We start from the raw sequence: 57671 nt of genomic DNA on the forward strand, positions 1-57671 counted from the left end.
GGTTCTGGTAGGTGGCATCGACGATACCGAACAGCGTGACCGACGACTGGGCGGAGGCCGCGCCAGCAGCGGCCATCACAGCCAGTGCAATCAGGGACTTTTTCATGCAAGTTTCTCCAAGGTTAAACATAGGGCTCCGGTTACGCATGGGTTCTTCGAATGCAGGCACGCTCGCGTCCCCACCGGATCCCCGGGCCAACCTCCTTTTGGGAAGTTGTTGCTATTCCACCAGAGCGTCTTTTCCTACGCAAAGCATTTAGCCCGGACGGCCTCCTTTCGTTGCAGTCGGACAACAAGGGGCAAAGGCCGAGTGGGGGCATGCAACGGCCTATTCTTTACATTTCGCCATCCAAAACCGGCCCGTCGCGCGTGCGACAGCGACCTGCCCTCAGCAGGCTGGTCCCATCGGGGACTAAACTGCCCCAATGGACCGCATCCTCGGCGCCTTCGACCAGGCGTTGCGCACCCTCTTTGCCACGCCGCGCGGCACCCGCGCGTGCCCCGTCGTGCCCGCGGAAGCCACGCACCTGGGCGAGCAGGAGCGCAGGCACGCCGCCGCCCTGATGCGCGTGAACCACGTCGGCGAGGTCTGCGCGCAGGCCCTCTACACCGCCCAGGCCATGTCCACCAGCAACGAGGCGCTGCGGGCGCAGCTGGAAAAGGCCTCGCGCGAGGAGACCGACCACCTGGCGTGGACGCAGGCGCGGCTGGACGAACTCGGGGCCCGGCCCTCCCTGCTCAATCCGTTCTGGTACGCCGGCGCCTTCGGCATCGGCCTGGTGGCGGGACGGCTGGGGGACCGCGTGAGCCTGGGCTTCATCGTGGAAACCGAACGCCAGGTGGAGGCGCACCTGCAGGGGCACCTCGAACGCCTGCCGGCGGCCGATCACGCATCGCGCGCCATCGTCGCCCAGATGAAGGACGACGAGGCCACGCACGCGCTGCAGGCGCAGAACGCGGGGGCGGCCGAACTGCCGGCGCCGGTGAAGATGGCGATGCGCGCGGCGGCCAAGGTGATGACCACCACGGCGCACTACATCTGAGATCTGAGGCTAGGCGGCCGGCGCTTCTTCCTCCACCAGCTCGAAGCTGGTGGTCATTTCGGCGGTCTTCGCCAGCATCGCGCTGGCGGAGCAGTACTTCTCGTGGCTCATCGCGATCGCCCGCTCCACCGCCGGCGCGGGCAGCTTGCGCCCGCGGACAGTGAAGTGCATGTGGATCTTCGTGAACACCTTGGGATCGGTCGTCGCCCGCTCCGCGCTGAGCTTCACGGAGCAGCCCTGCACGTCGTGCCGGCCGCGCTTGAGGATCAGGACCACGTCATAGGCCGTGCACCCGCCGGTGCCGGCCAGCACGGTTTCCATCGGCCGCGGCGCGAGGTTGCGGCCGCCGTTCTCGGGCCGCGCCTCGTCGGGCGCGCCGTCCATCACGAGCACATGGCCGCTGCCGGTTTCCGCGAGGAAACCCATCCCCGAGCGGGCGCCGCTGGCGCCCGTCCACGTCACTGTGCATTCCATCGACTGGTCCCCTGGTGGGCGCCTTTCGCGCCACGGATTGCGCCATTGAGGCATCGCCGCAACGAGCCTTGTGCATTGCAGCAAATTGCGGGCTATACTGGTTTCACAGCATAGCGATTCCGCTAGGCCCCGCCCGCGAAGCAGCTGGTTTCCCCACTGCCCCGCCGGCCTCGACGCTTGTCTCCTCCACCTCTCCTTTGGTGGATTTAGCCTCCGGGTCGCAAGGTCCGGGGCTTTTTTCTTGTCAGGGGCCGGTCCGGGGCGCCTCTTATGATTCCCGCGCCATGAAAAAACACCTGCAGCCGGAGGATTACCTCAAGAAGATCCTCACGGCGCGCGTCTACGACGTCGCCGTCGAATCGCCGCTGGAGCCCGCGCGCGCTGAGCCGCAGGCTGCACAACAAGGTGCTCCTCAAGCGCGAAGACCAGCAGCCGGTCTTCAGCTTCAAGCTGCGCGGCGCCTACAACAAGATGGCGCACCTGGCCCCCGAGCAACTCGAACGCGGAGTGATCTGCGCCTCCGCCGGCAACCACGCGCAGGGCGTGGCGCTGGCCGCGCACAAGATGGGCGCGCGGGCCGTGGTCGTCATGCCGGTGACCACGCCGCAGGTGAAGGTGGATGCGGTCAAGGCGCTGGGTGGCGAGGTCGTGCTGCACGGCGACAGCTACTCCGATGCCTACGAGCACTCGATCCAGCTGTGCGAGCGGGAGCAGCTCACCTTCGTGCACCCCTTCGACGACCCCGACGTGATCGCCGGCCAGGGCACCATCGCCATGGAGATCCTGCGCCAGCACCAGGGGCCGCTGGACGCGGTGTTCGTCGCCATCGGCGGCGGCGGCCTGATCGCCGGGGTGGCCAGCTACATCAAGTGCGTGCGCCCCGAAGTGAAGGTGATCGGCGTGCAGATGAGCGATTCGGACGCGATGGCGCGCTCGGTCGCGGCGAAGAAGCGGGTCACGCTGGGCGACGTGGGCCTGTTCTCCGACGGCACGGCGGTCAAGCTGGTGGGCGAGGAGACCTTCCGCCTGGCGCGCGAGCTGGTCGACGAATTCATGCTGGTGGACACCGACGCGGTGTGCGCGGCGATCAAGGACGTCTTCGTCGACACCCGCAGCATCGTCGAGCCGGCAGGCGCGCTGGCGGTGGCCGCGATCAAGCAGTACGTGGCGCAGCACAAGCGCCGCGGCGAGACCTACGCGGCGATCCTCTGCGGCGCCAACATGAACTTCGACCGCCTGCGCTTCGTCGCGGAGCGCGCCGAGGTCGGCGAGGAGCGCGAGGCGCTGTTCGCCGTGACGATTCCGGAGGAGCGCGGCAGCTTCCGCCGCTTCTGCGAGCTCATCGGCACCCTTCCGGGCGGCGCCCGCAACGTGACGGAGTTCAACTACCGCATCGGCGACGCGGAGCAGGCCCACGTGTTCGTCGGCCTCACCACCCACGGCAAGGGCGAGTCGACCAGGATAGCGGCGAACTTCAGCCGCCACGGCTTCGACGCGCTGGACCTCACGCACGACGAACTGGCCAAGGAACACATCCGGCACATGGTGGGCGGGCCTTCGCCGCTGGCGCAGGACGAGCGCCTGCTGCGCTTCGTGTTCCCGGAGCGGCCGGGCGCGCTGATGAAGTTCCTGTCGCACATGCGCCCCAGCTGGAACATCTCCCTGTTCCATTACCGCAACCAGGGCGCGGACTATGGCCGCATCCTGGTGGGCCTGCAGGTGCCGCGCAGCGACGACAAGGCCTTCCAGTCCTTCCTCGACACCCTGGGCTATCCCTCTTTCGAGGAGACCGCCAATCCGGTCTACCAGCTGTTCCTGCGCAGCCGGCCCCACGGCAAGCCCACGGCTGGGTAGCATCCGGGGTGCCTGCCATTCGTGACACCCTGAATATCTTCGCGCGCCAGTTCTCGCTGGCGCTGCACCACTCCACCCGCGTCCGCCTGGGAGGCCCGCTGGCGCCCCCGGAGGACGCCGACCCCGATGCGCTGCGCGCGAGCGACGCGCACCTGCCCGGAACGGGCTGGATCGTCGGCGTCGCCGCCTGCCTGCTGTTCGCGCTGGTCGGACTGCTGCTGCGCGCCAGCCCCTGGGGCGCCGCAGCCGCCGCCGTCGTGAGCACCATCCTCACCGTGGTGCTCACCGGCGCGCGCCACGAGAGCGCCGCCTTCCGGGCCGCCGAGCGCCTGGGCAGCGGCCAGGGCTTCGGCGTGCTGGCCGTGCTGCTGCTGCTGGCGGGGAAGATCGTGCTGCTGGCGGCGATCGCTTCCGTTTCGGAGGCGGGGGTGCTGGCCGCGCTGTTCGCGGCCCACGTCACTTCCCGGTTCGCACCGGTGGTGGCCACCCGCTGGCTCGGGGACCGGCATGACGTGCGCGCCCTGCGCATCGGCGCGCTCTGGTGCGTCGTGCCGCTGCTGCTGATGTTCCCCGCGAGCGGCTGGGCCTTCCCGCTGCTGGCCGTCCTGCTGGCGGCGAGCATCTCCTATGGCGTGCTGTGGCTGTGGGAACGGCGCTTCGGTCCGGGCGCGCAGGAGGACGCGGGCGCCCTGCAGCAGGTGTGGGAACTGGCCTTCTACCTGGGTGCGGCGATCGGCGCCTGAGCCCCGAGGGGCGAGCGCACCGGCGGCAGTTCCAGGATGACCTGCGTCGGCCCGCTGGCCAGCACCGCCTGGCGGCCGCGCACCGACTGCAGCACCACGCCCTCCTCGATGGTGGAGCCCACGCGGTAAGGCCGGGCCGGCTTGCCGTCCACCGAGATCACCGCGGCCCCCGCGCCGGAACGCCGCCGCCGCGGCCACGCCCAAGAGCTGGAAGCGGGAGGCGAGCGCCACCGCCGGCGCCGGCGCCGCCATGGCGCCCGCGACGGGCGAGTTGCCCAGCAGGCGTGCGAGCGCCTCCGGATCCACCGCGGCCAGCTGCCGTGACGGGGACAAGGGCACGCTGGGCGAACGCTCGCTGCCGGCGAGCCGCAGTCCCCAGAAGACCGCGCTGCCCGCCGCCAGCCCCCACAGCGCGAAGGTGGCGGCGCGGACGATCCAGGGGTCGGGGCTCGCGCTCAACATGCGCGGATTATCATTGAACCGATGTTGTCCACCCCCGCCTCCCGACTGCGTGCGCGTTTGCGCGTGCAGGCCGCCCACGCCGGCTTCACCCTGATCGAGCTGATGGTGGTGCTGGTCATCATCGGCGTGCTCGCCGCGCTGATCGTGCCCAACGTGCTGGACCGCGCCGACGACGCGCGCCACCGCGGCCAAGACCGACGTGAACAACCTGATGCAGGCGCTGAAGCTCTACAAGCTGGACAACCAGCGCTATCCCACCGGCGAGCAGGGCCTGCCGGCGCTGGTGGCGCGGCCGACGACGGGGCCGGTTCCGCCGAACTGGAAGCCCTACCTGGAGAAGCTGCCCAACGACCCCTGGGGCCGGCCCTACCAGTACCTCAACCCCGGCGTGAAGGGCGAGATCGACGTGATGTCCTTCGGCGCCGACGGGCAGGCCGGCGGCGAGGGCAAGAATGCCGACGTCGGCTCCTGGCAATAGGGCCGCGCGCGAGGTCCTGCTGCGCCGGCTGGCGGCCGGCTTCACGCTGCTCGAACTGCTGGTGGTGGTGGCGATCATCGCCGTCGCCTCCGCGGGCGTCTCCTTCGCCCTGCGCGACGCCGCCGGCCTGCCGCTCGAACGCGACGCCCAGCGCCTGGCCGCCCTGCTCGAATCGGCCCGTGCCCGCTCGCGCATGAGCGGACAGGCCGTGCGCTGGGTGGCGACCCCCGGGGCTTCCGCTTCGAGGGACTGCCGCGCGACGCGCTGCCGCAGAACTGGCTGGCCGAGGACACGCGGGTGCAGGGACGCGGCGTCCTCGTGCTCGGCCCGGACCCCGTCATCGGGCGGCAGGAAGTGGTGCTCACCAGCGCGGCGCACCCCGAACGCAGCATCCGCATCGCCACCGACGGCGTGCGCCCCTTCACCGCCGGCACGCCGCCATGAAGCGCGCGCGCGGCTTCACGCTGATCGAGGTGCTGGTGTCGCTGGGCATCGTGGCGATCGCGCTGGTCGCCGGCCTGCAGGCGAGCGCCGCGCTCACCAGCAACGCGCAGCGCCAGAGCGACATGGTGCTGGCGCAGCTGTGCGCGGAAAACGAGCTGGTCCGGCTGAAGCTCGCCAGGCAGCTGCCGGCGGTGGGCGACAGCGAGGAAGCGTGCGAGCAGGCCGGCCAGGCCTTCGTCGTGCGGGTGAAGGTCTCGCCCACGCCGAACCCGAGCTTCCGCCGCGTCGACGCGCACGTGCTGGCCAACGCCACGCCGCTGCTGCGCATTTCCACCGTCATGGGGCGCTTCTGATGCGGCACGCACGCGGCTTCACGCTGGTCGAACTGCTGGTGGCGCTGTTCGCGCTGGCACTGCTGGCGTCTCTCAGCTGGCAGGGCCTGGACGGCATGATCCGCGCGCGCCAGCAGACCGAGGCGCGCACGGACGAAGTGCTGGCGTTGCAGACCGGCCTGGCGCAATGGGCCGCCGACCTCGATGCGGTGACGCCTTTCCCGCCCACCGCGGCGATCGAATGGAATGGCCGCGTGCTGCGCCTCACGCGCCGCAGCAGCCTGTCGCCCGCCGAAGGCGTGCGCGTCGTCGGCTGGACGCGGCGCGAGGGCCGCTGGCTGCGCTGGGAGTCGGTCCCGCTGTTCACCCGCGGGGATCTCGACGCGGCCTGGCTGGAGGCCGACCTGTGGTCGCAGAAACCCAGCGACGCCATGCGGCGGCAGGAAGTGCTGATCGGGCCGCTGGAGGACTGGCAGATCTTCTTCTTCCGCGAGAACGCCTGGACCCATCCGCTCTCCACCGCGGCGGGCAGCGGCGCCGGCGCGCCGCAGGCCGCGGCGGCGCGCGGCGGCAGCGCCCTGCCCGACGGCGTGCGCCTGGTGCTGCAGCTTCCGGGCGGGCGGGCGATCTCCGGCCGGCTGCAGCGCGACTGGATGCGGCCGACGCTGACGCCATGAAGAAGCACGCCCAACGCGGTGCCGCCCTGCTCGCGGCCATGCTGACGGTGGCGCTGGTGGCCACCTTCGCCGCCGCCGCTCTCTGGCAGCAGTGGCGCACGGTGGAGGTCGAGGCGGCCGAGCGTTCGCGCATGCAGTCCGCCTGGATCCTCAATGGCGCGCTCGACTGGGCGCGCCTGATCCTGCGCGAGGACTTCAACGCCGACCGCACCGACCACCTGGCCGAACCCTGGGCCGTGCCGCTGCAGGAGGCGCGCCTGTCCACCTTCCTGGCCGCCGACCCGGGCAACAACATGGACCTGGGCGATGCGCAGGACGTGTTCCTCTCCGGCGAGATCGGCGACCTGCAGGCGCGGCTGAACCTGGGCGCGCTGGTGCAGGCCGGCTCGCTGCAGCCCAAGCTCCTCGAGTCCTTCGAGCGCCTGTTCGACGTGCTCGGGCTGCCGCAGGCGCAGCTCGCGCAGCTGGCGGAGAACCTGCGCTTCGGCTCCGACATCAGCATCGACAACCGCAACGCCGCCCGCGCGCCGCTCGTGCCGCAGCGCGTCGAACAGCTGGCCTGGCTGGGAGTGGCGCCGGAAACCGTGGCGGCGCTCGAGCCTTACGTGACGGTGCTGCCCTCCGCTTCGACCAAGGTGAACCTCAACACCGCGTCGGCTGAAGTGTTGTACGCCACGGGCAGGAACATGAGCCTGGCCGACGCCAAGCGGCTGGTGGCCGAGAGGGAAAGGCAGCACTTCCGCAACGTGTCCGATGCCAACAAGCTGGTGCCAGGCGCGACCTTCGACCTCACCACGACCTCGGTCGACACGCAGTACTTCGAAGTGCGCGGCCGGCTGCGCATCGACAAGGTGGTCATCGAGGAGCGTTCGATCCTGCAGCGCACCGGTCCGACCGTGCGCACCTTGCAGCGCGAACGCGGAGCTTCCGAGGGTTTCGCGCAGGCGGGGGTGCGCCGCTGAAGCGGGACCGCCCCCTACAATGCCCCGCACTCCATGAGCTCCCTCCTCGTTTCGCTGCCCCTCGAGCCGGCCACCAACGCGACCGAGTGGGCCTACGCGCTGACGGCCGGCGGCAGCACTCTGGCGGACCACGGCAAGGCGCGCGCCGCCCTGCTGCCCGCACCGCGCGGCACCGGCGCCGAAGTGGTCGCCGTGGTGCCGGTGCAGGCGCTGTCCTGGCACCGCGTCGACCTGCCGCGCGGCGTCGCCCCAGGCACGCCGCGCCTGCGCGCCGCGCTGGAGGGGCTGCTGGAAGAACAGCTGCTGGACGACACCGAGGCCGTGCACCTCGCGCTGCAACCCGGCGCCCGCGCGGGCGAGCCGGCCTGGGTGGCGATCTGCGACCGCGCCTGGCTGCGCAACGCGCTGCAGCTGCTCGATGCCGCCGGCCGCCCGGTCAGCCGCATCGTTCCCGAGTTCGCGCCGGAAGGGCCGCTGTCGCTGGTGGCCACCGGCGACGAGGAGCAGCCGCAGGTGGTCGCCAGCAGCTCCGAGGGCGTGCTGACGCTGCCCCTGACCGCCGCCACCCTGCCGCTGCTGCCCGCCCTGCCGGCCGACGCAGCGCGCTTCGCCGAGCCGGCCGTCGCCGCCATCGCCGAACAGCTGCTGCCGCAGCCCTGGACGCTGCAGCAGGCGCCGCAGCGCTGGGTGCAGTCCGCCGGCAGCCGCTGGGACCTGGCGCAGTTCGACTTCGCCAGTTCGACGCGGGCCCGGGCCCTGAAGAAGCTCGCCACCGGCTGGAGCGAGCTGCTGCGCGCCCCCGCATGGCGGCCGGCGCGCTGGGCCGCCGTGGCGCTGCTGGTGCTGAACGTGCTGGGACTCAACGCCTGGGCCTGGAAGGAGCGCGCCAGCCTGGACGGCAAGCGCGAGGCCGTGCGCGCGACCTTGCGCGAGACCTTCCCGCAGGTGAAGGTGATCGTCGATGCGCCGGTGCAGATGGAACGCGAGGTCGCGGCCCTGCGCCAGCAGACCGGCATGGCCTCGGCGCGCGACATCGATGCGCTGCTGGGGGCGCTCGCGTCCGCGCTGCCGGCCTCGCGCACGCCCAACACGATCGAATACGGCGGCGGCCAGCTGCGCGCCACCGGTATCGTGCTGACGCCGGAAGAATTCCGCGGCGTGGCCTCGCACCTGAAGGCGCTGGGCTACGCCGCCGCCAGCGAAGGCGGGGTGCTGGTGCTGAACGCGGAGGACGTGCGGTGAACGCGCAGCAGCTGCGCCAGCGCTGGGCCGGCTTCGCGCCGCGCGAACGCGCACTGATCCTCGCCGCGGCGGCCCTGGTGGCGATCGCCCTGGCGTGGTGGATCGCCCTCGCCCCGGCCCTCGCCACCCTGCGCAACGCCGACGCGCAGCACCGCGCGCTGGACGCGCAGCTGCTGCACATGAAGCGGCTGCAGGCGCAGGCCCGGGCGATGCAGTCGCAGCCGCGCCAGAACGGCGACGAGGCCCTGCGCCAGCTGGAGGGGGCGATCCGCCAGCAGCTCGGAGTGAGCGCGCGCTACAACATCGCCGGCGAGCGCGTCACGGTCACGCTCACCAACACGCCCGCCCCGGCCCTGGCCCAATGGCTCACGCAGGTCCGCACCAACGCGCGGGCCATCCCGGGCGAGGCCAGGCTGGCGCGCAATCCGGCCGGCGGCTGGGACGGCAGCCTGGTGCTGACGCTGCCCGCCCGCTGACGCCCCGTGGCGCGAACACGACGAGCCCGCGCGCGGCACCCTGGTCCTGGGCCGTGGCCGGCGGCGTGCTGGGCGTCCTGTGCGCGCTGGTCCTGTTCGCCCCCGCCCGCTGGCTGGCGGCAGCGGTGGAGCGCGCCACCGGCGCCCAGGTGCTGCTGCTCGATACGCGCGGCACCGTCTGGGACGGCTCGGCGCAGCTGGTGCTGACCGGGGGTTCCGGCAGCACCGATGCCGCGGCCCTGCCCGGGCGGGTGTCCTGGGAGCTGCATGCGCTGTGGGACGGCGCGGCCGCCCGCGTGCGCACCGAATGCTGCACGCCGCAGCCACTGGACCTGCGCGCCCGCTGGCGCCCGGGCGGCATGCGGCTTCAGGTCGGGGACGCCGTTTCGCAGTGGCCGGCGCGCGTGGTGGCGGGCCTGGGCACCCCTGGAACACATTGCAACTGGATGGTGAAGTAAGGCTCACCACGCAGGGGCTTTCAGTAGAATGGGTCGAAGGTCGTCCGGTGGTTGCCGGGCGGGCCGAGTTGGTGGCGCTGCGCGTCGCGTCGCGCCTTTCTACGCTGAGGCCCATGGGCAGCTACCGCATTACCCTGGAAGGCGGCTCGCAGGCCACGCTGCGGCTGGAAACCCTGGAAGGCAGCCTGCAGCTGTCGGGGACCGGGCAGTGGGTCGGGCGCCGCCTGCGCTTCCGCGGCGAAGCCAGTGCCGTCCCCGGGCGGGAGGCCGCGCTCGCGAACCTCCTGAACATCATCGGGCGCCGCACCGGCGAGCGCTCGCTCATCTCGATAGGCTAGCGCCGCATGAACCAACGTTTCGCCGCCGCCTCACTGGCCCTGGCCCTGCTGCTGGGGACCGCCATGGGCGTGCACGCGCAGCGCGCCAGCGAGCCGATCACGCTCAACTTCGTCAACGCCGAGATCGAGGCGGTGGCGCGCACCATGGCCGCGATCACCGGCCGCAACATCGTGGTCGACCCGCGGGTGAAGGGCACCATGACGCTGTCGACGGAGCGGCCGGTGCCGCCGGCCGCCGCCTTCAACCAGTTCGTGGCCACGCTGCGCCTGTCCGGCTACACCGTCGTCGAATCCGGCGGGCTGCTCAAGGTGGTGCCGGAAGCCGAGGCCAAGCTGCAGGGCGGCTCCGTCTCGGTGGGCGGCACCGCCACCGGCAGCCAGATCGTCACACAGATCTTCCGCCTGAACTTCGAGAACGCGTCCAACCTGGTCCCGATCCTGCGTCCGCTGATCAGCCCCAACAACACGATCAACGTGAACCCCGGCAACAACTCGCTGGTGATCACGGACTATGCGGACAACCTGCAGCGCATCGGCCGCATCATCGCGGCGCTGGACGTGTCCAGCGCCACCGACGTGGAGGTCATCAACCTGCGGCACGCCCTCGCGGTGGACCTCGCGCCCATCGTGCAGCGGCTGGTCGACTCGTCCGGCGGCCCCGGGGGGCGGCGGCCGGGCAGGGACAGACCGACACCTCCTTCCGCACCGCGGTGATCGCCGAGCCGCGCAGCAACTCGCTGATCGTGCGCGCGGGCAATCCCGCGCGGCTGAACCTGGTGCGCTCGATCGTCGCGAGCCTCGACGTCGCCGGCACCGGCGCCGCCGCCGGCAACATCCACGTCGTCTACCTGCGCAACGCGGAAGCCACCAAGCTCGCCACGGTGCTGCGCGCGGCCCTGGCCAGCATCGCCGGGCCCGGCACCACGGGTGCCGCGGGCGCGGCCGGGGGCCGGCGGCGGCGTGCTGCTTGCGCAGCCTTCGCCGCTGACCGCCAGCGGCCTGAGCAGCCCGGGCGCCGGCACCGGCACCAGCGCGTCCAACGCGCCGATCACCCCTTCCGCCCAGCCTTCCACCGGCGGCCAGATCCAGGCCGACCCGGCGACGAACTCGCTGATCATCACGGCACCCGAACCGCAGTACCGGCAGCTGCGCGCCGTGATCGACCAGCTCGATGGCCGCCGCGCGCAGGTGCTGGTGGAAAGCCTGATCGTGGAGGTGAACGCCGACAAGGCGGCCGAGTTCGGCATCCAGTGGCAGAACATCCTGGGCACCAGCAACAGCAGCGTCATCGGCTTCCTGGGCACCAACTTCCGCGGCAGCGGCACCGGCGGCGCCAACATCATCGACCTGGCCATCGGCGCGGCCACCGGCGAGGTGCGTCCTGCGCCCGGCGTCAACATCGCCGCGGCGCGCAACATCAACGGCACCTTCGTGCTGGGCCTGCTGGCCCGCTTCCTGGAGGCGAACACCGACGCCAACGTGCTGTCCACGCCGAACCTGCTGACGCTGGACAACGAGGAGGCCAAGATCGTCATCGGCCAGAACGTGCCCTTCGTCACCGGCCAGTTCACCAACACGGGCACCAGCAACAGCTCGGTGAACCCCTTCCAGACCATCGAGCGGCGCGACGTGGGCCTGACGCTGCGCGTGAAGCCGCAGATCAACGAGAACGGCACGGTGCGCCTGACGATCTACCAGGAGGCCTCGAGCGTGCAGCCCGGCACCGAGCGGGACACCAACGGCCCCACCACCAACAAGCGCACCATCGAGTCCAACGTGCTGGTGGACGACGGCTCGGTGGTGGTCCTGGGCGGCCTGCTGGAAGACCGCTACGGCGGCAACCAGGAAAAGATCCCCGGCGTCGGCGACGTCCCGGTGCTGGGCAACCTGTTCAAGAGCGAGGCGCGCCGCCGCACCAAGAGCAACCTGATGGTCTTCCTGCGGCCGGTGGTGATCCGCGACACCAGCGCGAGCGACGCGGTGTCGATCGACCGCTACGACCTGATGCGCACCAAGCAGCAGAACACGCAGCCGGCCAACAGCGTGATCGTGCCGGTCAACCAGGCGCCGATCATGCCGGAGATCACGACCGTGCCGCCGCCGCTGGACACCTGGAAGCCGCTGTCCCCGCCGCCGGCCACCACCGCGCCCAGCGTGCGCTGAAGGACGATGCGCTACCCGCTGCCCTACGGCTTCGCGCGCAGCCAGCAGCTCCTGCTGGAAGACGACGGCGGGCAGCTGGTGCTGTGGCACGCGGGCACGCCGGCGCCGGCCTGGAGCGAGGTGCTGCGCAAGTACCCGGTGCGCAAGCTGCAGCAGCTGGACGCCGGCGCGCTGGCCCAGCGCATCTCGGCCGCCTATGCCCAAGGCGAATCGAGCGCCGCCACCGTGGTCAGCGAAGTGCAGAACGACGCCGACCTCACGCGCATGATGCAGGAGCTGCCGGCGGTGGAAGACCTGCTGGAGGCGAGCGACGACGCGCCCATCATCCGCATGCTCAACGCGCTGCTGACGCAGGCGGCACGCGACGGCGCCAGCGACATCCACATCGAGCCCTACGAGCGCCATTCGAGCGTGCGCTTCCGCGTGGACGGCGCGCTGCGCGAGGTGGTGCAGCCCAATCGCGCCCTGCACGCGGCCCTGATCTCGCGCCTGAAGATCATGGCGGAACTGGACATCGCGGAGAAGCGGCTGCCGCAGGACGGCCGCATCTCGCTGCGCATCGGCACGCGCGCCGTGGACGTGCGCGTGTCCACCATCCCCAGCGCGCACGGCGAACGCGCGGTGCTGCGGCTGCTGGACAAGAGCGAGAGCCGCATCAGCCTGGAGTCGGTCGGCATGACCGGCGGCACGCTGGACCGCTTCCTCGAACTGATCGGCCAGCCGCACGGGATCATCCTGGTGACCGGCCCGACCGGCTCCGGCAAGACCACCACGCTGTATGCGGCGCTGAGCCGGCTGGACGCCAGCACCAGCAACATCATGACGGTGGAGGACCCGATCGAGTACGAGCTGCCCGGCATCGGGCAGACGCAGGTCAACCCCAAGATCGACCTCGACTTCGCCAAGGCGCTGCGCGCGATCCTGCGGCAGGACCCGGACGTGATCATGATCGGCGAGATCCGCGACTACGAAACGGCGCAGATCGCGATCCAGGCCTCGCTGACCGGCCACCTGGTGCTGGCCACGCTGCACACCAACGATGCCGCCAGCGCGGTGAACCGGCTGATCGACATGGGCGTGGAGCCCTTCCTCCTGAGTTCATCGCTGCTCGGCGTGCTGGCGCAGCGCCTGGTGCGCAAGCTGTGCGAGTACTGCAAGGTGGAAGGGGAAGGCGTGGCGCGCGGCTGCGCGCATTGCAGCTACACGGGCTACCAGGGGCGCACCGGCATCTTCGAGCTGATGGTCGCCAACGACGCGATCCGCGCCCTGATCCACAACCGGGCGGCGGAAGCCGGCGTCCGCGAGGCGGCGCTGTCGTCCGGCATGCGCCTGATGCGCGACGACGGCGAGCGGCTGGTGCGCGAAGGCATCACCTCGCGCGAGGAAGTGCTGCGCGTCACGCGCGACTGACGCCGCCGGTGCCGTCCCGCCGCGCCTTCCTCGTTGCAGCGCTCGCGCTCTTGGCCGCGGCCGGCTGCTCGCGCAAGCAGAAGATGCAGCCGCTGCCCGCAGGCAGCACCGTGCTGGCCCTCGGCGACTCGCTGACCTTCGGCACCGGCGCCAGCGCGGAGACGAGTTATCCGGTCGTGCTGGCTCGCCGGACCGGGTGGGACGTGGTGAATGCGGGCGTCCCGGGCGACACCGCCGGCGGCGCGCTGGGGCGGCTGCCGGCCTTGCTGCAGCAGCACCAGCCGCGGCTGGTGATCGTGAGCATCGGCGGCAACGACTTCCTGCGCCGTGTCGCGCCGGCCGAAACGCGGGCCAACATTCGCGGCATCTGCGAGCAGGCCGCGACCGGTGGTGCTCAGGTGCTGCTGGTGGCGATTCCGGAAGTGAGTGCCTTCGCCGCGGCGGCGCGTTCCCTCGCTGACCACGCGCTCTACCGCGAGCTGGCCACCGAGATGAAGATCGCCCTGCACGAGCGCGGCTGGTCGGATGTCCTGAACGATCCGGCGCTGCGCTCGGACCCGATCCACGCCAACGCGCGTGGCTACGAAGCCTTCGCCGCGGGTCTTGCGGCCCGGGCGCGCGAACTGGGGCTGATGGCAGCGCGCTAGTACGCGCGTTCCGGCGGATTGCCCGGGCCGGGTTCCTTGATCGGATACTGCGGCCCGCGTTCCTTCTCGATCGGCGGGGCCTGGCGGTCGTCCTGCTGCGGGCGGGGCTGCGGTTGCGGCTGCTGCTGCTGCTGCGCCTGCAGGCGGTAGCTGGCGGTGGGCTTGCCGCTCAGCGGCTTGAACCTGGCCTTGAACATCACCATGGCGATCTCCCTTCCTCAGTCCGGCGTCTGCACGAAGTCCGTATGGCCGCCCACGCCGTCCCGCTTCTCGTTCTCTTCGGACACGGTGCGCTGGTTGGGCACCAGCTCCTGCTGATCGTCGTCGGCCCGCGGCTTGGGCTGCGGGATGGTGCCGCGCTCCGGTTGCGGATGCGCCAGCCCGTGGTCGATGGGGTGCGGTCTTCTGGCATGGGAGGCCTCCTGTGTCCATGCCATGGTGCCGCCACGGCCGCTTGCGGCCGCTAGGCGCGGGGCGCTCCGGGGCCTAGTCCCGGCCCGCGCTCTGCTGTCAGCCCCTGACTACAGCTGGCTCAGCAGCCAAGCTGCTCGGCCAGGTCCAAGAGGTCGCGGCTGTGCAGTTCGTTCGCAGCCTGCGGGCTCACGTCCTTGACCTTGCCCGCGCCGAACTCCAGCGGCCGCTCGACGTAGGCGGTGCGCAGTCCGCAGGCGCGCGCGCCTTCCAGGTCGTCGTGGTGCGCGGCGACCAGCATCACGCGCTGCGGCGGCAGGTCGAACACGCGGGCGACGCCCCGGTAGGTGGCGGGATCGGGCTTGTACGCGCGGAACACTTCCGCCGAGAGCACGCAGTCCCAGGGCAGGCCGGCACGCTTGGCCATGCGCGTGAGCAGCCCCAGGTTGCCGTTGGACAGCGTGCACACGATGTACTTGCGCTTCAGGCGCTGCAGCCCGGCGACGGCGTCGGGCCAGGGATCGAGGCGATGCCACGCGCGATTGAGGTGGCTTCGCGCCGCTTCGTCGAGGTGCGCGAGGCCGAACTGCGGCAGGATCTCATCGAGGATCCTGCGGTGCAGGTCGTCGATCAAGGTCCAACCGAGCTCGCCGGACATCACCCGCGCCATCGCCGGCCGGTAGCCGGCGCGCCACGCGAGCGCGAAGGCATCGCCATCCACCTGCGGATGCAGCGCGGACATCTCGCGCACGATGCTGCCGTGCCAGTCGACGACGGTGCCGAAGATGTCGAAGGCGAGGACCTCGACTTCGTCGGCGTGTCCCCAGCGGAGGTGCAAGGGAGTTCAGCCCGCGGTCAGGTCCTTGACGGCGGCGGTCGGCGCATTGGCCTTCACGGACGCGATGCCGTTTTCCATCGCCGCGGCAGAAGAGTACATCTCGCTGCGCCCCACGGCCTGGCCGTTGCCGGCGACCAGCGTGAAGTACGCCGAATCGTCCTTGGCCGTCTTGCGCTGGTAGCGGGCGTCGTCCCCGGCGTTCTGCTTCACCGACGCGATCCCGTCGAGAGCGCTCTGCTTCGTCTTGTACAGCTCGCTCGACAGGATGACCTGGTTGTTGCCGGCCTTCAGGTTGAACCGGAACTGGGAGCCCGCTGCCGCATTGAGTTCGAAGTAGCCTGCCACGGTCGTTCTCCAAAGTGGAGAGGGCAGTTTGGCACGGTTGCGACAGGACGTACAGGGGCGCCGCCGGGGACTCAGTCCTTCTTCAGGCACTCGCTCATGAACTTCTTGCGCTCGTCCCCCTTCTTGTCACCGGCGTCCTTGTTGCAGGTGGCCATCTTGCTTTGCTGCTTGGTTTCGGCAGCGTGGACCGCGCCCACCGAGAGGCCGAGGGCGAGGATGGCGAGGGAAAGAAGCTGTTTCATGCAGGCTCCGTCCGAGGTTGTGCGCCATTTCAGCACGGCCGTGGGCGCGGGACAAGCTTGGCCCGGCCGGAAATGAAAACGCCCCGAGCGAGTCGGGGCGTTCAGGGTCTGGTGGCCTGGGGCGGAATCGAACCACCGACACGCGGATTTTCAATCCGCTGCTCTACCAACTGAGCTACCGGGCCGTGAGCCGGAAATTATATCAGAGGGGGACGCACCGCCCGCGGGGAGCGCCCCCACCCCAGCCCTCCCCCGCAGGGGGAGGGAGGAAGACACGTCAAGCGGCGGAGGAGCTGTTGCGCTTGCCGCGCGAGAGGTCCACGCCCAGTTGCTTGAGCTTGCGGTACAGGTGCGTGCGCTCCAGGCCGGTCTTCTCCGCCACGCGCGTCATCGAGCCGCCTTCCTTGGCCAGGTGGAACTCGAAGTAGCACTTCTCGAATTCGTCGCGCGCGTCGCGCAGCGGCTTGTCCAGTTCGAACAGCTGGCGCGCCTGCGGGCCCATCTCCACCGCCGCCGGAATGGTCTGGCCGCCGGTCATGGCGGCTTCGACCGTGAGCTCCTGCACCTGCATAGGCATCACGCCCGCCATGCCGGGCTTGCGCATCGGCACCACGGCGGCCGTCGTGCCGCCGCCGCCATTGCGCGCGAGGCCAGCTTCCACCGCCTTGAGCAGCTTCTGCATCGTGATCGGCTTCTCCAGGAAGGAGTGCGCGCCGATCTTCGTGGCTTCCACCGCCGTCTCGATGGTGGCGTGCCCGGACATCATGATGACGGGCATGCTCAGGAGACCGGTCGTGGACCACTCCTTGAGCAGCGTCACGCCGTCGGTGTCGGGCATCCAGATATCGAGCAGCACCAGGTCGGGCCGCATGCGCTGGCGGGCCGCCCGGGCCTGCGCCGCGTTTTCAGCAAGTTCGACGGTGTGACCTTCGTCGTTGAGGATTTCGGAGAGGAGGTCCCGGATACCGAGCTCGTCGTCCACCACCAGTATGTTTGCCATCACCCTCTCTGCATTGGACCGTCACAGGCGTGAAGGCCGCGTTGTTAACCCGCAACTCCAAATGATAACGACACTTGGGCCCCCTGGACGACTCCTTCGACGGCCCTATTTTTCAGATCGATGCGGGCGCCATGCTCATCCGCGATTTTTTCACGACGGCCAGCCCGAGACCCGTGCCCTTGGACTTGGTCGTCACGTAGGGCTCGAAGGCGCGCTTCAGGATGTGCTCCGGGAAGCCGCTGCCGTTGTCCTGCACCAGCAGGCGCACGCGGCGCGAGGTTTCGCTCCATTGCGTGCGGACCACCACGTCCGGGTTCGGCCGGCCCTCGGTGGCATCCTGCGCGTTTTGCAGCAGGTTGTGTATGACCTGCCGCAACTGCTGCGGATCGCCCAGAATCCGGGGGCAGGCCGGGTCCAGCACCACCCGCACCGGCACCTGCGCCGGGCCGCGCGCGTCCTCGCCTTCCCGCGCGTACAGGTGCAGCACGTCGTTCACCAGGGCGTTGAGGTCCACCGGCTTGAGTTCCGCCGCCGGCAGCCGGGCGTAGTCGCGGAACTCGTTGACCAGCCGCTTCATGGAATCGACCTGGTCGACGATGGTGTGGACCGACTTGACCAGCATCGCCCGCTCGGGCTCGGCCAGCTTGCCGCTCAACTTCATCTCCAGCCGCTCCGCCGACAGCTGGATCGGCGTCAGCGGGTTCTTGATCTCGTGCGCCAGGCGCCGGGCCACCTCGCCCCAGGCCTGCGCCCGCTGCGCCGAGACGATCTCGGAGATGTCGTCCAGCACCAGCAGGTTCGCGTCGCCCGGCATGGCGGCGCCGCGCGCCACCAGCGTCACCACGTTGGCCTGGGTGTCGCCGCCGCGGGCGGTGTTCAGCTCGAAGGGCTGCTGCCAGTGGTCGACGATCTGGGTTTCGGTCAGGAACTCCTCGAAGCGCTGCTGAACCGCCGCCCCGAAGGCCTCCAGGCCCGGGACCTTGGACAGCGGCCGGTCCTGGTAGTCCTCCAGCGGATAGCGCAGGATGCGCGAAGCCCCGGGGTTGGACGTGATGATCCGGCCTTCCCGATCGAGCACGATCACGCCCGCGGTCAGGTTGTCCAGGATGGTCTGCAGGTTGGCCCGGGCCGCGCTCACCTGGTCCATGCTGCGTTCGACGGCGAAGCGCGCATCCGCCAGCTGCTGCGTCATCTGCGCGAAGGAACGCGTGAGGCCGCCGAGTTCGTCCTTGCCCTGCAGGGCCGGCTTGGGCGAGAGGTCGCCGGCGGCCACCTCGCTCACGCCGGCGGCCAGCAGCAGCAGCGGCCGCGCGAGCTGGTTGCCCAGGATGATGGCCAGCAGCACCGCGCCGAAGACGGCGAGGAACAGGCTCAAGGTCAGCGTGCCGATGTACATGCGGCGCAGCCCCTCCCGGCCCAGCGCGCGCTCCTGGTACTCGCGGTTGGCCTCCTGCACCGCGATCGCATTGGCCACCAGCGCGGGTGGAATGGTGATGGTGGCCTGCAGGAAGCGCGACTCGGCCAGCAAGCCCAGGCTGGGCTGCGGCACCGGCACGATCGCCTTGATCCTGGCGCTGTTGGTGGCCGCGACGTTCGGGTCGTCCAGTCCCTCCACGATGGTGAAGGCGCGCTGCGTGCGCACCGCCCGCAGCTGCTGCGGCGTGGGCCGTTCGGGGTGGATCTGGAAGCGCGACTGCCCCGTGCTGGCGATCATCTGGCCGCTGGTGCTCCAGAGCACCACGTCGGTGGCGCCCAGCTGCTCGCGGGTGCGCTCCAGCGCCAGGCCGGCCGAGGTGTCCGAGGTTTCCGAGAGCTGGTTGGCGGCGCTGCGGGTCTTGGCCGCCAGGTCGCTCGCCAGGGCATCGAGCGTGGCGCGCCCGAGGTTCAGGCCCGCGTCCAGCGCGCCTTCCACCTTGACGTCGAACCAGCTCTCGATGGAGCGCGAGACGAACTGGTAGGACACCACGTAGATCAGCACGCCGGGCACCAGGCCCACGAAGGCGAAGATCGCCGCCAGCTTGACCAGCAGGCGGCTGCCGAACTTGCCGCGCCGCAGCCGCGAGGCCAGGCGCACAAACACCCACAGGATCACCGCCAGCAGCACGCCGGCGATCACCATGTTCAGCGCGAACAGCCGGCCGTAGTTGCGCTCGTAGAAGTCGCGGTTGTTGGTGGCCTGCGTGAGCAGGAACAGCAGCACGATGGCGATGCCGATGGCCACCGTCACGCCCACGGCGATCGCCCAGCGCCAGGCGCGCGAGCTTTCGAGCAGCTTGCGCGGCGGGCCTTCGGGCGGTCGGGGCAGGTTCACCGTGGGTTGTCGAAGACGAGGCGCTGGGTGCGCACGGCCAGGATGATCCACTCCGCCTGGCCGACGGCGCCGATCTGGAAAGGCCGCGGCAGCTGCGACATGTCGAGACGGAAGCGGAAGTCTATGTTGTGCGGAGCTTCGGGGTCCACCTCCCCGGGTCCGCGATCCGCCAGCGGGACACGCGCTGGATCGCCGCCACCGCTTCCTCGCGGGTGTCGAAGGTCTGGCCCAGCACCATGCCGGAGTGGCCGATCGGCGTGGCGGAGACCTGCAGCCGCCAGCGCCGGGTGAGCGGCTGGTAGGCCAGGCGCATGTGGCGGGTGACGAAGGCGACGCGCTTGTCGTACCAGTACCAGCGGTCCCGGTAGATCGAGGCCTCGGCCAGGAAGTACATCGGGATGCCCTTGGCCAGGGCGTCCTCCACCACCTGCGGCAGCTCGAAACGGACCGCGGCGCTCAGGAGCACGCCCTCCTCGGTCCGCTCGACCTGGAGCTGCGTCACTTCCGCGGCGTTCACCTGCGCCCAGGCCGCGGACCAGCCCGGCAACAGCAGCAGCAATCCGAGGACCCAGGACCAGGCGAGCCGCTCAATCCGGGCGGGCTGGTGCATCCAGTGCACTCTTTTGCAGCACCGCATAGAAAAAGCCGTCATGGTCACTCGGTCGATTGTCCGGGAGGGGCCCCTGCTGAGCCCGGTTGCAGGGCAATAAATGGCCGGGGCCGGGCCGCAAAACGGCCTCGCTGTTGTGCGCAAGAAACGCCTCGATCTGGCCCTCGCCCTCCGCCCGGAACACCGAGCAGGTGCAGTACACGAGGCGGCCGCCCTCTTTCAGCAGGGGCCAGAGCGCAGTGAGCAACCGCTTTTGCTGCTCCGCCAGCTGCGCGATGTCCCCTGGCCGGCGCAGCCAGCGCACGTCCGGATGGCGGCGGACGATGCCCGAGGCGGTGCAGGGCGCATCCAGCAGGATCGCGTCGAAGGGCTGGCCGTCCCACCAGCCGCCGGGCTCGCCCGCATCGGCGGCGCGCACCTGCGCGTGCAGGCCCAGGCGCTGCAGGTTCTGGTGGATGCGCTCGCAGCGCACGGGGTCCACGTCCAGCGCCAGCACCTGGGCGTGCGGCAGCAGCTCGCACACCTGCGCCGTCTTGCCCCCGGGCGCGGCGCAGGCGTCGAGGATGCGCGCGTCGGCCGGCAGCCCGGGCACCAGAAGTTCGGCGGCCAGCTGGGCGCCCGCGTCCTGCACCGACCACAGGCCTTCGGCGAAGCCCGGGATGCCGTCGACCGGGTGCGGCCGGTCCAGCACCAGCCCGTGCCGCCCGACCGGCTCGCTGGCGATGTGCCCCGCCGCCAGCAGGTCGCGCAGGGGCTCGCGCGAGATGCGGTGCGTGTTCACCCGCAGCGTCATCGGAGCGGGACTGTTGTTCGCCTCCAGGATCTCCTGCCAGGCCTGCGGGTGGTCGTGCTGGAGCCGGGCGATCCACCAGCGCGGATGGTTCCAGCGCGCCACCGGGTCCTCGCTGGTCAGCTCCACCAGCGCATCGCGTTCGCGCAGGAAGCGGCGCAGGCAGGCGTTGATGAAGCCCTGCTGGTTGCGCGTCTCGGGCGAGCGCTTGGCCGCTTCCACGGCCTGGTCCACCAGCGTGAACGGCGGATAGGGCGCGCCCTCTTCCCGCCAGGCCAGCGCCAGCGCCGTGCACAGCAAGGCATCGGCGGCCGGCGGCGGCGCGCGCTGGGCCAGCAGCCGGCGCAGGGCTTCGGCGCGCCCGAGGTTGCGCAGCACGTGGAAGGACAGGGCCTGCACTCCCGGCCGCAGGTCCGGGAACACGCGGGCGATCGCCGGCGTCGCGGATTCCCCGCGGCGGATCGCCGCCAAAACGGAAGCGGCAGCCTGAAGCTGCCGCCAGAGCGCGGGGGCCGGACCTGTCATCCGGTCATTGTGTCACCCGCGCCGCGCTCAGCCCAGCGAGTCGGCCCAGATGTTCTGCGCCCAGTTCCAGGCGTAGATGCCCTCGGTCTGGTTGGGCGCCGCGCTCAGGCCACCCGAGCCCGCGACGGTCTTGAAGGTCTTCTCGCCCGCCACGTACTCGTGCACGCTGGCCACGTGGATCACGTTCGTGTTGTCCACGTAGCTGTAGCAGGTGTTGGTGAGCATCGGGTTCGGGTTCACCGGCCAGCCCGCCAGGCGCGCGACGATCGCCGCGGCGGCCACCTTGGCGTGGCTGTTGGCCATGTGGCCGCTCTTGGGCATGGCCGGGGCGATCTGGATCGAGTCGCCCAGCACGTGCACGTCCTTCGCCACGCTCGACTCGAAGGTCTGGTAGTCCACGCCGCACCAGCGGTTGCTGGCGAGGTTGGCCAGGCCGGCCTGCTGCGCGATCACGCCGGCGCGCATCGGCGGCAGCACGTTCAGCACGTTCGCCTTCACGTCGTCCTGCACCTCGAACTTGATCAGGCCGTTGCGCGGGTCGACCGCCGTCACCTTGTGCTGCGCGCGGAACTCCACGATGCCGCGGTACTGCTCCGCCCACACCTTCTTGAACAGCGCACCCTTGGAGGTGACGTCCGGGTTCGCATCCAGCACCAGCACCTTGCTGCGCGGCTTGGCGTTCTTGAAGTACCAGGCGACCTGGCAGGCGCGCTCGTAGGGACCGGGTGGGCAGCGGTAAGGTTGCTCGGGCACCGTGATGGCATAGACGCCGCCGTCCGGCATCGCCTCGAGCTGGCGGCGCAGCGCCACCGTCTCGGGCCCGGCCTTCCACGCCTGCAGCACGAGCCCGGCGTCGTTGGCCGCGCGCAGGCCTTCGATGGCGTCGAACTGCAGGTCCACGCCCGGCGAAACCACCAGCTTGTCGTAGGCGATCGTGCCGCCGCCGGCCAGCGTGACCGTCTTGCGCTGCGTGTCCACCGACTGGGCGAAGCCCTTGACGACGCGCACGCCGTGGCTGCGCGCGAGCGCCGTGTAGGGCGTGGTGATCTCGGCCAGCTGGCGGCTGCCGCCGATCACCAGGTTGGACATCGGGCAGGACACGAAGGCGTCGTTCGGCTCAATCAGCACGACGTCGATCTTGTGCTCGGACAGCAGGCGCACGTACTTGGCGGCGGTGGCGCCGCCGTAGCCGCCGCCGATCACGACCACCTGCGCCTTCGAGGGCAGGCTGGTGGTGGCGCAGGCGCCCAGGCCGAGCAGGCCCAGGGCCGCGGAGGTCTGGAGGAAGGAGCGTCTTTGCATCGTGGTCGTCCTCACTTCTTCTGCGCGGCGAAATAGCTGGCGATCTGCTGCAGCTGCGGTTCGCTGAAGCCCTTGGTGATCTGGTGCATCACGGTCGCGGGCCGGCTGCCGTCGCGGAAGGACTTCAGCTGCAACAGCATGTACTCGCGCGGCATGCCTGCCAGCGCCGGGACGGCCGACCCGGTGGTCGTGCGGCCGTCGGTGCCGTGGCAGTTGGCGCAGGTCGCCGCCAGGCTCTTGACGTAGAGCGCATCGGGCGACTGGCCGTGCGCGGCGGACGCCGCGGCCACGCCGGCGCACAGCAGGATCGTTCGCATTCCCATGGAGCCTCCTCTTCGAATGGCGCGACTATACGAAGCCGGCGGCGCGCCGGCAAAGAACTTCGCGCGATGAGGTTATGGCCGCGCGCGCAGTCCGCGTGCGGGGTGAAACCGAACAGCCAGGCCAGCAACAAGGCGGGGAACTGCGCGATGGCCTCGTTGTAGCGCACCACCGCCTGGTTGAAGTGCTCGGTGGCGGCCTGCGCCATGCGCACCAGTTGCTGGCGTTCGCCGCTGAAGTTCTCGGGCAGGCGCGGGCCGGCGAGGTCGTGCGCGTCGTCGCGCTCGGCACGGTCCCACGCCATGCTCAGGACTTCCTGCGCGGCGCCGAGCGCGGCGATGCGCTCGGGATCCAGCGGCCTGGCCTTGGCGGAGGCCAGCGTGGCGGCAAGCTGCGCGGCGGCGCCCTGCAGCCCGCCCCAGAAGGCGCTGCCGCCGAAGAACTGCGACTGCGGCTGGTCCTCTTCCGGCGGCACGCACTCGTGCACCAGCTGCACCTGCCGGGTCAGTTCCGCCTCCAGCGCCGCGAACGCCGCGTTCGCGTCGGAGCGCAGGCGCACCAGCCGGTTGTACGCGCCGACGCCCCAGAACACGGCGAGCGCGGCGATCACCCAGGGAAGGAAGGAAGACGTCTGCATGGCTCCCGCCAACAACAAAAAAGCGCCACCGCCCAGCCGGGCAGTGGCGCTCGCAGTCTAGAGGAAACCGGCCTTATTCGGCGGCGGCGGTGCCCTCGTTCGTCTCCGAACCGGCGCCTTCCGTCACGGCCGCCAGTTCGGCCGCTTCGGTTTCGGCGATGGCGCGGCGCTCGGCCTCGTCCATCTGGTCCTTGGCCTTGCGCGCCACGTGGTACGCCATGCCGGTGCCCGCGGGGATCAGGCGGCCGACGATCACGTTTTCCTTCAGGCCGCGCAGCTCGTCGCGCTTGCCCATGATCGCCGCCTCGGTCAGCACCCGCGTCGTTTCCTGGAAGGAAGCGGCGGAGATGAACGAGTCGGTCGACAGCGAGGCCTTGGTGATGCCGAGCAGCAGGTTGCTGTAGGTCGCGGGGATCTTGCTCTCGCCGCGCAGGCGGTCGTTGGTGTCCAGGATCTCCGAACGCTCGACCTGTTCGCCGGCGATGTAGTCGGACTCGCCGACGTTCTCGACGACCACGCGACGCAGCATCTGGCGAACGATCACCTCGATGTGCTTGTCGTTGATCTTCACGCCCTGGAGGCGGTAGACGTCCTGCACTTCATCGACGATGTAGCGCGCCAGTTCTTCCATGCCCAGCAGGCGCAGGATGTCCTGCGGATCGGCCGGGCCGTCGACCACGGATTCGCCCTTGTTGACCACCTGGCCTTCGTGCACCAGGATGTTCTTTTCCTTGGGCACGAGTTCCTCGTGCACGCCGCCTTCCGGATCGGTGATCTGCAGGCGGATCTTGCCCTTGGTCTCCTTGCCGAACGACACCGTGCCGGTCATCTCGGCCAGCACGCCCTTGTCCTTGGGCGAACGGGCTTCGAACAGCTCCGCCACGCGCGGCAGGCCGCCCGTGATGTCGCGCGTCTTCTGCCCTTCGACCGGGATGCGGGCCAGCACCTCGCCGGGGCCCACGTCCTGGCCGTCGCGCACCTGGACCAGCGAGCCGACCTGGAAGGCGATCGTCACCGAGTGATCGGTGCCGGGGATCTTCACTTCGTTGCCGGACGGGTCGACCAGCTTCACCTGCGGGCGCACCACCTTGGCGGAGCCGCGGCGCTTCGGGTCGATCACCACCAGCGTCGACAGGCCCGTGACCTCGTCGACCTGCTTGGCGACCGTGAGGCCCTCTTCCACGTTCTCGAACTTCACCTTGCCGGCGAATTCCGTGATGATGGGTCGGGTCAGCGGGTCCCAGTTGGCCAGGATGGTGCCGGCCTTGACGCCCTGGTCGGCCTTGACCGCCAGGATCGCGCCGTACGGCACCTTGTGGCGCTCGCGCTCGCGGCCGTGTTCGTCGTGGATGACGATCTCGCCGGAACGCGAGATGACGACCAGCTCGCCCTTGCTGTTGGTCACGTAGCGCATCGTGGTGTTGAAGCCCACGGAACCCGCGGACTTCGCTTCCACGCTGGAAGCCACGGCGGCGCGCGAGGCGGCACCACCGATGTGGAAGGTCCGCATCGTCAGCTGCGTGCCGGGTTCGCCGATCGACTGCGCGGCGATCACGCCGACCGCTTCGCCGACGTTCACCATGCCGCCGCGGCCGAGGTCACGGCCGTAGCAGCGGGCGCACAGGCCGAAGCGCGTGGCGCAGTTCAGCGCCGTGCGCACCTTCACCTCGTCGACGCCTGCGGCCTCGAGTTCGTCGATGCCGTCCTCGTCCAGCATCACGCCGGCCTGGACGATCACCGCGCGCGATTCGGGGTGCACCACGTCTTCGGAAGCGACGCGGCCCAGGATGCGGTCGCGCAGCGATTCGATCACCTCGCCGCCTTCGACGATGGCACGCATCAGCGCGCCTTCGGAAGTGCCGCAATCGTCCTCGGTCACCACCAGGTCCTGCGTCACGTCCACCAGGCGGCGGGTGAGGTAGCCGGAGTTCGCGGTCTTCAGCGCCGTGTCCGCGAGGCCCTTGCGGGCGCCGTGGGTGGAGATGAAGTACTGCAGCACGTTCAGGCCTTCGCGGAAGTTGGCCGTGATGGGCGTCTCGATGATCGAGCCGTCCGGCTTGGCCATCAGGCCCCGCATGCCCGCCAGCTGGCGGATCTGCGCGGCGGAACCGCGGGCGCCCGAGTCGGCCATCATGTAGATGGAGTTGAAGGACTCCTGCTCCACTTCCTTGCCGTGGCGGTCGATCACCTTTTCCTTGGCGAGCTGGGCCATCATGACCTTGGACACTTCGTCGCCGGCCTTGCCCCAGATGTCCACCACCTTGTTGTAGCGCTCGCCGGCGGTGACGAGACCCGAGACGTACTGCTGCTCGATCTCCTTCACTTCCTTCTCGGACCGCTCGATGATCGCCTTCTTCTCCGGCGGCACCAGCATGTCGTCCACCGCGATGGAGATGCCGGCCTTGGTGGCCAGGCGGAAGCCGTTCTGCAGCAGCTTGTCGGCGAACACCACGGTTTCCTTCAGGCCGCACTTGCGGAAGGAGATGTTGATCAGCTTGCTGATCTCCTTCTTCTTCAGCGCCTTGTTCAGAACGCTGAAGGGCAGGCCCTTGGGCAGGATCTCGGACAGCAGCGCGCGGCCGGCCGTCGTGTCGTGCAGGCGCACGGACGGGACGAACTCGCCCGTGTCCTTGTCGCGGTTCCACTCGACCAGGCGCACCGCGATCTTGGCGGTCAGTTCGACCACGCCGAGCTCCAGCGCGCGCAGCACTTCCGCGACGTCGGCGAAGACCATGCCTTCGCCCTTGCCGTTGGTGCGCTCACGCGTCGTGTAGTACAGACCCAGCACCACGTCCTGCGAAGGAACGATGGAGGGCTCGCCGTTGGCCGGGAACAGCACGTTGTTGGAGGCCAGCATCAGCGTGCGGGCTTCCATCTGCGCTTCCACCGACAGCGGCACGTGGACGGCCATCTGGTCGCCGTCGAAGTCGGCGTTGAACGCCGCGCAGACGAGCGGGTGCAGCTGGATCGCCTTGCCTTCGATCAGGATCGGCTCGAAGGCCTGGATGCCCAGGCGGTGCAGCGTCGGAGCGCGGTTCAGCAGGACCGGGTGCTCCTTGATGACCTCTTCCAGGATGTCCCAAACCACCGGCGTGCCGGCTTCGACTTCCTTCTTCGCCGCCTTGATGGTGGTGGCGATGCCCATGGCTTCCAGGCGCGAGAAGATGAAGGGCTTGAACAGCTCCAGCGCCATCAGCTTCGGCAGGCCGCACTGGTGCAGCTTGAGCGTCGGGCCCACGGTGATGACCGAACGGCCCGAGTAGTCGACGCGCTTGCCCAGCAGGTTCTGGCGGAAGCGGCCGCTCTTGCCCTTGATCATGTCGGCCAGAGACTTCAGGGCACGCTTGTTGGCGCCGGTCATGGCCTTGCCACGGCGGCCGTTGTCCAGCAGCGAGTCCACCGCTTCCTGCAGCATGCGCTTCTCGTTGCGCGCGATGATTTCCGGCGCCTTCAGCTCCAGCAGGCGCTTGAGGCGCGAGTTGCGGTTGATGACGCGGCGGTACAGGTCGTTCAGGTCGGAGGTCGCGAAGCGGCCGCCGTCCAGCGGCACCAGCGGACGCAGGTCCGGCGGCAGCACGGGCAGCACGTCCATCACCATCCAGTTCGGCTTCATGCCGGACTTCTTGAAGGCCTCGAGGACCTTCAGGCGCTTGGCGTTCTTCTTGACCTTGACTTCGGAGCCGGTCAGGTCGCCGCGCAGCTTCTCGATCTCGATGTCGAGGTCGATGCCTTCCAGCAGGTCCTTGATGCCCTCGGCGCCCATCTTGGCGACGAACTCGTCACCGTATTCCTTGCGCTTGGCGTCGTAGTCGTCCTCGGACATGATGCCGAACTTCTTCAGCGGGGTCATGCCGGGGTCGGTGATGACGTAGGCCTCGAAGTACAGCACGCGCTCGATGTCGCGCAACGTCATGTCCAGCACCAGGCCGAGGCGCGAAGGCAGCGACTTCAGGAACCAGATGTGCGCGCAGGGCGGCCAGGTCGATGTGGCCCATGCGCTCGCGGCGCACCTTGGTCTGGGTCACTTCCACGCCGCACTTCTCGCAGATCACGCCGCGGTGCTTCAGGCGCTTGTACTTGCCGCACAGGCACTCGTAGTCCTTGATCGGGCCGAAGATCTTGGCGCAGAACAGGCCATCCCGCTCCGGCTTGAAGGTGCGGTAGTTGATGGTCTCCGGCTTCTTGACTTCACCGAAGGACCAGGAACGGATCTTCTCGGGCGAGGCGATGCCGATGCGGATGGCATCGAAATGCTCGTCCGGCGTGAACTGCTTGAACAGGTCGAGTAGAGATTTCATGTAACTCTGTCCTTCCTTTTACGAACGCTCGAGCTCGATGTCGATGCCGAGCGATCGGATTTCCTTGACCAGCACGTTGAACGACTCCGGCATGCCGGCATCGATCGCGTGTTCGCCCTTGACGATGGACTCGTACACCTTGGTGCGGCCCTGCACGTCGTCGGACTTCACGGTCAGCATTTCCTGCAGCGTGTAGGAAGCGCCGTAGGCTTCCAGCGCCCACACTTCCATCTCGCCGAAACGCTGGCCGCCGAACTGCGCCTTGCCGCCCAGGGGCTGCTGCGTGACCAGCGAGTACGGGCCGGTCGAGCGGGCGTGCATCTTGTCGTCCACCAGGTGGTGCAGCTTGAGCACGTGCATGTAGCCGACGGTCACCGGGCGCTCGAACTGGTCGCCCGTGCGGCCGTCGTACAGGAAGGCCTGCGTGCGCGTGGCGGTGAGGCCCTTGCGCGTGGCCACTTCCTCGGGGAAGGCGACCTGCAGCATGCCGCGGATCTCTTCCTCGGACGCGCCGTCGAACACCGGGGTGGCGAAGGGCACGCCCTTGGCCAGCTGGCCGGCCATCTCGATGACTTCGTCATCCGACAGGTCGTTCAGCGCTTCCTTCTTGCCCGAGCGGTTGTAGATCTGCTCCATGAACTGGCGCACTTCGGTCGCGCGCGCCTGCTGCTGCAGCATGTCGCCGATGCGGTGGCCGATGCCCTTGGCGGCCCAGCCCAGGTGCACTTCCAGCACCTGGCCCACGTTCATGCGCGAAGGCACGCCCAGCGGGTTGAGCACGATGTCGCACGGCGTGCCGTCGGCCATGTAGGGCATGTCCTCGACCGGGACGATCTTGGATACGACACCCTTGTTGCCGTGGCGGCCGGCCATCTTGTCGCCGGGCTGCAGGCGGCGCTTGACGGCCAGGTAGACCTTGACCATCTTCAGCACGCCCGCCGGCAGCTCGTCGCCCTGGGTGAGCTTCTTGCGCTTCTCTTCGAACGCGAGGTCGAAGCTGTGGCGCGTCTGCTCCAGCGAGTTCTTGATCGACTCGAGCTGGCCGGCGATCTCGTCTTCCGCCGGGCGGATGTCGAACCAGTGGTACTTCTCGACGGAGTCCAGGTAGGCCTTGTCGATCTTCGCGCCCTTGGCCAGCTTCTGCGGGCCGCCGTTGGCTTCGCGGTTGTTCAGCAGCTTGGCGATCCGGTCGAAGGCGTCGGCTTCCACGATCCGCAGCTGGTCGTTCAGGTCCAGGCGGAAGCGCTTGAGCTCGTCGTCGATGATCTGCTGGGCGCGCTTGTCGCGCTGGATGCCTTCACGGGTGAAGACCTGCACGTCGATGACCGTGCCTTGCGAGCCCTGGTCCACGCGCAGCGACGTGTCCTTCACGTCGGAAGCCTTCTCGCCGAAGATCGCGCGCAGCAGCTTCTCTTCCGGCGTCAGCGTGGTCTCGCCCTTGGGCGTGACCTTGCCCACCAGCACGTCGCCCGGCTGCACTTCCGCGCCCACGTAGATGATGCCGGACTCGTCCAGGCGGTTCAGCTGCTGCTCGGACAGGTTCGGGATGTCGCGGGTGATTTCTTCCGGACCCAGCTTGGTGTCGCGGGCCATCACCACCAGTTCCTCGATGTGGATCGAGGTGTAGCGGTCTTCGGCCACGACGCGTTCGCTGATCAGGATCGAGTCCTCGAAGTTGTAGCCGTTCCAGGGCATGAAGGCCACCAGCATGTTCTGGCCCAGGGCGAGTTCGCCGAGGTCCGTCGACGCGCCGTCGGCCACCACGTCACCCTTGGCGATCCGGTCGCCGCGCTGGACGATGGGACGCTGGTGGATGTTGGTGTTCTGGTTGGAACGCTGGTACTTGATCAGGTTGTAGATGTCCACGCCGACTTCGCCGGCCTGGGCTTCCGCGTCGTTCACGCGCACCACGATGCGGGTGGCATCGACGTAGTCGACCACGCCGCCGCGGGTGGCGGTGACGACGGTGCCGGAGTCGATCGCGGAGACGCGCTCGATGCCGGTGCCGACGAAGGCCTTTTCCGGACGCAGCACCGGCACGGCCTGGCGCTGCATGTTGGCGCCCATCAGCGCGCGGTTCGCGTCGTCGTGCTCCAGGAACGGGACCAGCGAGGCGGCCACCGACACGATCTGCGCCGGCGACACGTCCATGTACTGGATGCGGTCGGCGCCGACCAGGATCGATTCGCCCTTCTCACGCGCGGACACCAGGTCGCCGGTCAGGCGGCCTTCCTTGTCGAGCGTGGCGTTCGCCTGGGCGATGACGTACTTGCCTTCCTCGATGGCCGACAGGTAATCGATCTCCATCGTGACCTTGCCGTCGCGCACGCGGCGGTACGGCGTCTCGATGAAGCCGTACTCGTTCAGGCGGGCGTACAGGGCCAGCGAGTTGATCAGGCCGATGTTCGGGCCTTCCGGCGTCTCGATCGGGCACACGCGGCCGTAGTGGGTGACGTGCACGTCGCGCACTTCGAAGCCGGCGCGCTCGCGGGTCAGGCCGCCCGGGCCCAGGGCCGAGACGCGGCGCTTGTGCGTGATCTCGGACAGCGGGTTGGTCTGGTCCATGAACTGCGACAGCTGCGACGCGCCGAAGAACTCCTTCAGGGCCGCGGAAATCGGCTTGGAGTTGATCAGGTCGTGCGGCATCAGCGGCTCTTGCTCGGCCTGGCCGAGGCGTTCCTTCACGGCCTTCTCGATGCGGGCGAGGCCGGTGCGGTACTGGTTCTCGGCCAGTTCGCCAACGCAACGCACGCGGCGGTTGCCCAGGTGGTCGATGTCGTCGACTTCGCCGCGGCCGTTGCGCAGGTCCACCAGGATCTTCACCACCGACAGGATGTCGTCGTTGGTCAGGACCATCGGGCCGGTGCTCTCGTCGCGGCCGACCTTGGCGTTGAACTTCATGCGGCCCACGCGCGACAGGTCGTAGGTGTCCGGGTTGTAGAACAGGCGCTGGAACAGGGCCTGCACCGCGTCCTCGGTCGGCGGCTCGCCGGGGCGCATCATGCGGTAGATGGCCACGCGGGCGGCGAACTCGTCCACCGTCTCGTCGATGCGCAGCGTCTGGCTGATGTAGGGGCCCTGGTCCAGCTCGTTCGTGTAGATCGCCTGGATGTCCTGGATGCCGGCCGTGCGCAGCTTCTTCAGCAGCGCTTCAGTCAGTTCGTCGTTGGCCTTGGCGATGATCTCGCCGGTGTCCGGGTCGATGATGTTGCGGGCGACGACGCGGCCGACCAGGAAGTCTTCCGGCACGCTGATGTGCGTGGTGCCGGACTGCTCCAGCTCGCGCGTGTGGCGGGCCGTGACGCGCTTGTCCTTGGCCACGACGACCTTGCCGGACTTGTCGGTGATGTCGAAGCGGGCGACTTCACCACGCAGGCGCTCGGAGACGAACTCCAGCTGGGCGCCGCTGTCCATCAGGCGGAAGTTGTCGTTGACGAAGAAGTTCGCCAGGATGGTTTCCGGCGTCAGGCCGATGGCCTTGAGCAGGATGGTGACCGGCATCTTGCGGCGGCGGTCGACGCGGAAGTACAGCACGTCCTTCGGATCGAACTCGAAGTCGAGCCAGGAGCCGCGGTAGGGAATGATCCGCGCGGAGAACAGCAGCTTGCCCGAGCTGTGCGTCTTGCCCTTGTCGTGTTCGAAGAAGACGCCGGGCGAGCGGTGCAGTTGCGAGACGATGACACGCTCGGTGCCGTTGATGATGAAGGAGCCCTTCTCGGTCATCAGGGGCACTTCGCCCATGTAGACCTCCTGCTCCTTCACTTCCTTGACGACCTTGGAGCCGGGAGTGGAGGACTCGCGGTCATAGATGATCAGCTGCACCTTGGCGCGCACGGCCGAGGCGTAGGTCAGGCCGCGGGTCTGGCACTCGCGCACGTCGAACGCCGGCTTGGCCAGGTTGTATTCGATGAACTTCATCTCCACGAACCCGTTGTGCGACACGATCGGGAACGCGGAATCGAACGCGGCCTGCAGCCCCTCGATGGTCCGCTTCTGCGGCGCCATGTCGGCTTGGAGGAAGGCGGTGTACGCATCCTTCTGCATCTGCAGGAGGTAAGGCACTTCGAGGACGCTGTCGCGTTTGCCGAAGCTCTTGCGGATGCGCTTGCGTTCGGTATAGGAATAGGCCATGAGATCTCCGGGTCAGGTCTCGCAACTGTCGCGCCCCAGGGCGAGGGGGCAATTCTTGGCGGTTGGCCACTACCAACCTTGGCGGACGGCACCGCATTGCACGGCGCCCGAACCAAGCAGTTCTTTGCAGTCGGATCAAAGAACACTAAAAAAACTCCCCTGTCGGGGCGTCTTTTTGCTGCTCTCTACAAGCGGCAAAGGCTGGAGGCCCTTTCGGACACTCCAGCCTCGGCGCGGGGTCGAATTACTTGAGTTCGACCTTGGCGCCGGCGTCTTCCAGCTTCTTCTTGGCAGCTTCGGCGTCGGCCTTGTTCATGCCTTCCTTGACGGGCTTCGGGGCGCCGTCCACCAGGTCCTTGGCTTCCTTGAGGCCCAGGCCGGTGATTTCGCGGACCGCCTTGATGACGGAGACCTTCTGCGCACCGGCTTCCATCAGCTGCACGGTGAACTCGGTCTTCTCTTCCACGGCGGCGGCGGCCGGGCCGGCACCACCAGCGGCCGGGGCGGCCATGGCGGCGGCGGAGACGCCGAACTTCTCTTCAATGGCCTTGACCAGGTCATTGAGTTCCATGACGGACATGCTGTCGAGCGCCGTCAGAAAATCGTCTTTGTTGAATGCCATTTTGAACTTTCCTGAATAAGTTGGTGATCCGTAGGGCTGCTGCGGCTTCGCTTACGCGGCGGCCGGCGCTGCAGCGCCTTCTTCCTTCTTCTTCGCCAGAGCGCCCAGCACCACGGCGGTGCGGGAGATGGGCGACATCAGCAAGCCGCAAAGCTGGGCCAGCAGAACTTCCTTGGAGGGGATGTTCGCGAGCTGCTTGACGCCGTTGACGTCCAGGGTCTTGCCCGCGAACGCACCACCGCGAATGACCAGCTTGTCGTTGGTCTTCGCGAAGTCGGCCACCACCTTGGCGGCGGCCACAGCGTCCACGGAGAAGCCGTAGATCAGCGGACCGGTCATCTGGTCACCCGCCACTTCGAACTGGCTGCCCTTCACGGCGCGGCGGGCCAGGGTGTTCTTCAGAACACTCAGGTCCACGCCAGCGCCGCGCGCGCGGCAACGCGCAGCTTCGTCATGTCGGCGACCGTGATGCCGCGGTATTCCGCCATCACCAGCGTTTGAGCTTTAGCGGCGAGCGCGGTCACTTCTTCGACGACCGCTTGCTTCTCACTGCGATTCAGACTCAAGGTCTACTCCTTCAATTGCGCTCGGGTTGCCCCTTGCGCGCCCTTGTTAAGCGACCAACCGTCTTCAGAAATCTTCGATTCCATCTGTCGGCGGGATCGCCATCTGCGCTGGCTTTCGTCGATTAAGAGGGTTGCCCCTCGCCAGCGGTCTTGGATGGCCCACCGGTTGCCCGGTGGCCCACCACAGGCCGGCGCCCCGTTGCCGGGACGCCCGCCAATTCTTCTTACGCCTGCGCGCCCGGCTGGGCGTTCAGCGTCTGGATGTCGACGCGCACGCCGAGACCCATCGTGGACGACACGGCCACCTTGCGCAGGTACACGCCCTTGCTGGACGCCGGCTTGGCCTTGTTCAGGGCCTCGATCAGCGCCGTCAGGTTGCCCTGCAGCTTGTCGGCGTCGAACGAACGGCGGCCGAGGGTGGCGTGGATGATGCCGGCCTTGTCCGCGCGGAACTGCACCTGGCCCGCCTTCGCGTTCTTCACCGCGGTGGCGACGTCCGGCGTCACGGTGCCGACCTTGGGGTTCGGCATCAGGCCGCGCGGGCCCAGGATCTGGCCCAGCGTACCGACCACGCGCATCGCGTCCGGAGCGGCGATCACCACGTCGAACGGCATGTCGCCGGCCTTCACGCGGGCAGCCAGGTCGTCCATGCCGACCACGTCGGCGCCGGCAGCCTTGGCTTCCTCGGCCTTGGCGCCCTGGGCGAACACGGCGACACGCTTGGTCTTGCCGGTGCCGTTGGGCATCACGACCGCGCCGCGAACGACCTGGTCGGACTTCTTCGGGTCGATGCCCAGCTGCACGGCCACGTCGATGGACTCATCGAACTTGGCGGTGGCGGCTTCCTTGACGATGCCCAGGGCGTCGGCCAGGGGGTACAGCTTGGTGCTGTCGACCTTGCCCTCGAGGGCTTTCTGTTTCTTGGTCAGCTTGGCCATTTAGACGCCCTCCACCGTGACGCCCATGGAACGGGCGGAACCTGCCAGGGTCTTGACCGCGGCGTCGATGTTGGCCGCGTTCATGTCCTTGAGCTTGGTCTTGGCGATCTCTTCCAGCTGCGCGCGGGTGATCTTGCCGACCTTGTCCGTGTGCGGCTTGGCCGAGCCCTTGTCCAGCTTGATGGCCTTCTTGATCAGGGTCGTCGCGGGCGGCGTCTTGATGATGAAGGTGAAGCTCTTGTCCGCGAACGCGGTGATCACCACCGGCAGCGGCAGACCGGGCTCGACGCCCTGGGTCTGGGCGTTGAACGCCTTGCAGAACTCCATGATGTTCAGGCCGCGCTGGCCCAGCGCGGGACCGATCGGGGGCGAAGGGTTCGCCTTTCCGGCCGGGACTTGCAGCTTCACGAAGCCGACAATCTTCTTTGCCATGTCTAGATTTCCTTGCGGGTGATAGCGCCTTGGCCTTGCGGCCTCGGCTCCCCGGGGTTGACGACTCTCTGTCTTTCAATCCGCGCCGAGTCGGGAGGCGCGAACCGCTCGCTCAGGTCTTCTCGACCTGGCTGAATTCCAGTTCCACGGGCGTGGCGCGACCGAAGATCGTCACCGACACGCGGACCTTGCTCTTCTCGTAGTTGACTTCCTCGACCGTGCCGTTGAAGTCCGTGAACGGGCCGTCCTTGACGCGCACGTACTCGCCCACCACGAATTCGACCTTGTGGCGGGGCTTCTCGGTGCCCTCTTCCATCTGGCCCATGATCTTGGCGACTTCCTCGTCGGAAATCGGCGCGGGGCGGTTCTTGGCGCCGCCCACGAAACCCGTCACCTTGTTGGTGTGCTTCACCAGGTGCCAGGACTCGTCGTTCATGACCATCTGCACCAGCACGTAGCCGGGGTAGAAGCGGCGCTCGGAAGTGCGCTTCTGGCCGTTCTTGATCTCGACGACTTCCTCGGTGGGCACCAGGATCTCGCCGAACATGTTCTGCATGCCGGCGCGGTTGATGCGCTCGCGGATGTTGCGCTCCACCGCCTTCTCCATGCCGGAGTAGGCGTGCACCACGTACCACTTCAGGTCGGGGTTGGCGGCCTTGGCGGCGACGCCGGGGATCTCCGGCTGGCCTTCTGCGGCGGCGTTTTCGATCTCGCTCATTACTTCTTCCACCCCAGGATCAGGTCGTAGAACACCCATTCCAGGGTCTTGTCGGTCAGCCACAGGAACAGCGCCATGATCACGACGAATCCGAACACGTAGAGCGTCATCTGGATGGCCTCGCGGCGGGCCGGCCAGACGACCTTCTTCACTTCCTTGACCGAGTCGCGGCCGAAGCCGATGAATTCCTTGCCGGATTCCGAGGTCAGGAAGACGGCGACCGCGGCGACCAGGCCGACGATCAGGGCGGCCCACTGGACGATCTGCCCCTGCTTGCCCAGCAGGTAGAAGCCCGCCAGGGAGGCGATCACCAGCGCAATGGCTGCGCCCACCTTGGCCTTGTCGGCGCCGGTGGAGACGGTTTCAACTTGGGTCGTTGCCATTGTTCGGGGCGTTTCCTGCTTCAAGAATTCGTGTCCACTCAAGACACGGAAGCCCGTCACTCGGACGGGCTTGGGTTGACGGGGGCGCCACTCAGGTGGCAGGGGCAGTAGGAATCGAACCTACAACCTTCGGTTTTGGAGACCGACGCTCTGCCAATTGAGCTATACCCCTCCGGCAAAACCTGTTCTGGGGAACCCGGCATTATGGCCGAATTCGCCAAGTCCGTCGAGACCAGGGCTTTTCAGCCCCGGCCCCGAAGACCGAGGTCACTCCATGATCTTGGCAACGACGCCGGCGCCGACGGTCTTGCCGCCTTCGCGGATGGCGAAGCGCAGGCCTTCTTCCATGGCGATCGGGGCGATCAGCTTGACCGTGATGGTCACGTTGTCGCCGGGCATGACCATTTCCTTGTCCTTGGGCAGCTCGATGGCGCCGGTGACGTCGGTGGTGCGGAAGTAGAACTGCGGGCGGTAGTTGTTGAAGAAGGGCGTGTGGCGGCCGCCTTCGTCCTTGCTCAGCACGTAGATCTCGGCGGTGAAGTGGGTGTGCGGCTTCACGCTGCCCGGCTTGGCCAGCACCTGGCCACGCTGCACTTCTTCGCGCTTGGTGCCGCGCAGCAGGATACCCACGTTGTCGCCGGCCTGGCCCTGGTCCAGGAGCTTGCGGAACATTTCCACGCCGGTGCAGGTGGTCTTGACGGTGGGGGTCAGGCCCACGATCTCGATTTCCTCGCCGACCTTGATCACGCCACGCTCCACGCGGCCGGTCACCACCGTGCCACGGCCGGAGATGGAGAACACGTCTTCCACCGGCATCAGGAAGGCGCCGTCCACGGCACGCTCCGGGTTGGGGATGTAGCTGTCCAGCGCGTCGGCCAGCTTCATGATGGCCTGCTCGCCCAGCTCGCCCTTGTCGCCTTCCAGCGCCAGCTTGGCCGAGCCCTTGATGATCGGGGTGTCGTCACCGGGGAACTCGTACTTGGACAGCAGCTCGCGAACTTCCATCTCCACGAGTTCCAGCAGTTCCGCGTCGTCCACCATGTCGCACTTGTTCATGAACACGATGATGTAGGGCACGCCCACCTGGCGGGCCAGCAGGATGTGCTCGCGCGTCTGGGGCATCGGGCCGTCGGCGGCGGACACCACCAGGATGGCGCCGTCCATCTGGGCGGCGCCGGTGATCATGTTCTTCACGTAGTCGGCGTGGCCGGGGCAGTCCACGTGCGCGTAGTGGCGCGCCTTGGTCTCGTACTCCACGTGCGCGGTGTTGATCGTGATGCCGCGCGCCTTTTCTTCCGGAGCCGCGTCGATCTGGTCGTAGGCCTTGGCCTCACCGCCGAACTTGGCCGACAGCACCGTGGTGATCGCCGCCGTCAGGGTCGTCTTGCCATGGTCCACGTGGCCGATGGTGCCCACGTTGACGTGCGGCTTGGTGCGCTCAAACTTGCCTTTTGCCATTTTTTCGACTCCGAAAAAGTAACGATCACTACCCAAAGATGTGGTGCCCTTGGCGGGAATCGGACCCGCGACCTCTCCCTTACCAAGGGAGTGCTCTACCACTGAGCCACAAGGGCGAATTTCTTGTCGCCTGCGTACCGGTCGATGCGATTCGTGGAGCGGGAGACGGGAATCGAACCCGCGTCATTAGCTTGGAAGGCTAAGGTTCTACCATTGAACTACTCCCGCGTCGGGGTCATCCAACGGCTGTTCACCGAATGACGCAGGCGCCCTGGGCTGCCACTAACTCATCAACTGACACATCGCCGAGCTTCCGAAAAACGATGGAAGCCTGGTGGAGGAGGTTGGATTCGAACCAACGTAGGCGTAAGCCAACAGATTTACAGTCTGCCCCCTTTAGCCACTCGGGCACCCCTCCGGCGGGGAACCTCGGACTATAGCACGATCCGACAGCCGGACGGCCTCCCGGGCTACGCCCCCAGAGGGAAACCGCCGTCAGCGACGGTGCGATCGCGGGCCTGAGACAAGCCTGACGGCAGCACTCGGTTGTCGCACCCAGGCGCACGGATGTTGCTACCGTGGTCCCATGCACATGGTGAACCTGGCCCTTCAGGGCGGTGGCTCGCACGGCGCTTTCACCTGGGGCGTGCTCGACGCGCTCCTGGAGGACGGCCGTATCGGATTCGAGGGACTCAGCGGGACGAGCGCGGGCGCGGTGAACGCGGTCGCGCTGGCCAGCGGCTGGGCGCGGGCCAAGGCCGGCGGACGCGACCCGCGCGAGGGCGCCCGCGAGAAGCTCGCCGGGATCTGGCACCGCGTCGGCGCGCTGGGCAGCCTGGGAACGCTGCAGCAGCAGTTCACCCGGATGCTCTGGGGCGGCCTGCCGCCCGAGCTGTCGCCCGGCAACCTCATCGGCAACGCGTGGCGCGGCGTGCTGTCGCCCTACCAGATGAACCCGCTGGACATCAATCCGCTGCGCAAGATGCTCGAGGAGGAGATCGACTTCGAGGCGATGGCAGCCCTGCGCGAACTGAAGGTGTTCGTCTCCGCGACGCACGTGAACACCGGCAAGGCGGTCGTGTTCACCGGCCGCCAGCTCGACGCGCGGGCAGTGCTCGCCTCCGCCTGCCTGCCCATGCTGTTCCAGGCTGTGGAGATCGACGGCGAGGCCTACTGGGACGGGGGCTACTCGGTCAACCCGGCGCTGTCACCGCTGATCAAGGAGTGCGCGACGGCCGACCTGATGCTGGTGCAGATCAACCCGCTGGCCCGCGCGGACACGCCTAAGACTTCCGCTGACATCGTCAACCGGGTCAACGAGCTCACTTTCAACGCCAGCCTGCTCACGCAGATGCGCGCGATCGATTTCGTCAACCGGCTCGTCGCCGACGGTGCGGTCTCGCATGCGCGCTGCAAGAGCGTGCGCGTGCACCGGGTGGAGGGCGGTCCGGCGCTGGACGCCTATCCCACCTCCAGCCGCACCTCGGCCGACGGCGCGATGATCAACCGGCTGTTCGAGACCGGGCGCGAGGCGGGCGCCGAATGGCTCGCACGGCACATCCAGGCGATCGGCCATCGCGCGACCGTCGACATCCGCCGCGACTATCTTGACGACACGCGCCTGGAACTGCCGCTTCCCTCGGAGCCGGCGCCGCGCTCGATCGCCCGCGGCTTCCGGCCCTGGCTGGCGCGCCTGCTGCGGCAGCGGCGCGTCTAGAAGACGCCCGGCACGCCGCGCTGGACCAGCCAGTCGCGCGCGCGCTGGAAATGCCCGCAGCCCAGGAAGGGCACCGGCGGCCGCCGCGCCGACAGCGGCGATGGATGGTTGGCTTGCAGGATGAGGACCTCGCGTCCATGGCGGGCCGCGGTTGCCTCGATCAGCGGCGCCTTGGCCTGCGCGTGCGCGCCCCACAGGAAGTACACGCAGGGCGACGCCGTGGCGGCGACCAGCGCAACCAGCCGGTCGGTGAGCGCCTCCCAGCCTTTCTTCGCGTGGCTCGCAGGCTTGCCGTCTTCCACGGTCAGGCAGGTGTTGAGCAGCAGCACGCCGTGGCGCGCCCACTCCACCAGCGAGCCGCTCTGCGGGCTGCAGCCCATTTCCTTGAAGATGTTCTTCAGCGAGGGTGGGTGCTTCACGCCGTCGGCGACCGAGAAGGCCAGGCCTTCCGCCTGTCCCGGGCCGTGGTACGGATCCTGCCCGATCACCACCGCATGCACCGAGTGCAGGGGCGTGAGCTCAGGGCACGCAGCGGATGCGGCGGGTAGATCACCGCGCCGGCCGCGAGCCGCTCGCGCAGGAAGGCAGTGAGCCGCTCACCTTCGGCGCTGGCCAGGAATTCCTCGACGGGGCCGCGCCAGCCGGGCGCCAGCGGCCAGCTTTGCGGCGCCCACTCCGCGAGCCGGTCCACGTCAGGTGCCGAACAGCTCGGCGAGCGCCGCGCCCGGATCGTCCGCGCGCATGAAGGCTTCGCCCACCAGGAAGGCGTGCACGCCGGCCGCGCGCATGCGCTGCACGTCCTCGCGCTTGAGGATCCCGGACTCGGTGACCAGCAGGCGGTCGGGCGGCACGTCCTTCAGCATCCCCAGCGTCGTGTCCAGGCTCACCTCGAAGTTGCGCAGGTTGCGGTTGTTGATGCCCACCAGCTTCGTCTTGAGCTTCAGCGCGCGCTGCAATTCCGCGGCATCGTGCACCTCCACCAGGACCGCCATGTCCATGCTGCGCGCCAGGGCCTCGAGCTCGGCCATCTGCGCGTCCGCCAGGCAGGCGGCGATCAGCAGGATGCAGTCCGCGCCCATGGAACGCGCCTCGTACACCTGGTAGGGATCGACCATGAAGTCCTTGCGCAGCACCGGCAGGTCGCAGGAGGCCCGCGCCTGCTTCAGGTAGTCGGCGCTGCCCTGGAAGAACTGGCGGTCGGTCAGCACGGACAGGCACGCCGCGCCGTGTTCCGCGTAGCTTTGCGCGATGTCGGCCGGGATGAAGTCCGCCCGCAGCACGCCCTTGCTAGGGCTTGCCTTCTTCACTTCGGCGATCACCGCCGGCTGGCCCGCGGTGATCTTCGCGCGCAGCGCGCCTTCGAAGTCGCGCGTGAGCACGCGGCTGAAGGCGTCCTCGCGCACGGCGTCCAGCGATTTCTTCTTCTTGGCGGCCGCGATCTCCTCGTGCTTGACCGCGACGATCTTGTCCAGGATGTCCGACATCTCAGCCCGCCAGCGTCTTGGAGGCGACCACCAGCTGCTCCAGCTTCGCCTTGGCGGCCCCGCTTTCCAGTGCGCTACGCGCCTTGGCGATCCCTTCGCGGATGTCGGTCGCGACGTTCGCCGCATAGAGCGCGGCACCGGCGTTCAGCACCACGATGTCGCGCGCGGCGCCGGCCTGGTTGTCCAGCACCTGGCGCATCAGCGCCAGCGACTCCTGCGGCGTCTCCACCTTGAAGGCGCGGTTGCTCGCCATCGGCAGCCCGAAGTCCTCGGGATGGATCTCGTACTCGCTGATCTCGCCGTTCTTCAGCTCACCCACCATCGTGGCGGCGCCCAGGCTCACTTCGTCCATGCCGTCGCGCCCGTACACCACCAGCGCGTGCTCGGCACCCAGCCGCTGCAGCGCCCGCACCTGGATGCCCACCAGGTCGGGGTGGAACACGCCCATCAGGATGTTGGGTGCGCTCGCGGGGTTGGTCAGCGGGCCGAGGATGTTGAAGATCGTGCGCACGCCCAGTTCCTTGCGCACCGGCGCCACGTTCTTCATGGCCGGGTGGTGGTTGGGCGCGAACATGAAGCCGATGCCGGTCTGCTCGATGCAGCGCGCGATCGCCTCCGGCGACAGGTTGATGTTCAGCCCCATGGCTTCCAGCACGTCGGCGCTGCCGCTCTTGCTGGACACGCTGCGGCCGCCGTGCTTGCTCACCTTCGCGCCGGCCGCGGCCGCCACGAACATCGAGCAGGTGGAGATGTTGAAGGTGTGCGAGCCGTCGCCGCCGGTGCCGACGATGTCGACCAGGTGCGTCTTGTCGGCGACGTGGACCTTGGTGGAGAACTCGCGCATCACCTGCGCGGCTGCGGTGATCTCGCCGATGGTCTCCTTCTTCACCCGCAGCCCGGTGATCAGGGCGGCCGTCATCACGGGCGAGAGTTCGCCGCTCATGATCAGCCGCACGATCTTCAGCATCTCGTCGTGGAAGATCTCGCGGTGTTCGATCGTGCGCTGCAGCGCTTCCTGGGGGTGATCATGGGCGGCTCCTGGGTCTTTATCGGGAGGGATTGTCGGACAGGGCGAGCTTCAGCCCGAACGCGACGAACATCGCGCCGGCCACGCGGTCCAGCCAGTGCATGCCGCGCTGCACCGCGCCGTGGCGCGCCATCCAGGCGGCGGCGAGGGCCCATCCGGAATTGATGGCGATGCTGTTGACGTTGAAGAGCGTCCCCGAGCAGCACGAAGGCCAGCGCCTTGTGCTCCGTGTCGGGCGCGATGAACTGCGGCACGAAGGCGAGGAAGAAGATCGCGACCTTCGGGTTGAGGACGTTGGTGAGGAAGCCACCGCGGAAGACCGCGAGGAGCGAGCGGTTCCCGTAGGCTGGCGGTGAACGCAGTGAACCCCAGCGCTGGGGTTCGGCTTCGCTCTCACCCCAGCCTACGGAAGGCACGCGCGCAAGCAGCAGGCGTACCCCGACGTACACCAGGTACGCCGCCCCGACCCACTTCAGCACCGTGAACGCCGTCGCCGACGCCGCCAGCAAGGCGCTGACCCCCACCGCGGCCGCAAACACGTGCACGAAGCACCCCGCAGTGATGCCCAGCCCCGCGACCACACCGGCGCGTGCTCCGGAACGCAAGGCATTGCTCACGATGTACAGCACATCCGGCCCGGGCGTGAGATTCAGCAGCAGCCCGGCCGCGATGAACAGCACGAGGTTCTGCGCATCCGGCATGGCGGCCTCAGGTGCGGAAGAAGGAACGGATGGCCGCGACGGCGCGATCCACGCCGGCCGCGTCTACGTCGAGGTGCGTCACGAAGCGCAGGCGGTACAGGCCGGTGGCCAGCACGCCCTGCTGCGCCAGGTGCTGCAGCAGCCCCGCCGAACGCTCTCGTGCGGGACCCACCAGTTCCACGAACAGGATGTTGGTGTGCGGCGGCTCCACCTGCAGTCCCTCGATGCCGGCCAGTCCTTCGGCGAGCCGGCGCGCCAGCGCATGATCCTGCGCCAGCCGCTCCACCTGGTGTTCGAGCGCGTATGTGGCCGCCGCGGCCAGCAGGCCGGACTGCCGCATCGCCCCGCCCGCCATCTTGCGGATGCGGCGCGCGCGGGCGATCAAGTCCCTGGAGCCGCACAGCGCGGAGCCGACCGGCGCCCCCAGCCCTTTGCTGAAGCACACCGACACGCTGTCGAACAGGCCGGCGATGCGCCGCGCCTCGCTGCGCGCGTCGCTGCCGTTGGCGGCCGCCTGCGCCACCGCGGCATTGAACAGGCGGGCGCCATCGAGGTGGGTCGCCAGGCACTTCGCTTTCGCCAGCGCGGTCGCCTGCTGCAGGTAGGCGAAGGGCAGCACCTTGCCGCCCAGCGTGTTCTCCAGCGCCAGCAGGCGCGAGCGCGCGAAATGCGGATCGTCCGGCTTGATGGCGGCCTCGATGTGCGCCAGCGCGAGGCTGCCGTCCGGCTGGTGGTCCAGCGGCTGCGGCTGCACGCTGCCGAACACCGCGGCACCGCCGCCCTCCCAGCGGTAGCAGTGCTGCATCTGGCCGACGATGTATTCGTCGCCGCGCTGGCAATGCGAGAGCACGCCGCACAGGTTGCTCTGCGTGCCGGTCGGAACGAACAGCGCCGCCTCGAACCCCAGCAGCGCGGCGATCTTCTCCTGCAGCGCATTGACGCTCGGATCGTCGCCGAACACGTCGTCGCCCAGCGGCGCTGCCGCCATGGCGGCGCATGCCGGCGGTGGGCTGGGTGACGGTATCGCTGCGCAGGTCGACGGGCTTCACGGCTTCTGCTCCAGGAAGTTCTTCAGCATCGCGTGTCCATGCTCGGTGAGGATGGACTCCGGGTGGAACTGCACGCCTTGCACCGGCAGGGTCTCGTGGCGCACGCCCATGATCTCGCCGTCGGGCGTCCAGGCCGTCACCTTCAGTTCCGGCGGGCAGCTCGCGCGTTCGATGGCCAGGGAGTGATAGCGGTTGACGGTGAAGTGCTCCGGCAGCCCCGCGAACACGCCCTCGCGGGTGGTGGTGATCTCGCTGGTCTTGCCGTGCATCAGCTGCTGGGCGCGCACGATCCGGCCGCCGAAGGCCGCGCCGATCGCCTGGTGCCCCAGGCACACGCCCAGGATCGGCAGCTTGCCGGCGAAATGGCGGATCGCCTCCACCGAGATGCCGGCTTCGGCTGGCGAGCACGGGCCGGGGAGATCACCAGCCGGTCGGGCTTCTTCGCTGCGATCTCCGCGATGGTGATCTCGTCGTTGCGGTGCACCTCGACGGCGGCACCGAGCTCGCCGAAATACTGCACCAGGTTGAAGGTGAAGCTGTCGTAGTTGTCGACCATGAGGAGTTTCATTCCAGGCCCTCCTCGACCACCTCGGATGCGCGCATCAGCGCGCGCGCCTTGGCTTCGGTTTCCTTCCATTCCAGCTCCGGCACCGAATCGGCGACCACGCCGGCGGCCGCCTGCACGTACAGCGTCTGGTCCTTGATGATGCCGGTGCGGATGGCGATGGCCACGTCCATGTCGCCTGCGTAACTGAGGTAGCCGCAGGCGCCGCCGTAGATGCCCCGCTTGTTCGGCTCCAGCTGGTCGATGAGTTCCATCGCGTGCACCTTGGGCGCGCCGGTCAGCGTGCCGGCCGGGAAGGTCGCCTTGAGCACGTCCATGTTGGTCATGCCTTCCTTGAGCAGGCCCTCGACGTTGCTCACGATGTGCATCACGTGGCTGTAGCGTTCCACCACGAAGGCCTCGGTCACCTTCACCGAACCGGTCTTCGCGATGCGGCCGATGTCGTTGCGCGCCAGGTCGATCAGCATCACGTGCTCAGCGCGCTCTTTGGCGTCGCCCAGCAGCTCCCGCTCCACCGCCTTGTCCACCTCCGGCGTCGCGCCGCGCGGCCGCGTCCCGGCCAGCGGGCGGATCGTGACCTTGTGGCCCTCCGGCGTCTGCTCGTGGCGCACCAGGATTTCCGGCGACGCGCCCACGACATGGAAGTCGCGCCCGTCGGCCGTGGCACCGGTGAAGTTGTAGAAATACATGTAGGGGCTGGGATTGAGCGAGCGCAGCGCGCGGTACAGCGACAGCGGCGACTCGGTATAGCGCTTCTTGATGCGCTGGCCCACCTGCACCTGCATGAAGTCGCCGGCCGCGATCAGCTCCTTGGCCCGCTCCACCGCCTTCAGGTAGTCCGCCTTGGCGAACTCGCGTTCCGCGGGGAAGGTCTCGGTCTGCCGCACCACCGGCGCGGTCACCGAGTACTTCAGCTGGTCCTTCAGTTCGCGCAGCCGGCGCTTGCCCGCGCCATAGGCCTCGGGCTTGCCCGGGTCGACATAGACGATGAGGTACAGCTTGCCCGAGAGGTTGTCGATGACCGCCAGCTCCTCGCACTGCAGCAGCAGGATGTCGGGCGTGCCCAGGGTGTCCGGCGGGCAGGTCTTCTCCAGCTTCTTCTCGATGTAGCGCACCGTGTCGTAGCCGAAGTAGCCGGCCAGCCCGCCGCAAAAGCGCGGCAGCCCCGGGCGCAGCGCCACCTTGAAGCGCTTCTGGTAAGCCTCCACGAAGTCCAGCGGGTTGCCGGCGGCGGTCTCCACGACCTGGCCGTCGGTGACCACCTCGGTCTTCGCGTCGGCACCGAAGCCGCTGGCGCGCAACAGCGTGCGTGCAGGCAGGCCGATGAAGCTGTAGCGGCCGAAGCGCTCGCCGCCGACGACCGACTCCAGCAGGAATGAGCTTGCCGCCGCCCCTGGCGTGCGCCAGCTTCAGGTACAGGGAGAGCGGGGTTTCGAGGTCCGCGAACGCCTCGGCGATCAGCGGGATGCGGTTGTAGCCCTGCAAAGCAAGGCTCTTGAATTCCAGTTCGGTGATCAAGGGTGAGCCTCCACAAGCTCGGCGGCGATGGTCATGCCGCGGGAATCGGGACTGTGCCTCGGAACGAGGCGCGGGGGCACGGGAAGGCCCCGTGCGGTCAGGAACGCACTTGGACAGGCTTGCGCCAGGGCCAGGCTCCCCGGTCGCTGCAACCTGTGATCATCGTGCGGTGGATGAACATGGGGCCAGTGTAGCAAACGCATTTGGGCCGAGTCGTCAACTTCAAAAAGTACCCCCGCCAGACGCACAAACGACAGCACGCAGGCCGCCGGGTCGCCCACAATCCGCGCCCTGGGAGAAAAAAGAACGACCGTTCCTTTTGAGGAGACAAGCTTTGCGAACCACCCTCCGCGCCGCCCTGCTGGCAGCCGCCTGCATCCTGCCGCTGGCCAGCCCCGCCCAGACCACCGTGTCAGGCATCCGGTACGACGAGTCCGCCGTCCTGGCCGGCCAGAAGCTGCGCCTGAATGGCGCGGGCATCCGCTACAAGGGGCCTTTCAAGGTCTATGCCGCCGGCCTCTACTTGCCGAAAAAGGCCGGAACGCCCGAGGACGCGCTCGGCCTGCCGGGCGCCAAGCGCCTGACCGTCACCATGCTGCGCGAGATCGACGCCGGCGAGCTCGGCAAGCTGTTCGTGCGCGGCGTGGAGGACAACATGGACCGGGCGGCAATGTCCAAGCTGATCCCGGGCCTGATGCGCATGAGCCAGATCTTCACGGACCACAAGCGCCTGCAGGCCGGCGACGAATTCGCGTTGGACTGGATTCCCGGCACCGGCACCGTCGTTTCCGTGCGCGGCGTCCAGCAGGGCGAGCCCTTCAGGGAGCCCGAGTTCTTCAATGCGCTGATGCGCATCTGGCTGGGCCCGGTGCCGGCGGACTGGAAGCTGAAGGACAGCCTGCTGGGCCGGCAGGCCTGATTCAGGGGCGCAGCAGCGGGGGATCTCCGCCAGCGACTCGACATAAGCATCGGCCTGCACGGCGCGCACCGGCTCGCCGTGGTTGTAGCCGTAGGTGACCAGCACCACCGGGCAGCCGGCGGCGCGGGCCGCCGCTGCGTCGTTGCGCGAGTCGCCGACCACCAGGGTGCGGGCGGGCGCGATGCCCAGCGCTTCGCAGGTCTTGCGCACGGGCAGCGGATCCGGCTTCTTGCGCTCGAAGGCGTCGCCGCCGAACACCCGTTCGAAATCCTGCGCCAGCCCCTTGGCGGCCAGCAGCTCGCGGGCGAATTCGCCCGGCTTGTTGGTCAGGCAGGCCAGCCGCAGGCCGGCCCCGCGCAGGCCCGCCACGCCTTCCAGCACGCCGGGGTAGACGCGGGCCCAGCGGCCGTTGAGGCCGCGGTAGGCGTCCTGGTAACTGTCCCACGCCCGGGCATAGAGGTCAGGCGAGGCGCCGACGTGCGCCAGCGTGGCCTGGATGAGGTGCTCCGAACCCTTGCCGATGAAGCCCGCGACCACCGGCGTCTGCACGGAAGGCAGGCCGAGCGCGCGCAGCATCTGGTTCAGGGCCGCGCTGAAGTCCCCGAGGGTGTCGACCAGCGTGCCGTCCAGGTCGATGATGGCCGCGTGCAGCGGGCCGGGCAATGCGACAGGCATGCGGCGAGCATACCGGCGCCGCCCAAAGAAAAGCCAGGGCAAGGGCCCTGGCTTCGCGGGGTGACGGAAGCTTCAGCGGCTGCGGCGGCTGCTGCTGCCTTCGAAAGTGGCGCTGTCGCGGTCGGCCTGAACGCGCATCCAGTCGAACCGGGTGGTGCGGGTCGCACGCTCGGTGCTGCCGCGGGAGGCGGGTGCGGTCTGGATGGTGTCGCGAACGTAGCCGACGACTTCGCAATGGCGTTCCGGGTCTGCGGAAGTGAAGCTGCGCCCGGCACTCCACACGGGTTGGCTGCTGCGCTGGTCGATCGATGCCATCGGAACTCCTGGGACGTGGAACAACAGGCCGGCGCACGCCAGCCACTCCCCGATTGAACGTGGCGGCGCCCCAGCCCGCAGTCGGCCGATCCGACATCGCCGCGTGGGGTTTGTCCTACACGCCAGCGGGCTGCCCGCCCGCGTTCAGGCGGGCACCTGCTCGACCATGGCGCGCGCCCAATGCCTGTGCTTCGCGATGGCGGCGATGAAGTCCTGCGCCATCTGCAGGCGGGTGGTCGGCTCGTTGGTGCCGATCACCACGCCGGCCGGCACGGCCGCGTCCGGCTGGGCGATGCCGACCGAGCGCAGGATCTCCACCGACTCGCCGATGATGCACAGGGGCTTGCAGTGCTTGAAGGCCTCCAGCACGAAGTGCACCGCGTCGCCGTTCTTCAGCAGCGCCTGCGCGGCCGCCGCGCCGCCGGGCACCAGCACGGCATCGAAGGTGACCGAGGGCATGTTCTGGAAGGTATGGTCCACCGGCACCTGCTGGCCCGACGAGGAGGTGACGAAGCCCAGGTGGCCGGCGACCACCTTGGTGATGGCGCCGGCGTCCAGCAATGCCTGCTGGATCACCTTGAAGGCGCCCAGCTCCACGCCGGCGCCCATCACGATCGCCACGCGGCGGGTCTGGATGGTGTTGCCGGTGGGCTCCATGCTGAGGGACGGCGCCGATTCGATGCCCGGCTTGCCGCGCGGTTCGCGAAATCCCGCCTGGCCGGCCGCGGACTTCGCATCCGGCGGGCCGATGCCCAGCGGCTCGGCGACCTTGCGCGCCAGCCTGGCATCGACATGCGCCAGGTTGTCGACCACGCGCTGCCGGATCGCCGGCGTCTCCACCCGCGACAGTTCGTACTGGAAGGCCGAGATGATGTGTTCCTTCTCGCAGGTGCTCTGGCTGTTCCAGAACAGCGTGGCCTGCGCGAAGTGGTCGTCGAAGCTGGTGCTGCGCCGGCGGATCTTGGGCGACTCCAGGTTTTCCTCGAAGGTCGAGAATCCCTGCTCGCCGCCGTCCACCCGGAATTCGGATCCGTTGGCCAGCGTGTTCGGCTCGTACGAGACGCGGCCCCGGGCGATGCCCGTGCGATGGCGGCCGTCACGCTGGAAGTTGTGCACCGGGCACACGCCGCGGTTGATCGGCAGCTCGTGGTGGTTCGGACCGCCCAGGCGTGCGAGCTGCGCATCGCTGTACGAGAACAACCGGCCCTGAAGCAGCGGGTCGTTGCTGAAGTCGATGCCCGGCACGATGTTGCCGGGGTGGAAGGCGACCTGCTCGCACTCCGCGAAGTGGTTCTCCGGGTTGCGGTTCAGCACCAGCCGGCCGCAGGGCGTGATGGGCACCACTTCCTCGGGCAGCAGCTTGGTGGGATCCAGCAGGTCGAAGCCCAGTTTCTCGGCGCGCTCCTCGTCGAGGACCTGCAGGCCCAGCTCCCATTCCGGGAAGTCGCCACGCTCGATCGCCTCCCACAGGTCACGGCGATGGAAGTCGGGGTCCTTGCCGGCGATCTTCTGCGCCTCGTCCCAGGCCAGCGCGTGCTTGCCCAGCTTGGGGCGCCAGTGGAACTTCACGAAGTGCGACACGCCGCGGGCGTTCACCAGCCGGAAGGTGTGGACGCCGAAGCCCTCCATCATCCGGTAGCTGCGCGGCAGCGCGCGGTCCGACATCAGCCACATGAGCATGTGCGAGCTCTCGGGCATCAGCGACATGAAGTCCCAGAAGGTGTCGTGCGCGCTGGAGGCCTGCGGCATGCCGTGGTGCGGCTCGGGCTTCATCGCGTGCACCAGGTCCGGCAGCTTCATCGCGTCCTGCACGAAGAACACCGGCATGTTGCTGCCCACGAGGTCGTAGTTGCCTTCGCGCGTGTAGAACTTGACGGCGAAGCCGCGCACGTCGCGCACCGTGTCCGCCGAGCCCTGCGAGCCGATGAAGTTGGAAAAGCGCACGAACACCGGCGTGCGGCCGCCCACTTCCTGCAGGAAGTCGGCCTTGGTGTACTCCACCAGCGGTCGCGTGAGTTCGAAGTAACCGTGGGCGGCGGCACCGCGCGCATAGACCACGCGTTCGGGAATGCGCTCGTGGTCGAAGTGGGTCAGCTTCTCGCGCAGCACGAAGTCCTGCAGCAGGCTCGGGCCGCGCAGGCCCGCCTTGAGCGAGTTGTGGTTGTCGGGCAGCACCACCCCCTGGTTGGTGGTGAGCAGGCTTTCAGGTCCCTGCGTGAAGGCTTCGAGCTGTTTCTGGCGGTTGGCGACCGGGTCGCCGGCTTTTGCTTTGCGTGAGCCCTCCGAGCGGGAAGAGGCCATCGATCACTCCTGTTTTCTTGTCAGCCGGTCGGGGAACGGGGAACCGGCGCCGGCGGCGCCATGGCTGTGCGGCAGGGGTTCAGCTCGGATCCAGGTCGAACACGGCCTCGAGGCCGCGCGCCAGGGCGCCCAGGGCGACGAGGCCCACGACGCCCGCGGCGATCAACGTCAGCCAATCCGGAATCACAGGTGCGATCTCCATCCACGTCTCCCTTGGCATTCTTTGCGGTTCCGCATTGGAGCAAGCCTCAGCCGCATGAACCGTAGCCCTTCAGCGGGCGCGTTTGTGGGGCGAAGCCGTCACCCCCGTAGGCGCTTTCCCACAGTGGCATGGGTATCCGGCTGGCTGGCGCGGCACCGTCCTACTGTCGTGGCACAGGGTCCGGCGCACCATGGCTGCCTCAGGAGAACGCGATGAGCAAACGCATGCAGGAAGAGCGGCACGACGAGGCGCCGCGGCCCTCGGAAGGCAACACCATCACCGCGCAGGGAGACAAGCAGTTGCCCAAGGCACGCACGCCCAACGAGCGCGACGAATCCGCCGACAGCCAGGCCGGCGCCAACCCGCAGGCGCGCCGCCTGGGCGAGATGGCGCACGACGACGTGATGGAAGGCCAGCAGGACACCAGCAAGGCGCAGGAGATGGACGCGACCTACCACCGCGTGCAGCAAGCCAGCGAGCCTGCCCCCGTCGAAAAGGCGAACAGCCGGCAGCGGCGCTAGCCGCGCGGGTTGCTAGCCGCGCAGCTGCGTGCGCATCGCGTCGATGACGCCCCTGTAATCGGGCTTGCCGAAGATCGCGCTGCCGGCCACGAAGGTGTCGGCACCGGCGGCCGCGATGCGCGCGATGTTGTCCGTCTTCACTCCGCCGTCGACTTCCAGGCGGATGTCGCGGCCGCTCGCGTCGATGCGCTTGCGCGCGTGCTCGATCTTGCGCAGCGCCGAGTCGATGAAGCCCTGGCCGCCGAAGCCCGGATTCACGCTCATGACCAGCACCAGGTCGATGTCGTCGATCACCCAGTCCAGCACATCCAGCGGCGCCGCCGGATTGAAGGTCAGGCCCGCCTTGCAGCCCGCCGCCTTGATCGCCTGGACGCTGCGGTGCACGTGCGCCGACGCGTCGGGGTGGAAGCTGATGTAGTCGGCGCCGGCCTCGGCGAAGGCCTGGGCCAGCGCATCGACCGGCTGCACCATCAGGTGCACGTCGATCGGCACCGGCGTGCCGTCCGGCTTCTTCGCGTGCGGCTTCAGCGCCGAGCAGATCATCGGGCCGAAGGTCAGGTTGGGCACGTAATGGTTGTCCATCACGTCGAAGTGGATCCAGTCGGCGCCGGCGGCGATGACGTTGCGGACCTCCTCGCCCAGGCGGGCGAAATCGGCGGACAGGATGGACGGGGCGATGCGGTAGGTGCGCGTGCTCATGGCGGGATTGTCGCAAACGCCCCGGCCGGGTCCTGCCGGGTTTAGCATTCGCCCCATGCCCCGCTACGCCTTCGAGGTGCAAGTTCAGCCGCAATACCTGCCCGAGCATTCGACGCAGGGCCTCTGGAGCTTCGCCTACACCATCACCATCCGCAACACCGGCGAGGTGCCGGCCCAGCTGATTTCCCGCCACTGGATCATCACCAACGAGCTTGGCGAGGTCGAGGAGGTCAAGGGCCTCGGGGTGGTCGGCCACCAGCCGCTGCTCAAGCCCGGCGAGTCCTTCGAATACACCAGCGGCTGCCGCCTGCGCACCGCCAGCGGGACCATGCAGGGGACCTACTTCTGCGTGGCGGAGGACGGAGAGCGCTTCGAGGTGGACATCCCCGCCTTCGCCCTGGACGACGGCACGCGCCGCGTGCTGCACTGACGCCCCGGGAGTCCCGGCATGGATGAAGTGATGGCGATCTGGGCCGAGTGGCTCAAGCCCTCGGCCGGCCTGCCCACGGTGCAGTGGTCGCTGCTGCTGGCGCTGGCCGCCGCGGCCGGCCACCTGCTGCAACGCTACAGCGGGCTGCCCAAGGTCGTGGGCTATTCCATCGTCGGCACGCTGGCCGGTCTCGCCGGCTTCTCCGGCGCGGCCTGGCCGCTGCAGGGCGTGGCACTGTTCCTGCTCGAACTGGGGGTCTCGGTGGTGCTGTTCGAATCGGGCGGGCGCATCGCGCTGCGCTGGTTCCGGCACAACCCCATGGTGCTGCTGCAAAGCCTGGCGGAGTCGGTGCTGACGGCCGTCGCCGTCTACTACGTGCTGCGCTGGCTGGACGTGCGCGCCAACGTCGCGGAAGGTGTAGCCCTGATCGCGATGGCGGCCTCGCCCGCGGTGCTGAGCCGGGTCGTGATGGACACGCGCGCCGCCGGCCCGGTGACCGAGCGTGCGCTGGTGCTCTCCACGCTCAGCACCTTCTATGCACTGACGCTGGTGAGCGCACGCGCCGGCTCGCTGCACCGCGACGAGACCGCTCTGGTCGCCACGCTGTACCCGGTGGCCGTGGTACTGGGCGTGTCGGCCGTGGTCGGCGGCCTGCTGGCGCTGGCCCTGCGCTCGGCGCTGCGCTTCATGAGCCCGGCCAGCGAGAACACCTCGATCCTGCTGATCACGCTGATCGCCGCCGGCACCGCCCTGGCGGCGCACTTCGGCGGCTCCGCGCCGTTGGCCGCGCGCTGGGCGGCCTGCTGCTGAAGCAGCTGCATCCGCGGCCCTGGGCCTGGACCCGGCAGCTGGGCACGGCCGCGTCGCTGCTGACCATGCTGATGTTCGTGCTGGTGTCGGTGGTGGCGTCCAAGGCGGACTGGAACCCGGGCGTGGTCGGCCTGGTCGCGGCCGTCGTGGTCACCCGCTCGCTGTGCAAGGTCGGCGGCGTGTCGCTGGCCAACTGGGGCAGCGGCACCAGCTGGCGGCAGGCGGTGTGGACCGGCTGCGCCATGTCGCCGATGTCCTCGATCGCGCTGCTGCTGGTCTCGCAGTTCGTCAGCTCCTCGCTCTCGCTGGGGTCGCGCATCGCCAGCATCGCGCTGCCGACCATCCTGATGATGGAGATCCTGGGCGCGATCATCGCCACCTTCGCGATCTACCGGGCCGGCGAGAGCCTGAAGCCCTGGGAGCCCAGGGCGACCACGCTGGCGCCGGGGAAGCGCGTGGATAGGCTGGACTCCCCGCTGGCCCGCGCCCGCGATCGCGCGCGAGGAGCCGATCGCGCTGGAGGCCTTCCAGCGTTCCAGCGCGCTGTCGCTCGGGGTCGAACTGGAGCTGCAGCTGGTCAACACGCACGACTACGACCTGGCGCCCTACTCCGCCGAGATGCTGCGGCTGATGGAACGCATCCCGCTGCCCGGCTCGGTCGTGCCGGAGATGACCTCCAGCATGATCGAGATCTCCACCGGCGTCTGCCAGTCCAGCAACGACGTGCTGGGGCAGCTCACGCAGATCCGCGACGCCCTGGTGCGCTGCGCCGACAAGCTGAACATCGCCTGCGTCGGCGGCGGCACGCACCCGTTCCAGCAGTGGCACGAGCAGCGCATCTACGACCGGCCGCGCTTTCGCCAGCTGTCCGAGCTGTACGGCTACCTGTCCAAGCAGTTCACGATCTTCGGCCAGCACGTGCACGTGGGCTGCCCCGACGCGGACAGCGCCCTGCTGATGCTGCACCGCATGTCGCGCTACATCCCGCACTTCATCGCGCTGTCGGCCAGCTCGCCCTTCGTCCAGGGGCAGGACACGCAGTTCGATTCGGCGCGCCTGAATTCGGTGTTCGCCTTCCCCATGTCGGGCCGCGCGCCCTTCACGCTCAGCTGGGACGATTTCGGCAAGTTCTTCGCCAAGACCACGCGCACCGGCGTGATCAAGAGCATGAAGGACTTCTACTGGGACATCCGCCCCAAGCCGGAATACGGGACCATCGAGATCCGCGTGTTCGACACGCCGCTGACGGTCGAGCGGGCCGCCGCGCTGTCCGGCTTCGTCCAGGCGCTGGCCTCCTGGTTCCTCGAGGAGCAGCCCTTCATGCCGCAGGAGGACGACTACATGGTGTACACGTACAACCGCTTCCAGGCCTGCCGCTTCGGGCTGGAAGCCGTGTACGTGGAACCGGAGACCGGCGACCACCTGCCGCTGCGCGAGCACATCCTGCGCACTATCGAGCGGATCGCACCGCACGCGCGCGCGCGCTCGGCGCCGCGGGCGCGGTGGACCGGCTGCGCGAGAGCGCGGCAGCCGGCAGCAACGACGCCCGCTGGCTGCGCGACACGCAGGCGCACGAGCGGCTGCTGGCCGAGATGGTGCGGCAGGCCGCCGAGCGATTCCGGGGCACCGCCGCGCGGTAATCGAATTGCCGGCCTGGTCAGGCGGCCAGCAGGTGCGCCCGCAGCCCGCGCCGGGGCGCCGGCTCGATGGCAGGACCCGGGCCGAGCCGCGCCCACATCTGCACCGTGTGCGACGGCCGCGGCGCCTGCAGCAGCGCGTGGATCTCCGCGTAGGGCCCGGCCTGCTCGGGATACTCCTGCAGCGCCTGCGACAAGGGATGCATCGACAGTCCGTGTGCCGTGGCGGCAAGCTGCGCCCGCACATAGGCGCGGCCGGCCTGCACCTGCATGCGGCGGCCATTGCCCGCGCTCACGAGCCAGAAGAACGCAGGCGTGGCGAGCAGCTTCGCATCGAAGTCCGTGATCTGCCGGCGCAGGACGCTGTCGTCCGGTCCCGGCGCCCGCGTGCGATCGAACAGGCCGATCGCGTCGACGGCGCGCAGCAGCGGCTGGTTGATCGAGATGCCGTCGCGATGCCGCGAGATCTCGGCAGGGCCGATGCGCAGCCACCGGTAGGACTCCAGCAGCGTGCGCGGCGTCACCAGCTCGATGCGCCAGGCTGCGGAAGCGATGGCGCGATGCCGCGCCAGTTCTTCGGCGCCGCCACCGGTGAAGCCCGCACGCAGGCCTTCGCCCTGCGCCGCCGCCGCGATGGCCCGCAAGGCGCCGGCGGAGGGCTGTTGCATGGCATAGGCCTCCCGGTTGGTGCGGCGGCGCTGGATCTGGGCGAACAGCGGGTCCCGCGCAGCGGCCGCGTCCGGATGCAGGCGAATGCGCGCGACGGGACGTGCATCGGGCCGGTCCGGGCCGAATTCGCCCTCGGGAAACAGCGTGACCTCCGCGCGCTGCCCGCGCTCGCGCGCGCGATGTCCAGCAGCTCGAGGAAGGTGCCCTGGCTCATGAGGATCTGGCGCGAGCGGGGATCGGTCTCGGGCAGCAGCCGCTGCAGGTCGCAGAACAGCAGGATCTCGCCCGGCGTGCGCAGGTCCACCAGCCAGGACTGCAGGTTGTGCGAATGCGGTGCCAGCAACGCATACGACAGTACCCAGCGGCGCACGTCGGCGTCCCCGGCCGCGGGGCCGTTCCAGGCGGCCAGCGCGTCAGCGGGCAGCGCCGACGAACAGCCGGCGGTGGCGGCGAGCACCACGCCGCCACCGGCGATGCGAAGGAAGTTGCGTCGGTCCATGAAGGGCTCCCCGGAATGGAATGCCGCCATTGTGGAAAGCGCGTCCGCGTCCCACAATTGGATATCGACCCATAGCAGCTATGCACGGATGAATAGCGAATTCGACTGGAACCTGGTGCGCAGCTTCCTCGCGGTGCTGGAGCATGGGAGCCTGCTGGGCGCCGCGCGCGCTGCGCGCCAGCCAGCCGACGACGCTGGGGCGCCATGTCGCGGAGCTGGAAGCGCAGTGGGGTGTGGTGCTGTTCGAGCGCACCGGCCGCGGCCTGCTGCCGACCGCGGCCGCGCAGCGGCTGGCCGAAGCGGCCCGCGCGATGGAAGGCGGCGCGGCGCAGCTCGCCCGCGCGCTCTCCGGCGCGGAAACGGAGGAGGCCGGAACGGTGCGCATCACCGCCAGCCAGCCGGTGGCCTGCATCCTGTTGCCACCCCTGCTGGCCCGCATGCGCCTCGCCCTGCCGCAGGTCCAGGTTGAACTGGTGTCCAGCAACGCGGTCAGCAACCTGCTGCGCCGGGAGGCGGACATTGCGCTGCGAATGGTGCAGCCGGAGCAGGCAAGCCTGGTTGCGCGGCGGATCGGCAAGATCACCCTGGGCGCCTATGCCCACCGCGACTACCTTGCGCGCCGCGGCGTTCCGAGGCGGATGGAGGACCTGCTGCAGCACGACGTGATCGCCGGCGACCGCGACGAGCAGGTGCTGCGCGCTTTCCAGGCCGTCCAGCCCGCGGCGACGCGCGAAGCCTTCGTGCTGCGCACGGACGACCTGGTGGCGCAGTGGCAGGCCGTGCGCGGCGGCCTTGGCATCGGCTTCGTCGCCGACTACGCGGCACGAACCGACCCGCAGGTGGTGCCGGTGCTGCCCTCGCTGCGCATCCCGCCGATTCCCATGTGGCTGGCGGTGCACCGCGAGATCCGCACCAGCCGGCGCATCCGGGCCGTGTACGATTTCCTGGTGCACGCACTTCCCGCGGCGCTCTGATCCGGAGGGCGGGGAAGCCGCCGGGCGTTTCCGGGGCCACGGCGGGAGGGGTTAAGCTCGCGCCACCATGGGCGAATTCGACCTGATCGCACGCTACTTCACCCGGCCCGCGCGGCGCAATCCGCTGGGCGTGGGGGACGACTGCGCGCTGCTGCGCCCGGTGCCCGGCATGCAGCTGGCGGTCTCCACCGACATGCTGGTCGAGGGGTCGCCACTTCCTGCCGACGGTCGACCCGCGCGCCCTCGGGCACAAGGCGCTGGCGGTGAACCTGAGCGACCTGGCCGCCTGCGGCGCACAGCCCCTGGCCTTCACCCTCTCGCTGGCCCTGCCGCAGGTGGACGAAGCGTGGCTTGCCGGCTTCGCCGAGGGACTGTTCGCACTGGCGGACATGCACGACTGCGAGCTGGTCGGCGGCGATACCACGCGCGGTCCGCTCACCATCAACATCACGGTGTTCGGCGAAGTGCCGGCCGGACAGGCGCTGCTGCGCTCGGGCGCCCGGGCGCGCGACGACATCTGGGTGAGCGGCACGCTGGGCGATGCCCGGCTGGCGCTGGAAGCCTTCCGCGGCACCGTGTCGCTGCCGCAGCCGGTGTTCCAGGCCGCGCGCGAGCGCATGGACAGGCCGCAGCCGCGCGTGGCGCTGGGGCTGGCGCTGCGCGGGATCGCCAGTTCCGCCATCGACGTCAGCGACGGGCTGCTGGGCGACCTGTCGCATGTGCTGCGGCAATCGCGCGTGGGAGCCACCGTCGACCTCGCCTGCGCGCCGCGCCTGCTGGCGGCCGCCCGTGCCGGCTACCAGCAGGACGCCGCGCAGCTGGAGCAACTCGTGTTCGCCGGCGGCGACGATTACGAACTCGCGTTCACGGCCGCGCCTTCGCACGCGGCGGCCGTGGAAGCGGCGGCCGCCCAGGCGCAGGTCGCCGTCACGCGCATCGGCCGCATCGACGCCGAACCGGGCCTGCGCCTCCTCGACGCCGAGGGCCGCCCGGTCACCCGCCGCTTCGCCGGCTTCGACCATTTCGGCGCATGAGGGCAGCGCTTCTCGTCCTCCTGCTGGCCCTCGCCCCCGCGCTGCATGCGGCCACCTTCCGGGCCACCGTCACGCACGTGACCGACGGCGACAGCCTGTGGGTCAAGCCCGCGGGCAGCAGCGGCGCGATCGAGCTGCGCCTGCTCGACCTCGACGCGCCCGAGAGCTGCCAGTCCTATGGGCCGCAGGCGAAGACCGCCCTGCGCGCGCGGCTGCTGAACGAGAACGTGCGGGTGCGCACGCGCGGCGTGGACGACTACAACCGGCAGCTCGCGCGCGTGGAGCACCAGGGCAAGGACGTGGGCGCGTGGATGGTGAGCCAGGGCTACGCCTGGTCCATGACCTTCCACGGCAAGCGCGGCCCCTACGAGAAGCTGGAGGCGCAGGCGCGGCGCGAGCGCAAGGGCCTGTGGTCGCTGCCCGGCGCGCTGGAGCCGCGCAGCTTCCGCAAGCGTTTCGGCCGCTGCCAGTGAGGCGGCTAACATCCGGCCTCATGACCGACGCCGCCCTCGCCAGCCCCGACGCGCTGCCGCCGCGCCGCCCGACCGTGGCCTTCATGCTCTCGCACCCGGCGCACATGCTGGCCCTGGGCTTCGGCTGCGGACTCGCGCCGCTGGCGCCCGGCACCTGGGCGACGCTGTGGGCCTGGCTGGTGTTCGCCCTGCTGCAGCAATGGCTGGCGCCGGAACACCTGGGCCTGCTGATCGCCGTGTCGCTGCCCCTGGGATGGTGGGCCTGCACGGTCACCGCGCGCCACCTGCGCGTGATGGATCCCACCGCCATCGTCTGGGACGAGATCGTGTGCTTCTGGCTGGTGCTGTGGCTGGTCACGCCGGCGGGCTGG

The 57671-nt window shown here is 69.0% G+C and carries 40 protein-coding genes, 5 tRNA genes and 21 pseudogenes (2 of these 66 only partly in view); 24 read left to right on the forward strand and 42 right to left on the reverse strand.

The window, feature by feature from the left end:
* Positions 1-106, reverse strand: partial view of a porin gene (locus HK415_RS25430; protein ID WP_253261936.1) — the beginning only. It extends 233 nt beyond the left edge of the window; 106 of the gene's 339 nt are visible here — the first part of the coding sequence; its start codon is at positions 104-106; the stop codon falls past the left edge of the window.
* A 319-nt stretch (positions 107-425) separates the two neighbouring features.
* On the opposite strand from HK415_RS25430, the gene coq7 reads away from it, so the two are divergent.
* Positions 426-1043 (forward strand): 2-polyprenyl-3-methyl-6-methoxy-1,4-benzoquinone monooxygenase, encoded by a 618-nt coding sequence (gene coq7 / locus HK415_RS17315; protein ID WP_171561436.1) that lies wholly within the window; start codon positions 426-428, stop codon positions 1041-1043.
* A gap of 9 nt (positions 1044-1052) precedes the next feature.
* On the opposite strand, the gene HK415_RS17320 is transcribed toward coq7, so the two are convergent.
* Positions 1053-1517: an OsmC family protein gene (locus HK415_RS17320; RefSeq protein ID WP_171561438.1), complete on the reverse strand. Its 465-nt coding sequence runs from the start codon at positions 1515-1517 to the stop codon at positions 1053-1055.
* Between the two features lie 284 nt (positions 1518-1801).
* Between HK415_RS17320 and ilvA the strand changes: the two are divergent.
* Positions 1802-3371: pseudogene (ilvA, locus tag HK415_RS17325) on the forward strand (threonine ammonia-lyase, biosynthetic).
* A gap of 8 nt (positions 3372-3379) precedes the next feature.
* On the forward strand, positions 3380-4114 hold the full coding sequence (locus tag HK415_RS17330; RefSeq protein ID WP_171561441.1) for an adenosylcobinamide-GDP ribazoletransferase: 735 nt from the start codon (positions 3380-3382) through the stop codon (positions 4112-4114).
* Here HK415_RS17330 and HK415_RS25435 read toward each other — a convergent pair.
* Positions 4087-4275, reverse strand: coding sequence for a hypothetical protein (locus HK415_RS25435; RefSeq protein ID WP_253261937.1), 189 nt, complete (start codon positions 4273-4275; stop codon positions 4087-4089). The two genes, HK415_RS17330 and HK415_RS25435, sit on opposite strands and share 28 nt — an antisense overlap.
* A gap of 322 nt (positions 4276-4597) precedes the next feature.
* Between HK415_RS25435 and gspG the strand changes: the two are divergent.
* The 11 genes and pseudogenes from gspG to HK415_RS17390 all read left to right on the forward strand — a co-directional run.
* Positions 4598-5054: pseudogene (gene gspG / locus HK415_RS17340) on the forward strand (type II secretion system major pseudopilin GspG).
* Positions 5029-5498 (forward strand): annotated as a pseudogene (locus tag HK415_RS17345) (GspH/FimT family pseudopilin). The pseudogenes gspG and HK415_RS17345 overlap by 26 nt, the downstream one beginning before the upstream one ends.
* Complete coding sequence (gspI, locus tag HK415_RS17350) at positions 5495-5851, forward strand: type II secretion system minor pseudopilin GspI (protein WP_171561443.1); 357 nt, start codon at positions 5495-5497, stop codon at positions 5849-5851. Before HK415_RS17345 ends, gspI begins: the two are co-directional and overlap by 4 nt.
* A gap of 8 nt (positions 5852-5859) precedes the next feature.
* A pseudogene (locus tag HK415_RS17355) lies at positions 5860-6507 on the forward strand (PulJ/GspJ family protein); the annotation flags it as partial.
* Positions 6504-7469, forward strand: coding sequence for a type II secretion system minor pseudopilin GspK (gene gspK / locus HK415_RS17360; RefSeq protein ID WP_171561448.1), 966 nt, complete (start codon positions 6504-6506; stop codon positions 7467-7469). The pseudogene HK415_RS17355 and the gene gspK, both read left to right, overlap by 4 nt.
* A 33-nt stretch (positions 7470-7502) precedes the next feature.
* On the forward strand, positions 7503-8711 hold the full coding sequence (gene gspL / locus HK415_RS17365) for a type II secretion system protein GspL (RefSeq protein WP_171561450.1): 1209 nt from the start codon (positions 7503-7505) through the stop codon (positions 8709-8711).
* Entirely contained in the window at positions 8708-9187 is a 480-nt protein-coding gene (locus HK415_RS17370; RefSeq protein ID WP_171561452.1) for a type II secretion system protein M, read from the forward strand. The genes gspL and HK415_RS17370 overlap by 4 nt, the downstream gene beginning before the upstream one ends.
* Positions 9184-9983, forward strand: a pseudogene (gene gspN, locus HK415_RS27215) (type II secretion system protein N). The gene HK415_RS17370 and the pseudogene gspN overlap by 4 nt, the downstream one beginning before the upstream one ends.
* Positions 9984-9989: 6 nt before the next feature.
* Positions 9990-12146: pseudogene (gene gspD, locus HK415_RS17380) on the forward strand (type II secretion system secretin GspD).
* Between the two features lie 6 nt (positions 12147-12152).
* The gene (gspE, locus tag HK415_RS17385) at positions 12153-13556 is read left to right on the forward strand and encodes a type II secretion system ATPase GspE (protein ID WP_171561455.1); all 1404 of its coding nucleotides are present in this window, start codon (positions 12153-12155) and stop codon (positions 13554-13556) included.
* Positions 13557-13678: 122 nt separating this feature from the next.
* Positions 13679-14203: pseudogene (locus HK415_RS17390) on the forward strand (GDSL-type esterase/lipase family protein); the annotation flags it as partial.
* On the opposite strand, the gene HK415_RS17395 reads toward HK415_RS17390, so the two are convergent.
* The 26 genes and pseudogenes from HK415_RS17395 to HK415_RS17515 form a co-directional block, all read right to left on the reverse strand.
* Complete coding sequence (locus HK415_RS17395; RefSeq protein ID WP_171561457.1) at positions 14200-14406, reverse strand: hypothetical protein; 207 nt, start codon at positions 14404-14406, stop codon at positions 14200-14202. The pseudogene HK415_RS17390 and the gene HK415_RS17395 sit on opposite strands and share 4 nt — an antisense overlap.
* A 15-nt stretch (positions 14407-14421) precedes the next feature.
* Positions 14422-14640 carry a hypothetical protein gene (locus tag HK415_RS17400; protein WP_171561459.1) on the reverse strand — a complete coding sequence of 73 codons (219 nt, stop codon included), beginning with the start codon at positions 14638-14640 and terminating at the stop codon, positions 14422-14424.
* A gap of 95 nt (positions 14641-14735) precedes the next feature.
* On the reverse strand, positions 14736-15452 hold the full coding sequence (locus tag HK415_RS17405) for a haloacid dehalogenase type II (protein WP_171561461.1): 717 nt from the start codon (positions 15450-15452) through the stop codon (positions 14736-14738).
* Between the two features lie 6 nt (positions 15453-15458).
* Positions 15459-15797, reverse strand: coding sequence for a YegP family protein (locus HK415_RS17410; RefSeq protein WP_171561464.1), 339 nt, complete (start codon positions 15795-15797; stop codon positions 15459-15461).
* A gap of 71 nt (positions 15798-15868) precedes the next feature.
* Complete coding sequence (locus HK415_RS17415; RefSeq protein WP_171561466.1) at positions 15869-16039, reverse strand: PsiF family protein; 171 nt, start codon at positions 16037-16039, stop codon at positions 15869-15871.
* A 109-nt stretch (positions 16040-16148) separates the two neighbouring features.
* Positions 16149-16224, reverse strand: a tRNA-Phe gene (locus tag HK415_RS17420).
* 92 nt (positions 16225-16316) lie between these two features.
* A complete protein-coding gene (locus HK415_RS17425) occupies positions 16317-17039 on the reverse strand; it encodes a response regulator (protein WP_171561468.1) in 723 nt (240 codons plus the stop codon).
* Positions 17040-17083: 44 nt separating this feature from the next.
* Positions 17084-19344: pseudogene (locus HK415_RS17430) on the reverse strand (sensor histidine kinase).
* 2 nt (positions 19345-19346) lie between these two features.
* Positions 19347-20002 (reverse strand): annotated as a pseudogene (locus tag HK415_RS17435) (DUF4390 domain-containing protein).
* On the reverse strand, positions 19938-21275 hold the full coding sequence (gene rsmB, locus HK415_RS17440; RefSeq protein ID WP_171561470.1) for a 16S rRNA (cytosine(967)-C(5))-methyltransferase RsmB: 1338 nt from the start codon (positions 21273-21275) through the stop codon (positions 19938-19940). The pseudogene HK415_RS17435 and the gene rsmB overlap by 65 nt, the downstream one beginning before the upstream one ends.
* Positions 21276-21302: 27 nt before the next feature.
* On the reverse strand, positions 21303-22577 hold the full coding sequence (locus HK415_RS17445; protein ID WP_171561472.1) for an NAD(P)/FAD-dependent oxidoreductase: 1275 nt from the start codon (positions 22575-22577) through the stop codon (positions 21303-21305).
* An 11-nt stretch (positions 22578-22588) separates the two neighbouring features.
* Complete coding sequence (locus tag HK415_RS25950) at positions 22589-22717, reverse strand: c-type cytochrome (RefSeq protein WP_256373126.1); 129 nt, start codon at positions 22715-22717, stop codon at positions 22589-22591.
* A 15-nt stretch (positions 22718-22732) separates the two neighbouring features.
* Positions 22733-22900 (reverse strand): annotated as a pseudogene (locus HK415_RS25440) (c-type cytochrome); the annotation flags it as partial.
* 708 nt (positions 22901-23608) lie between these two features.
* Positions 23609-27833, reverse strand: a pseudogene (gene rpoC, locus HK415_RS17455) (DNA-directed RNA polymerase subunit beta').
* A gap of 18 nt (positions 27834-27851) precedes the next feature.
* On the reverse strand, positions 27852-31964 hold the full coding sequence (gene rpoB / locus HK415_RS17460) for a DNA-directed RNA polymerase subunit beta (RefSeq protein WP_171561475.1): 4113 nt from the start codon (positions 31962-31964) through the stop codon (positions 27852-27854).
* 244 nt (positions 31965-32208) lie between these two features.
* Entirely contained in the window at positions 32209-32586 is a 378-nt protein-coding gene (gene rplL / locus HK415_RS17465; RefSeq protein ID WP_171561477.1) for a 50S ribosomal protein L7/L12, read from the reverse strand.
* Between the two features lie 51 nt (positions 32587-32637).
* Positions 32638-33152: pseudogene (gene rplJ / locus HK415_RS17470) on the reverse strand (50S ribosomal protein L10).
* A gap of 224 nt (positions 33153-33376) precedes the next feature.
* Entirely contained in the window at positions 33377-34090 is a 714-nt protein-coding gene (gene rplA / locus HK415_RS17475) for a 50S ribosomal protein L1 (protein ID WP_171561479.1), read from the reverse strand.
* Positions 34091-34522, reverse strand: coding sequence for a 50S ribosomal protein L11 (gene rplK / locus HK415_RS17480; protein ID WP_171561482.1), 432 nt, complete (start codon positions 34520-34522; stop codon positions 34091-34093). It abuts the gene before it with no gap.
* Positions 34523-34634: 112 nt separating this feature from the next.
* The gene (gene nusG, locus HK415_RS17485; RefSeq protein ID WP_171561484.1) at positions 34635-35240 is read right to left on the reverse strand and encodes a transcription termination/antitermination protein NusG; all 606 of its coding nucleotides are present in this window, start codon (positions 35238-35240) and stop codon (positions 34635-34637) included.
* A complete protein-coding gene (gene secE, locus HK415_RS17490) occupies positions 35240-35623 on the reverse strand; it encodes a preprotein translocase subunit SecE (protein ID WP_171561486.1) in 384 nt (127 codons plus the stop codon). The genes nusG and secE overlap by 1 nt, the downstream gene beginning before the upstream one ends.
* 96 nt (positions 35624-35719) lie before the next feature.
* Positions 35720-35795, reverse strand: a tRNA-Trp gene (locus HK415_RS17495).
* A 95-nt stretch (positions 35796-35890) separates the two neighbouring features.
* The gene (tuf, locus tag HK415_RS17500) at positions 35891-37081 is read right to left on the reverse strand and encodes an elongation factor Tu (RefSeq protein ID WP_171561488.1); all 1191 of its coding nucleotides are present in this window, start codon (positions 37079-37081) and stop codon (positions 35891-35893) included.
* 41 nt (positions 37082-37122) lie between these two features.
* Positions 37123-37197 (reverse strand) — tRNA-Thr (locus tag HK415_RS17505).
* A gap of 38 nt (positions 37198-37235) precedes the next feature.
* Positions 37236-37309 (reverse strand) — tRNA-Gly (locus HK415_RS17510).
* 104 nt (positions 37310-37413) lie between these two features.
* Positions 37414-37499, reverse strand: a tRNA-Tyr gene (locus HK415_RS17515).
* 168 nt (positions 37500-37667) lie between these two features.
* Between HK415_RS17515 and HK415_RS17520 the strand changes: the two genes are divergently transcribed.
* Positions 37668-38798 (forward strand): patatin-like phospholipase family protein, encoded by a 1131-nt coding sequence (locus HK415_RS17520; protein WP_171561491.1) that lies wholly within the window; start codon positions 37668-37670, stop codon positions 38796-38798.
* On the opposite strand, the pseudogene HK415_RS17525 reads toward HK415_RS17520, so the two are convergent.
* The 7 genes and pseudogenes from HK415_RS17525 to trpE form a co-directional block, all read right to left on the reverse strand.
* Positions 38795-39489, reverse strand: a pseudogene (locus tag HK415_RS17525) (uracil-DNA glycosylase). The gene HK415_RS17520 and the pseudogene HK415_RS17525 overlap by 4 nt on opposite strands.
* Position 39490: 1 nt before the next feature.
* A complete protein-coding gene (trpC, locus tag HK415_RS17530; protein ID WP_171561493.1) occupies positions 39491-40282 on the reverse strand; it encodes an indole-3-glycerol phosphate synthase TrpC in 792 nt (263 codons plus the stop codon).
* Position 40283: 1 nt separating this feature from the next.
* Entirely contained in the window at positions 40284-41249 is a 966-nt protein-coding gene (gene trpD, locus HK415_RS17535) for an anthranilate phosphoribosyltransferase (protein ID WP_253261938.1), read from the reverse strand.
* Positions 41243-42010: a LysE family translocator gene (locus HK415_RS17540; protein WP_373684609.1), complete on the reverse strand. Its 768-nt coding sequence runs from the start codon at positions 42008-42010 to the stop codon at positions 41243-41245. The genes trpD and HK415_RS17540 overlap by 7 nt, the downstream gene beginning before the upstream one ends.
* A gap of 7 nt (positions 42011-42017) precedes the next feature.
* Positions 42018-43008 (reverse strand): annotated as a pseudogene (gene ltaE, locus HK415_RS17545) (low-specificity L-threonine aldolase).
* A 47-nt stretch (positions 43009-43055) separates the two neighbouring features.
* Positions 43056-43627: pseudogene (locus HK415_RS17550) on the reverse strand (anthranilate synthase component II).
* Positions 43624-45142: pseudogene (trpE, locus tag HK415_RS17555) on the reverse strand (anthranilate synthase component I). Before trpE ends, HK415_RS17550 begins: the two co-directional pseudogenes overlap by 4 nt.
* Before the next feature lie 334 nt (positions 45143-45476).
* Here trpE and HK415_RS17560 point away from each other — a divergent pair.
* Entirely contained in the window at positions 45477-46061 is a 585-nt protein-coding gene (locus HK415_RS17560) for a chalcone isomerase family protein (protein WP_171563538.1), read from the forward strand.
* Between the two features lie 21 nt (positions 46062-46082).
* On the opposite strand, the pseudogene gph reads toward HK415_RS17560, so the two are convergent.
* The 4 genes and pseudogenes from gph to HK415_RS25955 all read right to left on the reverse strand — a co-directional run.
* Positions 46083-46736, reverse strand: a pseudogene (gene gph / locus HK415_RS17565) (phosphoglycolate phosphatase); the annotation flags it as partial.
* Between the two features lie 72 nt (positions 46737-46808).
* The gene (locus tag HK415_RS17570) at positions 46809-47051 is read right to left on the reverse strand and encodes a hypothetical protein (RefSeq protein WP_171561495.1); all 243 of its coding nucleotides are present in this window, start codon (positions 47049-47051) and stop codon (positions 46809-46811) included.
* A 144-nt stretch (positions 47052-47195) separates the two neighbouring features.
* A complete protein-coding gene (locus HK415_RS17575; RefSeq protein ID WP_171561498.1) occupies positions 47196-49352 on the reverse strand; it encodes a catalase in 2157 nt (718 codons plus the stop codon).
* A gap of 79 nt (positions 49353-49431) precedes the next feature.
* Positions 49432-49554, reverse strand: coding sequence for a hypothetical protein (locus tag HK415_RS25955; RefSeq protein WP_256373063.1), 123 nt, complete (start codon positions 49552-49554; stop codon positions 49432-49434).
* Positions 49555-49766: 212 nt separating this feature from the next.
* Here HK415_RS25955 and HK415_RS17580 point away from each other — a divergent pair, with 212 nt between their 5' ends.
* Complete coding sequence (locus HK415_RS17580) at positions 49767-50075, forward strand: hypothetical protein (RefSeq protein ID WP_171561500.1); 309 nt, start codon at positions 49767-49769, stop codon at positions 50073-50075.
* 12 nt (positions 50076-50087) lie between these two features.
* On the opposite strand, the gene rpe is transcribed toward HK415_RS17580, so the two are convergent.
* Entirely contained in the window at positions 50088-50774 is a 687-nt protein-coding gene (gene rpe, locus HK415_RS17585) for a ribulose-phosphate 3-epimerase (protein ID WP_171561502.1), read from the reverse strand.
* Between the two features lie 55 nt (positions 50775-50829).
* Here rpe and apaG point away from each other — a divergent pair, with 55 nt between their 5' ends.
* The 3 genes and pseudogenes from apaG to HK415_RS17600 all read left to right on the forward strand — a co-directional run bounded on the left by apaG (position 50830) and on the right by HK415_RS17600 (position 53654).
* Entirely contained in the window at positions 50830-51204 is a 375-nt protein-coding gene (gene apaG, locus HK415_RS17590; RefSeq protein ID WP_171561505.1) for a Co2+/Mg2+ efflux facilitator ApaG/CorD, read from the forward strand.
* An 18-nt stretch (positions 51205-51222) separates the two neighbouring features.
* Positions 51223-52442 (forward strand): annotated as a pseudogene (locus HK415_RS17595) (cation:proton antiporter); the annotation flags it as partial.
* Between the two features lie 82 nt (positions 52443-52524).
* A pseudogene (locus tag HK415_RS17600) lies at positions 52525-53654 on the forward strand (YbdK family carboxylate-amine ligase).
* A gap of 17 nt (positions 53655-53671) precedes the next feature.
* On the opposite strand, the gene HK415_RS25445 reads toward HK415_RS17600, so the two are convergent.
* A complete protein-coding gene (locus HK415_RS25445) occupies positions 53672-54319 on the reverse strand; it encodes a hypothetical protein (protein WP_253261939.1) in 648 nt (215 codons plus the stop codon).
* Between the two features lie 588 nt (positions 54320-54907).
* Between HK415_RS25445 and HK415_RS17610 the strand changes: the two are divergent.
* The 4 genes and pseudogenes from HK415_RS17610 to HK415_RS17625 all read left to right on the forward strand — a co-directional run.
* Positions 54908-55793 (forward strand): annotated as a pseudogene (locus tag HK415_RS17610) (LysR family transcriptional regulator).
* A gap of 67 nt (positions 55794-55860) precedes the next feature.
* Positions 55861-56827: pseudogene (gene thiL / locus HK415_RS17615) on the forward strand (thiamine-phosphate kinase).
* Complete coding sequence (locus HK415_RS17620) at positions 56824-57300, forward strand: thermonuclease family protein (RefSeq protein ID WP_171561507.1); 477 nt, start codon at positions 56824-56826, stop codon at positions 57298-57300. The pseudogene thiL and the gene HK415_RS17620 overlap by 4 nt, the downstream one beginning before the upstream one ends.
* Positions 57301-57320: 20 nt before the next feature.
* On the forward strand, positions 57321-57671 hold the 5' portion of the coding sequence (locus HK415_RS17625; protein ID WP_171561509.1) for a phosphatidylglycerophosphatase A family protein. The gene runs 186 nt beyond the window's last position; 351 of the gene's 537 nt are visible here — the first part of the coding sequence; its start codon is at positions 57321-57323; its stop codon lies beyond the right edge, outside the window.

This window comes from Ramlibacter montanisoli (genome assembly GCF_013087525.1).
GTDB lineage: Bacteria > Pseudomonadota > Gammaproteobacteria > Burkholderiales > Burkholderiaceae_C > Ramlibacter > Ramlibacter montanisoli.

Bases quoted from the DNA above. Each gene is read 5' to 3' on its own strand.
- HK415_RS17570 (WP_171561495.1), bottom strand. From the start codon at position 47,051: ATGGCATCGATCGACCAGCGCAGCAGCCAACCCGTGTGGAGTGCCGGG.
- HK415_RS17425 (WP_171561468.1), bottom strand. From the start codon at position 17,039: ATGGCAAACATACTGGTGGTGGACGACGAGCTCGGTATCCGGGACCTC.
- gspE (WP_171561455.1), top strand. From the start codon at position 12,153: ATGCGCTACCCGCTGCCCTACGGCTTCGCGCGCAGCCAGCAGCTCCTG.
- HK415_RS17320 (WP_171561438.1), bottom strand. From the start codon at position 1,517: ATGGAATGCACAGTGACGTGGACGGGCGCCAGCGGCGCCCGCTCGGGG.
- rplL (WP_171561477.1), bottom strand. From the start codon at position 32,586: ATGGCATTCAACAAAGACGATTTTCTGACGGCGCTCGACAGCATGTCC.
- HK415_RS17395 (WP_171561457.1), bottom strand. From the start codon at position 14,406: ATGGTGATGTTCAAGGCCAGGTTCAAGCCGCTGAGCGGCAAGCCCACC.
- gspI (WP_171561443.1), top strand. From the start codon at position 5,495: ATGAAGCGCGCGCGCGGCTTCACGCTGATCGAGGTGCTGGTGTCGCTG.
- HK415_RS25950 (WP_256373126.1), bottom strand. From the start codon at position 22,717: ATGCTGTTGCAGCTGAAGTCCTTCCGCGACGGCAGCCGGCCCGCGACC.
- rplA (WP_171561479.1), bottom strand. From the start codon at position 34,090: ATGGCCAAGCTGACCAAGAAACAGAAAGCCCTCGAGGGCAAGGTCGAC.
- HK415_RS25445 (WP_253261939.1), bottom strand. From the start codon at position 54,319: ATGCAACAGCCCTCCGCCGGCGCCTTGCGGGCCATCGCGGCGGCGGCG.
- rplK (WP_171561482.1), bottom strand. From the start codon at position 34,522: ATGGCAAAGAAGATTGTCGGCTTCGTGAAGCTGCAAGTCCCGGCCGGA.
- gspL (WP_171561450.1), top strand. From the start codon at position 7,503: ATGAGCTCCCTCCTCGTTTCGCTGCCCCTCGAGCCGGCCACCAACGCG.
- HK415_RS17575 (WP_171561498.1), bottom strand. From the start codon at position 49,352: ATGGCCTCTTCCCGCTCGGAGGGCTCACGCAAAGCAAAAGCCGGCGAC.
- HK415_RS25955 (WP_256373063.1), bottom strand. From the start codon at position 49,554: ATGGAGATCGCACCTGTGATTCCGGATTGGCTGACGTTGATCGCCGCG.
- HK415_RS17415 (WP_171561466.1), bottom strand. From the start codon at position 16,039: ATGAAACAGCTTCTTTCCCTCGCCATCCTCGCCCTCGGCCTCTCGGTG.
- gspK (WP_171561448.1), top strand. From the start codon at position 6,504: ATGAAGAAGCACGCCCAACGCGGTGCCGCCCTGCTCGCGGCCATGCTG.
- HK415_RS17540 (WP_373684609.1), bottom strand. From the start codon at position 42,010: ATGCCGGATGCGCAGAACCTCGTGCTGTTCATCGCGGCCGGGCTGCTG.
- trpD (WP_253261938.1), bottom strand. From the start codon at position 41,249: ATGCTGAAGATCGTGCGGCTGATCATGAGCGGCGAACTCTCGCCCGTG.
- rsmB (WP_171561470.1), bottom strand. From the start codon at position 21,275: ATGACAGGTCCGGCCCCCGCGCTCTGGCGGCAGCTTCAGGCTGCCGCT.
- rpoB (WP_171561475.1), bottom strand. From the start codon at position 31,964: ATGGCCTATTCCTATACCGAACGCAAGCGCATCCGCAAGAGCTTCGGC.
- HK415_RS17520 (WP_171561491.1), top strand. From the start codon at position 37,668: ATGCACATGGTGAACCTGGCCCTTCAGGGCGGTGGCTCGCACGGCGCT.
- rpe (WP_171561502.1), bottom strand. From the start codon at position 50,774: ATGAGCACGCGCACCTACCGCATCGCCCCGTCCATCCTGTCCGCCGAT.
- apaG (WP_171561505.1), top strand. From the start codon at position 50,830: ATGCCCCGCTACGCCTTCGAGGTGCAAGTTCAGCCGCAATACCTGCCC.
- nusG (WP_171561484.1), bottom strand. From the start codon at position 35,240: ATGAGCGAGATCGAAAACGCCGCCGCAGAAGGCCAGCCGGAGATCCCC.
- secE (WP_171561486.1), bottom strand. From the start codon at position 35,623: ATGGCAACGACCCAAGTTGAAACCGTCTCCACCGGCGCCGACAAGGCC.
- trpC (WP_171561493.1), bottom strand. From the start codon at position 40,282: ATGTCGGACATCCTGGACAAGATCGTCGCGGTCAAGCACGAGGAGATC.
- coq7 (WP_171561436.1), top strand. From the start codon at position 426: ATGGACCGCATCCTCGGCGCCTTCGACCAGGCGTTGCGCACCCTCTTT.
- HK415_RS17580 (WP_171561500.1), top strand. From the start codon at position 49,767: ATGAGCAAACGCATGCAGGAAGAGCGGCACGACGAGGCGCCGCGGCCC.
- HK415_RS17445 (WP_171561472.1), bottom strand. From the start codon at position 22,577: ATGCAAAGACGCTCCTTCCTCCAGACCTCCGCGGCCCTGGGCCTGCTC.
- HK415_RS17400 (WP_171561459.1), bottom strand. From the start codon at position 14,640: ATGGCATGGACACAGGAGGCCTCCCATGCCAGAAGACCGCACCCCATC.
- tuf (WP_171561488.1), bottom strand. From the start codon at position 37,081: ATGGCAAAAGGCAAGTTTGAGCGCACCAAGCCGCACGTCAACGTGGGC.
- HK415_RS17620 (WP_171561507.1), top strand. From the start codon at position 56,824: ATGAGGGCAGCGCTTCTCGTCCTCCTGCTGGCCCTCGCCCCCGCGCTG.